General features: G+C 56.4%; 57 protein-coding genes (2 of these 57 running past the window's edge). 28 read left to right on the top strand and 29 right to left on the bottom strand.

Translation table 11 applies throughout. The annotated features are described in order from the left end of the window. Both V6942_RS04830 and V6942_RS04825 read left to right on the top strand, forming a co-directional pair. Positions 1-931, top strand: partial view of a DUF2339 domain-containing protein gene (locus V6942_RS04830; RefSeq protein WP_333500863.1) — the 3' end only. The gene continues 1706 nt to the left of window position 1, outside the view; only the last 931 of its 2637 coding nucleotides appear in the window; the start codon falls outside the window, past its left edge; its stop codon occupies positions 929-931. Further along, positions 918-2312 carry a DUF3999 domain-containing protein gene (locus tag V6942_RS04825; RefSeq protein WP_333500862.1) on the top strand — a complete coding sequence of 465 codons (1395 nt, stop codon included), beginning with the start codon at positions 918-920 and terminating at the stop codon, positions 2310-2312. The genes V6942_RS04830 and V6942_RS04825 overlap by 14 nt, the downstream gene beginning before the upstream one ends. Before the next feature lie 47 nt (positions 2313-2359). Here the strand turns inward: V6942_RS04825 and V6942_RS04820 are convergent, their stop codons facing one another. Both V6942_RS04820 and acpH read right to left on the bottom strand, forming a co-directional pair. Continuing rightward, positions 2360-2962, bottom strand: a complete 603-nt coding sequence (locus V6942_RS04820; RefSeq protein ID WP_333500861.1) for a peroxiredoxin C — start codon at positions 2960-2962, stop codon at positions 2360-2362. Between the two features lie 171 nt (positions 2963-3133). Next, positions 3134-3715 (bottom strand): ACP phosphodiesterase, encoded by a 582-nt coding sequence (gene acpH / locus V6942_RS04815; RefSeq protein WP_106928050.1) that lies wholly within the window; start codon positions 3713-3715, stop codon positions 3134-3136. A 91-nt stretch (positions 3716-3806) separates the two neighbouring features. Between acpH and queA the strand changes: the two genes are divergently transcribed. The 7 genes from queA (at position 3807) to V6942_RS04780 (ending at position 10142) form a co-directional block, all read left to right on the top strand. Then, positions 3807-4877 (top strand): tRNA preQ1(34) S-adenosylmethionine ribosyltransferase-isomerase QueA, encoded by a 1071-nt coding sequence (queA, locus tag V6942_RS04810; RefSeq protein ID WP_106928048.1) that lies wholly within the window; start codon positions 3807-3809, stop codon positions 4875-4877. Positions 4878-4932: 55 nt separating this feature from the next. Then, positions 4933-6060, top strand: a complete 1128-nt coding sequence (tgt, locus tag V6942_RS04805) for a tRNA guanosine(34) transglycosylase Tgt (RefSeq protein WP_106928046.1) — start codon at positions 4933-4935, stop codon at positions 6058-6060. 22 nt (positions 6061-6082) lie between these two features. Continuing rightward, positions 6083-6415, top strand: coding sequence for a preprotein translocase subunit YajC (gene yajC, locus V6942_RS04800; RefSeq protein ID WP_002890398.1), 333 nt, complete (start codon positions 6083-6085; stop codon positions 6413-6415). A 27-nt stretch (positions 6416-6442) separates the two neighbouring features. Beyond that, positions 6443-8290 carry a protein translocase subunit SecD gene (secD, locus tag V6942_RS04795; protein ID WP_106928044.1) on the top strand — a complete coding sequence of 616 codons (1848 nt, stop codon included), beginning with the start codon at positions 6443-6445 and terminating at the stop codon, positions 8288-8290. A gap of 10 nt (positions 8291-8300) precedes the next feature. After that, on the top strand, positions 8301-9272 hold the full coding sequence (gene secF, locus V6942_RS04790) for a protein translocase subunit SecF (RefSeq protein WP_182929396.1): 972 nt from the start codon (positions 8301-8303) through the stop codon (positions 9270-9272). A gap of 116 nt (positions 9273-9388) precedes the next feature. After that, positions 9389-9736, top strand: a complete 348-nt coding sequence (gene yajD / locus V6942_RS04785) for an HNH nuclease YajD (protein ID WP_035895149.1) — start codon at positions 9389-9391, stop codon at positions 9734-9736. A gap of 298 nt (positions 9737-10034) precedes the next feature. Further along, complete coding sequence (locus V6942_RS04780) at positions 10035-10142, top strand: type I toxin-antitoxin system toxin Ldr family protein (protein ID WP_035895150.1); 108 nt, start codon at positions 10035-10037, stop codon at positions 10140-10142. Between the two features lie 89 nt (positions 10143-10231). On the opposite strand, the gene V6942_RS04775 is transcribed toward V6942_RS04780, so the two are convergent. Further along, entirely contained in the window at positions 10232-11095 is an 864-nt protein-coding gene (locus tag V6942_RS04775; RefSeq protein WP_106928040.1) for a nucleoside-specific channel-forming protein Tsx, read from the bottom strand. Between the two features lie 306 nt (positions 11096-11401). Continuing rightward, positions 11402-11944, bottom strand: a complete 543-nt coding sequence (locus V6942_RS04770) for a DUF3251 domain-containing protein (RefSeq protein ID WP_106928038.1) — start codon at positions 11942-11944, stop codon at positions 11402-11404. Between the two features lie 150 nt (positions 11945-12094). Here V6942_RS04770 and nrdR point away from each other — a divergent pair, with 150 nt between their 5' ends. The 6 genes from nrdR to pgpA all read left to right on the top strand — a co-directional run bounded on the left by nrdR (position 12095) and on the right by pgpA (position 16178). Further along, positions 12095-12544: a transcriptional regulator NrdR gene (gene nrdR, locus V6942_RS04765; protein ID WP_061282153.1), complete on the top strand. Its 450-nt coding sequence runs from the start codon at positions 12095-12097 to the stop codon at positions 12542-12544. Positions 12545-12547: 3 nt separating this feature from the next. Then, the gene (ribD, locus tag V6942_RS04760; RefSeq protein ID WP_182929394.1) at positions 12548-13651 is read left to right on the top strand and encodes a bifunctional diaminohydroxyphosphoribosylaminopyrimidine deaminase/5-amino-6-(5-phosphoribosylamino)uracil reductase RibD; all 1104 of its coding nucleotides are present in this window, start codon (positions 12548-12550) and stop codon (positions 13649-13651) included. An 85-nt stretch (positions 13652-13736) separates the two neighbouring features. Continuing rightward, positions 13737-14207 (top strand): 6,7-dimethyl-8-ribityllumazine synthase, encoded by a 471-nt coding sequence (gene ribE, locus V6942_RS04755; RefSeq protein WP_001021161.1) that lies wholly within the window; start codon positions 13737-13739, stop codon positions 14205-14207. A gap of 19 nt (positions 14208-14226) precedes the next feature. Beyond that, positions 14227-14646, top strand: coding sequence for a transcription antitermination factor NusB (nusB, locus tag V6942_RS04750; protein WP_064547866.1), 420 nt, complete (start codon positions 14227-14229; stop codon positions 14644-14646). Positions 14647-14719: 73 nt separating this feature from the next. Beyond that, a complete protein-coding gene (gene thiL, locus V6942_RS04745) occupies positions 14720-15694 on the top strand; it encodes a thiamine-phosphate kinase (protein ID WP_106928034.1) in 975 nt (324 codons plus the stop codon). Further along, positions 15681-16178: a phosphatidylglycerophosphatase A gene (gene pgpA, locus V6942_RS04740; RefSeq protein WP_106928032.1), complete on the top strand. Its 498-nt coding sequence runs from the start codon at positions 15681-15683 to the stop codon at positions 16176-16178. The genes thiL and pgpA overlap by 14 nt, the downstream gene beginning before the upstream one ends. 107 nt (positions 16179-16285) lie before the next feature. On the opposite strand, the gene V6942_RS04735 is transcribed toward pgpA, so the two are convergent. The 4 genes from V6942_RS04735 to xseB all read right to left on the bottom strand — a co-directional run bounded on the left by V6942_RS04735 (position 16286) and on the right by xseB (position 20345). Then, a complete protein-coding gene (locus V6942_RS04735) occupies positions 16286-17260 on the bottom strand; it encodes an aldo/keto reductase (protein ID WP_333500860.1) in 975 nt (324 codons plus the stop codon). Positions 17261-17321: 61 nt separating this feature from the next. After that, a complete protein-coding gene (dxs, locus tag V6942_RS04730) occupies positions 17322-19184 on the bottom strand; it encodes a 1-deoxy-D-xylulose-5-phosphate synthase (RefSeq protein ID WP_106928028.1) in 1863 nt (620 codons plus the stop codon). A gap of 18 nt (positions 19185-19202) precedes the next feature. Then, positions 19203-20102, bottom strand: coding sequence for a (2E,6E)-farnesyl diphosphate synthase (gene ispA, locus V6942_RS04725; protein ID WP_106928026.1), 900 nt, complete (start codon positions 20100-20102; stop codon positions 19203-19205). Beyond that, positions 20103-20345, bottom strand: a complete 243-nt coding sequence (gene xseB / locus V6942_RS04720) for an exodeoxyribonuclease VII small subunit (RefSeq protein WP_106928024.1) — start codon at positions 20343-20345, stop codon at positions 20103-20105. A gap of 190 nt (positions 20346-20535) precedes the next feature. Here xseB and thiI point away from each other — a divergent pair, with 190 nt between their 5' ends. Further along, on the top strand, positions 20536-21984 hold the full coding sequence (gene thiI / locus V6942_RS04715; protein ID WP_333500859.1) for a tRNA uracil 4-sulfurtransferase ThiI: 1449 nt from the start codon (positions 20536-20538) through the stop codon (positions 21982-21984). Positions 21985-22063: 79 nt separating this feature from the next. On the opposite strand, the gene yajL is transcribed toward thiI, so the two are convergent. Together yajL and panE are read right to left on the bottom strand one after the other, a co-directional pair. Further along, entirely contained in the window at positions 22064-22657 is a 594-nt protein-coding gene (yajL, locus tag V6942_RS04710) for a protein deglycase YajL (RefSeq protein ID WP_182928327.1), read from the bottom strand. Beyond that, positions 22620-23531: a 2-dehydropantoate 2-reductase gene (panE, locus tag V6942_RS04705; RefSeq protein WP_106928018.1), complete on the bottom strand. Its 912-nt coding sequence runs from the start codon at positions 23529-23531 to the stop codon at positions 22620-22622. The genes yajL and panE overlap by 38 nt, the downstream gene beginning before the upstream one ends. A 166-nt stretch (positions 23532-23697) precedes the next feature. Here panE and V6942_RS04700 point away from each other — a divergent pair, with 166 nt between their 5' ends. Then, complete coding sequence (locus V6942_RS04700; RefSeq protein ID WP_106928016.1) at positions 23698-24189, top strand: YajQ family cyclic di-GMP-binding protein; 492 nt, start codon at positions 23698-23700, stop codon at positions 24187-24189. Positions 24190-24231: 42 nt separating this feature from the next. Here the strand turns inward: V6942_RS04700 and V6942_RS04695 are convergent, their stop codons facing one another. The 8 genes from V6942_RS04695 to V6942_RS04660 form a co-directional block, all read right to left on the bottom strand. Beyond that, the gene (locus V6942_RS04695; protein WP_106928014.1) at positions 24232-25596 is read right to left on the bottom strand and encodes an MFS transporter; all 1365 of its coding nucleotides are present in this window, start codon (positions 25594-25596) and stop codon (positions 24232-24234) included. Positions 25597-25753: 157 nt separating this feature from the next. Beyond that, a complete protein-coding gene (locus V6942_RS04690; protein ID WP_333500858.1) occupies positions 25754-26764 on the bottom strand; it encodes a Gfo/Idh/MocA family oxidoreductase in 1011 nt (336 codons plus the stop codon). Further along, entirely contained in the window at positions 26761-28125 is a 1365-nt protein-coding gene (locus V6942_RS04685; RefSeq protein ID WP_182928325.1) for an MFS transporter, read from the bottom strand. Before V6942_RS04685 ends, V6942_RS04690 begins: the two co-directional genes overlap by 4 nt. 13 nt (positions 28126-28138) lie before the next feature. Next, a complete protein-coding gene (locus V6942_RS04680) occupies positions 28139-28942 on the bottom strand; it encodes a sugar phosphate isomerase/epimerase (protein ID WP_333500857.1) in 804 nt (267 codons plus the stop codon). 75 nt (positions 28943-29017) lie between these two features. Further along, positions 29018-30712, bottom strand: a complete 1695-nt coding sequence (locus tag V6942_RS04675; protein WP_333500856.1) for an FAD-dependent oxidoreductase — start codon at positions 30710-30712, stop codon at positions 29018-29020. A 10-nt stretch (positions 30713-30722) separates the two neighbouring features. Further along, positions 30723-31043 (bottom strand): NIPSNAP family protein, encoded by a 321-nt coding sequence (locus V6942_RS04670; RefSeq protein WP_106928004.1) that lies wholly within the window; start codon positions 31041-31043, stop codon positions 30723-30725. Next, positions 31040-32734: an FAD-dependent oxidoreductase gene (locus V6942_RS04665; protein WP_106928002.1), complete on the bottom strand. Its 1695-nt coding sequence runs from the start codon at positions 32732-32734 to the stop codon at positions 31040-31042. Before V6942_RS04665 ends, V6942_RS04670 begins: the two co-directional genes overlap by 4 nt. Then, entirely contained in the window at positions 32731-33552 is an 822-nt protein-coding gene (locus V6942_RS04660) for a shikimate dehydrogenase family protein (protein ID WP_182965990.1), read from the bottom strand. The genes V6942_RS04665 and V6942_RS04660 overlap by 4 nt, the downstream gene beginning before the upstream one ends. A 152-nt stretch (positions 33553-33704) precedes the next feature. On the opposite strand from V6942_RS04660, the gene V6942_RS04655 reads away from it, so the two are divergent. Continuing rightward, entirely contained in the window at positions 33705-34463 is a 759-nt protein-coding gene (locus tag V6942_RS04655) for an IclR family transcriptional regulator domain-containing protein (protein WP_106927998.1), read from the top strand. 77 nt (positions 34464-34540) lie between these two features. Here V6942_RS04655 and V6942_RS04650 read toward each other — a convergent pair whose 3' ends face one another. The 8 genes from V6942_RS04650 to V6942_RS04615 all read right to left on the bottom strand — a co-directional run bounded on the left by V6942_RS04650 (position 34541) and on the right by V6942_RS04615 (position 42375). Further along, positions 34541-34696, bottom strand: coding sequence for a Hok/Gef family protein (locus tag V6942_RS04650; RefSeq protein ID WP_182929387.1), 156 nt, complete (start codon positions 34694-34696; stop codon positions 34541-34543). 317 nt (positions 34697-35013) lie between these two features. After that, the gene (cyoE, locus tag V6942_RS04645) at positions 35014-35901 is read right to left on the bottom strand and encodes a heme o synthase (protein ID WP_106927994.1); all 888 of its coding nucleotides are present in this window, start codon (positions 35899-35901) and stop codon (positions 35014-35016) included. Positions 35902-35912: 11 nt separating this feature from the next. Beyond that, complete coding sequence (locus V6942_RS04640) at positions 35913-36242, bottom strand: cytochrome o ubiquinol oxidase subunit IV (RefSeq protein WP_106927992.1); 330 nt, start codon at positions 36240-36242, stop codon at positions 35913-35915. Then, positions 36242-36853, bottom strand: coding sequence for a cytochrome o ubiquinol oxidase subunit III (locus V6942_RS04635; protein WP_106927990.1), 612 nt, complete (start codon positions 36851-36853; stop codon positions 36242-36244). The genes V6942_RS04640 and V6942_RS04635 overlap by 1 nt, the downstream gene beginning before the upstream one ends. Then, positions 36843-38834 carry a cytochrome o ubiquinol oxidase subunit I gene (cyoB, locus tag V6942_RS04630; RefSeq protein WP_106927988.1) on the bottom strand — a complete coding sequence of 664 codons (1992 nt, stop codon included), beginning with the start codon at positions 38832-38834 and terminating at the stop codon, positions 36843-36845. The genes V6942_RS04635 and cyoB overlap by 11 nt, the downstream gene beginning before the upstream one ends. Before the next feature lie 19 nt (positions 38835-38853). Further along, on the bottom strand, positions 38854-39801 hold the full coding sequence (gene cyoA / locus V6942_RS04625) for a cytochrome o ubiquinol oxidase subunit II (RefSeq protein ID WP_106927986.1): 948 nt from the start codon (positions 39799-39801) through the stop codon (positions 38854-38856). 464 nt (positions 39802-40265) lie between these two features. Next, positions 40266-41750, bottom strand: coding sequence for a muropeptide MFS transporter AmpG (gene ampG, locus V6942_RS04620; RefSeq protein ID WP_182929386.1), 1485 nt, complete (start codon positions 41748-41750; stop codon positions 40266-40268). 46 nt (positions 41751-41796) lie between these two features. Further along, positions 41797-42375, bottom strand: a complete 579-nt coding sequence (locus V6942_RS04615) for a lipoprotein (protein WP_106927982.1) — start codon at positions 42373-42375, stop codon at positions 41797-41799. 297 nt (positions 42376-42672) lie between these two features. Between V6942_RS04615 and bolA the strand changes: the two genes are divergently transcribed. From bolA to V6942_RS04570, 9 genes are all read left to right on the top strand, one after another. After that, positions 42673-42990 carry a transcriptional regulator BolA gene (gene bolA, locus V6942_RS04610; protein WP_064547920.1) on the top strand — a complete coding sequence of 106 codons (318 nt, stop codon included), beginning with the start codon at positions 42673-42675 and terminating at the stop codon, positions 42988-42990. A 334-nt stretch (positions 42991-43324) separates the two neighbouring features. Next, positions 43325-44623, top strand: a complete 1299-nt coding sequence (tig, locus tag V6942_RS04605) for a trigger factor (RefSeq protein WP_106927978.1) — start codon at positions 43325-43327, stop codon at positions 44621-44623. A gap of 242 nt (positions 44624-44865) precedes the next feature. Further along, a complete protein-coding gene (gene clpP / locus V6942_RS04600) occupies positions 44866-45489 on the top strand; it encodes an ATP-dependent Clp endopeptidase proteolytic subunit ClpP (protein ID WP_035894303.1) in 624 nt (207 codons plus the stop codon). 134 nt (positions 45490-45623) lie between these two features. Beyond that, entirely contained in the window at positions 45624-46898 is a 1275-nt protein-coding gene (gene clpX / locus V6942_RS04595) for an ATP-dependent protease ATP-binding subunit ClpX (protein WP_106927976.1), read from the top strand. A 183-nt stretch (positions 46899-47081) separates the two neighbouring features. After that, positions 47082-49436 (top strand): endopeptidase La, encoded by a 2355-nt coding sequence (gene lon / locus V6942_RS04590; protein WP_106927974.1) that lies wholly within the window; start codon positions 47082-47084, stop codon positions 49434-49436. A 209-nt stretch (positions 49437-49645) separates the two neighbouring features. Next, positions 49646-49918: a nucleoid-associated protein HU-beta gene (gene hupB, locus V6942_RS04585; RefSeq protein WP_035895161.1), complete on the top strand. Its 273-nt coding sequence runs from the start codon at positions 49646-49648 to the stop codon at positions 49916-49918. 213 nt (positions 49919-50131) lie between these two features. After that, entirely contained in the window at positions 50132-52006 is a 1875-nt protein-coding gene (ppiD, locus tag V6942_RS04580) for a peptidylprolyl isomerase (RefSeq protein WP_333500855.1), read from the top strand. A 148-nt stretch (positions 52007-52154) separates the two neighbouring features. After that, entirely contained in the window at positions 52155-52532 is a 378-nt protein-coding gene (locus tag V6942_RS04575; protein ID WP_182965988.1) for a helix-hairpin-helix domain-containing protein, read from the top strand. Between the two features lie 110 nt (positions 52533-52642). Beyond that, complete coding sequence (locus V6942_RS04570) at positions 52643-53041, top strand: YbgC/FadM family acyl-CoA thioesterase (RefSeq protein ID WP_106927968.1); 399 nt, start codon at positions 52643-52645, stop codon at positions 53039-53041. A gap of 225 nt (positions 53042-53266) precedes the next feature. Here the strand turns inward: V6942_RS04570 and queC are convergent, their stop codons facing one another. Continuing rightward, positions 53267-53962 (bottom strand): 7-cyano-7-deazaguanine synthase QueC, encoded by a 696-nt coding sequence (gene queC, locus V6942_RS04565; RefSeq protein ID WP_106927966.1) that lies wholly within the window; start codon positions 53960-53962, stop codon positions 53267-53269. Positions 53963-54029: 67 nt separating this feature from the next. Further along, on the bottom strand, positions 54030-55730 hold the full coding sequence (locus tag V6942_RS04560) for an SgrR family transcriptional regulator (RefSeq protein WP_106927964.1): 1701 nt from the start codon (positions 55728-55730) through the stop codon (positions 54030-54032). Between the two features lie 99 nt (positions 55731-55829). Between V6942_RS04560 and cof the strand changes: the two genes are divergently transcribed. Next, positions 55830-56648 (top strand): HMP-PP phosphatase, encoded by an 819-nt coding sequence (cof, locus tag V6942_RS04555; RefSeq protein ID WP_182929383.1) that lies wholly within the window; start codon positions 55830-55832, stop codon positions 56646-56648. A gap of 46 nt (positions 56649-56694) precedes the next feature. Here the strand turns inward: cof and V6942_RS04550 are convergent, their stop codons facing one another. Next, positions 56695-56715, bottom strand: partial view of a PLP-dependent cysteine synthase family protein gene (locus V6942_RS04550; RefSeq protein WP_219906271.1) — the 3' end only. The gene runs 1032 nt beyond the window's last position; 21 of the gene's 1053 nt are visible here — the last part of the coding sequence; its start codon lies off the right edge, out of view — the gene reads right to left on this strand; its stop codon occupies positions 56695-56697.

Raw genomic sequence — 56715 nt, 5'->3', positions numbered from 1 at the left:
GCTGGTGGTGCTGATGTCGCAGATTTCGCAGCAGGTGATTTTTGCCGCGGGCTGGCAGAATCTGGCCTGGTGTCTGGCCTTACCCGCGGCGGGGGCGCTGCTCTGGCGTGATGCCGCAGCCTTGCCATCGCGTTTGTCGAGACTGGCGCACCTGTCGCTTTTCTGGATGATTTTGCTGGCGCTGGCGACGGAGCTGTTCTGGTTTACGCAGGATCTGCCATGGGGCATGGCGGCGTGGGGCAGTGGCCTGATGATGGCCGCGGGTGGCCTGCTTATCTTCCTCGTCAATGAGGCGGTTCATCGTCAGCGATGGCCGTTCCGCGTCTGGCCAGCACTCTACGCTTCTCAGGCGATGATTCCGGTTGCGCTGGCATTGGTTATCCTGCTGGTGCTGACGAATTTGCAGGATGGTGTGGTTTATCGTCAGAGCTGGCTGCCGCTGGTGAATCCGCTGGAAGAGGGGGCCGCTTTTGCGCTACTGGGGCTGATCGTGTTTTATCGCGTTTCACAGCGCGACTTCCCGACGCCGCTTTCACTATGCCGCCCCTGGCCGCTGGTTGCGCTGCTGTCGCTCAGCTTCTGGTGGCTGAATGGCATCCTGCTGCGCTCGCTGGCCTGGTACGGTGAAGTGGCCTGGAACGTGGAGGCGCTGTGGCATTCGCGGCTGATTCAGACCTGTTTCGCGCTGTTCTGGATGCTGGCGGCGTTGATCGTTATGCTGCGTGCGACGCGGCGTCGCTCCCGTCGGGAATGGCTGTGTGGCGCCGTACTGCTCGGGATAGTCATTGTGAAGCTGATGCTGGTAGACAGCGCCCGCGGCGGCGGCCTGGCGCGTGCCGTTGCGTTTATTGGCGTGGCGATTCTGGTGCTTATCGTTGGGTATTTTTCGCCGTTACCGCCCAAAGAGGAGACGAAAAATGAAATGGATTAATGCGGCATTATGCGGCGTGCTGCTCGCCGCCTCGGGGGCCGCGCTCAGCAGCGAAAGCGTTCAGGAATCGCCTACGGATTATGCGTCAGGCGTTGTGCTGGAAACCTCAGGCACATCGCCGTGGTATCGCGTTTCGCTTCCGCAAACGGTCTATCAGAGCACCGCCTGGCCGGATTTGCGCGATGTGCGGGTCTTTAACCATCAGGGGGATACGGTGCCGTTCGCGCTGGTGGCGCAGAAAACCCGGAGCGTGACGCCAGAGGCGATAGCGCTGCGGCTGTTTCCGCTCGATATGTCGCTGGCCCCGCCGCGCGATGATGCACGAACCGGCGGTGAGTCTTTGGTTTTTCGCGCCAAAAGCGGGGTCGAAATTCATTTGCAAAGCGATGACGTCAGCGCCATTGGACAGAGCTTTTTATTGACGCTGCCTGAAGCGATGACGGACTCGCTTTCGCTGGCGAAGCTGCGGCTTAACTGGGAGACGCCGGCACAGAGCTGGCAGGGTAAAGCCTCAGTTTATGTCAGCCGTGATTTGCGTAACTGGCGGCCTGTGCAAGAAGACGCGCCGTTGCTGGATCTGACGCGCGATAACGATCGTCTGAAAATGGACACTATCAGCGCCAGCCTGACGCTCTCTGCGCAAGGTAATCGCTACCTGCTGGTGATCTTCGACGCGAAAAGTCCGGCGCCGGCGTTACGCAGCGTCAGCGCCATCGCTGAGGCAAACGAACCCGAGTCAGAGCAGATCGTGATAATGGCTCAGGGGGAGCGGCTATCGGATGAGGAAGCCATCTGGCGCTGGACGCGGCCGCAGCCTCTGACGTCGCTACGTATCGATCTGGCCAGCGAAGGCGTTCTGCCGGTGGAGCTGGCCTGGCGTAGCGATGAAAATGAGCCCTGGCAACCGCTGACAAAAACCGTGCTGTATCGTCTGGAGGGGAAACGCGCAGAAGATATTCTTTTCTCCGGCCAACGTATTCAGGCCATCAGGATGAAAACCGTCAGCGCGCGATTACCGCAGGCGCTCCCCGCGCTGAGCGGCGCGCGCGACAGCTATCAACTGGTGTTTAACGCGCAGGGCAAAGGCCCCTATGTGCTGGCGTGGGGAAATCGGGCCGCAGAGCAGGCCGATGTTGGGCTCGATTTACTGATTCCGGCCTCGCTGCGTACAACGCAGCCCATCAACGAGCTTCCGTGGGCGGTTCCTGGCGATAACGTCACGCTTGGCGGAGACGCGCGGCTGACGGCAACGTCGGTTGGCGAACAGCAAAGCCAGTGGCAAACGCTGCTGGTGTGGGGGGCACTGATACTTGGGGTGGCCGTGCTGGCGTTTATGGCGTGGCGAATCTGGCGGGAAGTGAAAAAAGAACGTGCGGATTAAGCCATAAAAAAGGCTCGCCATGGCGAGCCTTTTTTCAATTCAACCGATTACAGGCTGGAGACGTTTTCGCTCAGGTATTTCGCCACGCCGTCCGGAGACGCGTTCATACCTTCTTTGCCTTTTTCCCACTGTGCCGGGCACACTTCGCCGTGCTCTTCGTGGAACTGCAGCGCATCAACCATACGCAGCATTTCGTCAATGTTACGGCCCAGCGGCAGGTCGTTAACCACCTGGTGACGCACGATGCCGTTAGCGTCGATCAGGAAGGAACCGCGCAGCGCAACGCCTTCGTCCGGGTGCTCGATACCGTAAGCCTGCTGAATTTCACGCTTAACGTCAGCCACCATCGCGTATTTCACCGCACCGATGCCGCCTTTGTCGACCGGGGTGTTACGCCATGCGTTGTGAACAAATTCGGAGTCAAAAGAGACGCCAACCACTTCAACGCCGCGCTTCTGGAACTCTTCGTAACGTTTGTCGAAGGCAATCAGCTCAGACGGGCAGACGAAGGTGAAGTCCATCGGCCAGAAGAACAGAACGCTGGCTTTACCCTGGGTGTGCTGTTTGAAATTGAATTTCTCAACGATTTCACCGTTGCCCAGTACCGCTGCAGCGGTGAAGTCAGGCGCTTGACGAGTAACCAGAACCATGGGGTTCTCCTTTGAATTTATAAGGTTAATGGAACGCAACGCGGGCCAGTATAGGGGGAGAAGGCGGTTAACACAAAAAGGCTATGACAATTAATTGGATAGGTTTTGCCTATTAATATTTTATTTTTCCCAAAAGAATAAGCATAGCTGTTCCTGGTCATAGCGCAAGGGCTATAGCGCTTTGTTTTTCGCTTTGAGCATCATTTGCGGGTAAAACTGCCAGAAATGGGTTTCCAGCCCGGCATAATGGGCGTCGAGGTCGTGCCATGAATCGCGCAGGGCGTCGAGCTTAGGGCGGCGGCTGGCCATGCCGTTGAGGACGCGTTGGATGAAATCCATGTCGCTGTAGCGCTCCAGCCAGCGCTCTGACCAGAGGTGTTCGTTGAGGGTAATAAAACGCGCCGGGGCCTGCGGTAGAATGTGGGTAACTTCCGCATGGGCATAGTGCACAAAGTCGGTAAGGGCGATATCCGGCGAAATTTGCGCCCAGTGACGCGACAGAAAGTGATCCCACATGACATCAAGCGAAATGGGGGCAACGCGGCGCGTTTGCGGACGGAACCACTCACGGGCCGCTTTCACCTGCGGCAGGCTGTCGGTCATCACGTCAATGCGTCGGTGCATATGAATACCGTCAACGACCGCGGCGGGATAGTCCTGCTGCGGGTTGCCGCGCACAAAATCGGCCAGTAAATTTCCCGACAGCGAACTGTCGGCGAGGTGTGCGAGGTGCAGGTGTGCGAGAAAATTCATTGATTGTTCTTTATCCAGAGGGGTAAGGGTTGCAGGGACGACGCCCCGGCACTAGACTACCCGCCTCATTATTAAGCCCAGAGTCACAGTCATGCGCGTTACCGATTTCTCCTTTGAATTACCTGAATCCCTGATTGCCCACTACCCGCAGGCCGAGCGCAGCAGCTGTCGCTTACTGTCTCTGGACGGGCCAACGGGCGCGCTGACGCACGGTACTTTCACCGATTTGCTCGATAAGCTCAACCCTGGCGATCTGCTGGTCTTTAACAACACCCGCGTGATCCCGGCGCGCCTGTTTGGCCGCAAAGCCAGCGGCGGCAAGATTGAAGTGCTGGTCGAGCGTATGCTGGATGATAAACGTATTCTGGCACATATTCGCGCCTCTAAAGCACCGAAACCGGGCGCCGAGCTGCTGCTGGGCGACGACGAGAGCATCAAAGCAACGATGGTTGCGCGCCACGATGCGCTGTTCGAAGTGGAATTTGACGATGCGCGCAGCGTGCTGGATATCCTCAACGCCATCGGCCATATGCCGCTGCCGCCGTATATCGATCGCCCGGACGAAGATGCCGACCGCGAGCTGTATCAAACCGTTTATAGCGAAAAGCCTGGCGCCGTTGCTGCACCGACCGCGGGTCTGCATTTTGACGAGCCGCTGCTGGCCAGGCTTCGTGAGAAAGGCATCGAGATGGCATTCGTGACGCTGCACGTGGGTGCGGGCACTTTCCAGCCGGTGCGCGTCGATAGTATTGAAGATCACATCATGCACTCCGAATATGCGGAAGTGCCGCAGGACGTGGTGGATGCGGTGCTGGCGGCGAAAGCGCGCGGCAACCGCGTGGTGGCGGTTGGCACCACCTCCGTGCGTTCGCTGGAAAGCGCAGCGCAGGCGGCAAAAGATGAACTGATTGCGCCCTTCTTCGGCGATACGCAAATCTTTATTTTCCCTGGCTATCAATACCAGGTGATTGATGCGCTGGTCACCAACTTCCATCTGCCGGAATCAACGCTGATTATGCTGGTATCGGCGTTTGCTGGTTATAAAAACACCATGAACGCCTATCATGAAGCCGTAAAAGCGGAATATCGCTTTTTTAGTTACGGTGATGCCATGTTTATCACGTACAATCCGCAGGCTATTTCTGAGCGTGTCGGGGATTAACGCCGCGACATGAGTGTTTAAAACGTCGGACTGTTTTTCTGACGCAGGAGTGAAGATGAAATTTGAACTGGACACCACAGACGGTCGCGCTCGCCGCGGCCGCCTGGTTTTCGATCGTGGCGTAGTGGAAACGCCTGCTTTTATGCCGGTGGGGACTTACGGCACCGTGAAAGGCATGACGCCGGAAGAAGTTGAAGCCACCGGCGCGCAGATTATCCTCGGCAATACCTTCCACCTGTGGCTGCGCCCGGGTCAGGAAATCATGAAGCTGCACGGCGACCTGCACGATTTCATGCAGTGGAAAGGCCCAATCCTGACCGACTCCGGCGGTTTCCAGGTCTTTAGCCTGGGCGATATCCGTAAGATCACCGAGCAGGGCGTGCATTTCCGCAACCCGATCAACGGCGATCCGATTTTCCTCGATCCGGAAAAATCCATGGAGATTCAGTACGATCTCGGTTCCGACATCGTGATGATCTTCGACGAATGTACGCCGTACCCGGCGGACTGGGACTACGCGAAGCGCTCCATGGAGATGTCTCTGCGCTGGGCAAAACGCAGCCGTGACCGCTTTGACGGTCTGGGTAACAAAAATGCGCTGTTTGGCATCATCCAGGGCAGCGTTTACGAAGATTTACGTGATATCTCCGTGAAAGGTCTGGTAGAGATAGGCTTTGATGGCTACGCTGTCGGCGGTTTGGCGGTCGGCGAGCCGAAGGAAGACATGCACCGTATTCTGGAGCACGTTTGCCCGCAGATTCCGGCCGACAAGCCGCGCTACCTGATGGGGGTGGGCAAACCGGAAGATCTGGTTGAAGGCGTACGCCGCGGTATCGATATGTTTGACTGCGTCATGCCAACGCGTAACGCCCGTAACGGTCACCTGTTTGTGACCGACGGCGTGGTGAAAATCCGCAATGCGAAGCATAAAAGCGATACCAGCCCGCTCGATGCCGAGTGTGATTGCTACACTTGTCGCAATTATTCACGTGCATACTTGCATCATCTTGACCGTTGCAACGAAATATTGGGCGCGCGCCTCAATACCATTCATAACCTTCGTTACTACCAGCGCTTAATGGCTGGTTTACGCAAGGCTATTGAAGAGGGTAAATTAGAGAGCTTCGTGGCCGATTTTTACCAACGTCAGGGGCGCTCCGTTCCACCTTTGAACGTTGATTAATTTTAATAATGAGGGAAATTTAATGAGCTTTTTTATTTCTGATGCGGTAGCGGCAACAGGTGCTCCGGCGCAGGGCAGCCCGATGTCTCTGATTCTGATGCTGGTGGTATTTGGTCTGATTTTCTACTTCATGATCCTGCGTCCACAGCAAAAGCGCACCAAAGAGCACAAAAATCTGATGAACTCCATCGCAAAAGGCGATGAAGTCCTGACTAACGGTGGCCTGGTAGGTCGTGTGACCAAAGTAGCGGAAACTGGCTACATTGCTATCGCACTGAACGACACCACTGAAGTGGTTATCAAACGTGACTTCGTAGCTGCCGTTCTGCCGAAAGGCACCATGAAGGCGCTGTAATATTCCGTTTTCCCAAAGGGAACTGCCGTGTTAAACCGTTATCCTTTGTGGAAGTACATCATGCTGGTCGTCGTGATTATCGTCGGCCTGCTTTACGCACTTCCCAACCTGTATGGTGAGGATCCGGCCGTTCAAATCACTGGCGTGCGCGGTGTCGCCGCCAGTGAGCAAACGCTGATCCAGGTCCAGAAAACGTTACAAGAAGAAAAAATTACCGCTAAGTCTGTGGCACTGGAAGAGGGCGCAATTCTTGCGCGCTTCGACACCACCGACATCCAGCTGCGCGCGCGTGAAGCGTTGATGAGCGTACTGGGTGACAAATATGTCGTGGCGCTTAACCTTGCTCCGGCAACGCCGCGCTGGCTGGCTGCGATTCACGCAGAGCCGATGAAGCTCGGTCTTGATCTGCGTGGTGGCGTTCACTTCCTGATGGAAGTGGATATGGACACCGCGTTGGGCAAGCTGCAGGAACAAAATATCGACAGTCTGCGCAGCGATCTGCGTGAGAAAAACATCCCGTATTCCAACGTTCGTAAAGAAGACAACTACGGTCTGAGCATTACGTTCCGTGACGCTAACGCTCGCGACCAGGCGATTGCGTACCTGACCCCGCGTCACCGCGATATGGTGATTAGCGCGCAGGGAAGTACAGCGCTGCGTGCGGTCATGACCGACGCTCGTCTGAGCGAAGCGCGTGAGTACGCGGTTCAGCAGAACATTAACATTCTGCGTAACCGTGTTAACCAGTTGGGCGTTGCTGAGCCAGTAGTTCAGCGTCAGGGTGCTGACCGCATTGTGGTTGAGCTGCCGGGTATTCAGGATACGGCGCGAGCCAAAGAGATTCTGGGCGCGACCGCGACGCTGGAATTCCGTCTGGTCAATACCAACGTCGATCAGGCGGCTGCCGCATCTGGCCGCGTGCCGGGCGACTCTGAAGTGAAAAACACCCGCGAAGGCCAGCCGGTTGTGCTGTACAAGCGTGTGATTCTGACCGGTGACCATATCACCGACTCCACTTCGAGCCAGGATGAGTACAACCAGCCGCAGGTGAACATCTCACTCGATAGCGCGGGTGGTAACATCATGTCTAACTTCACTAAGGACAACATCGGTAAGCCGATGGCGACCCTGTTCGTGGAGTACAAAGACAGCGGTAAGAAGGACGCCAACGGCCGCGCCGTGCTGGTGAAACAGGAAGAGGTGATTAACATCGCCAACATCCAGTCTCGCCTGGGTAACAGCTTCCGTATCACCGGTATCGGCAACCCGAATGAAGCACGTCAGCTGTCGCTGCTGCTGCGCGCGGGTGCGTTGATTGCGCCAATCCAGATTGTGGAAGAGCGTACCATCGGCCCAACGCTGGGTATGCAGAACATCAAGCAGGGCCTGGAAGCCTGTCTGGCCGGCCTGGTGGTCTCTATCCTGTTTATGATCTTCTTCTATAAGAAGTTCGGTCTGATTGCGACCAGCGCGCTGATTGCTAACCTGGTGCTGATCGTCGGTATCATGTCACTGCTGCCTGGCGCAACGTTGAGTATGCCGGGGATAGCGGGGATTGTGTTAACCCTTGCCGTTGCGGTCGATGCTAACGTTCTGATCAACGAACGTATCAAAGAAGAGTTGAGCAACGGGCGTTCGGTCCAGCAGGCGATCAACGAGGGCTATGCCGGCGCGTTCAGTTCCATCTTCGATGCGAACATCACGACGCTGATTAAAGTTCTGATCCTGTACGCAGTCGGTACCGGTGCCATTAAAGGGTTCGCGATTACGACCGGTATCGGTGTTGCAACGTCGATGTTTACCGCGATTGTAGGTACTCGTGCCATCGTAAACCTGTTGTATGGCGGCAAACGCATCAACAAGCTGTCAATCTGAGGAGTGCGATGTGGCACAGGAATATACTGTTGAACAATTGAACCACGGCCGTAAAGTCTATGACTTTATGCGCTGGGACTACTGGGCTTTCGGCATCTCTGGCGTCTTGCTGATTGCGGCCATCGTCGTGATGGGCGTACGCGGCTTTAACTGGGGTCTCGATTTCACCGGTGGTACGGTGATTGAAATCACGCTGGAAAAACCGGCTGAGATGGACGTGATGCGCGATGCGCTGGAGAAAGCGGGCTTTGTTGACCCGCTTCTGCAGAACTTCGGTAGCAGCCATGACATTATGGTACGTATGCCGCCTACAAAAGGGGCGGACGGCGGCCAGGTGTTGGGCAGCAAGGTGCTGAGCGTGATTAACGAGTCCACCAACCAGAACGCCGCGGTGAAGCGTATTGAGTTCGTCGGGCCTAGCGTAGGGGCCGATCTGGCGCAAACCGGCGCGATGGCGCTGCTGGTGGCGCTGATCTCTATCCTGGTGTACGTCGGTTTCCGCTTTGAGTGGCGACTGGCGGCGGGGGTCGTTATCTCGCTGGCGCACGACGTGATCATCACGCTTGGGATCCTGTCGCTGTTCCAGATTGAGATTGACCTGACCATCGTGGCCTCTTTGATGTCGGTCATCGGCTACTCGCTCAACGACAGTATCGTGGTATCTGACCGTATTCGTGAGAACTTCCGCAAGATTCGTCGCGGTACGCCTTACGAAATCTTTAACGTGTCGCTGACCCAGACGCTGCACCGTACGTTGATTACCTCCGGTACCACGTTAGTGGTCATTCTGATGCTGTACCTCTTCGGTGGTCCGGTACTGGAAGGCTTCTCGCTGACGATGCTGATCGGTGTTTCCATCGGTACTGCGTCGTCTATCTACGTGGCATCGGCGCTGGCGCTGAAGCTGGGTATGAAGCGCGAGCACATGCTGCAGCAGAAAGTCGAGAAAGAAGGGGCGGATCAGCCGTCTATTCTGCCGTAATCTGCCGCACTCAGGGCACGAATAAAAGCCGCAACGCCGTAGGGTGTTGCGGCTTTTTTATTGCCCATTTAGACTGTGCGTATTCCCTTACCTTGAACACGACATATCGAGTCATTATGGCCATCATCCCAAAAAACTACGTGCGGCTGGAAAGCGGCTACCGTGAAAAAGCGCTGAAACTGTTCCCGTGGGTGTGCGGGCGCTGCTCGCGCGAGTTCGTCTACTCCAACCTGCGTGAGCTGACGGTTCATCATATGGATCACGACCATACCAATAACCCGGAAGATGGCAGCAACTGGGAGCTTCTGTGCCTGTTCTGCCACGATCACGAGCACTCAAAATATACCGAGGCGGACCAGTACGGTTCAACGGTGGTGGCCGGGGAAGATGCGCAGAAAGATGTCGGTGAAGCGACCTATAACCCGTTTGCTGACCTGAAAGCGATGCTGAACAAAAAGAAATAAGCGGCACCGCGGGTGCGCTGTAACGCATACATCATCGCTGGAATCCCGATCGCAAGATTGGGATTTTTTCGTTTTAAAGTCATGCAGATAGCCGTGATAAGCGTAGAATCGGCGGCAAGCCGGGTGTACCCGGTGAGGCGCAATGTTGCGGGGGCTTGATCCCCGGTGGCCTTGTCGCTGGAAAGAGAAAACCCCCGCACGTTGTTTGGTATAAACCGGCAACATAACGGGGGCAATCCTATCTCTAGACAAGTTGAGGATAGCCGCGAACCGTTGCCATTGCAACCAAGGCGGCTGTATGACGCTCACGGAAGTTTGCATTATTGTCTGGCACGATCTGGCAGCACCAACGCTGGTCGGTATTGCGACAGGTCTGTTTTTAGGCTGGTGGCATAGTCAGAGATAAGGTGAGGTGGGCGAACCTGCCGCCTGCGTGGTAGCATGCGCCCGAAACAGGCCAGAGGGTAGCCTCTGGCCTTTTTTGCGGTGTCGAACTTAGAAGTTGTAACCTACAACCAGGTAACCACCCCAACCGGTAGACTTCGCGTTGAAGTCGCCTTCGCCCCAGTTCAGGGTATTGCCACCCTGCCACTGGCCGCCGTTATGGAAGTAACGGGCAACAACAGAGTAGTGCCAGTGATCGTAGTTCAGCGCCAGGATATGGCTGGACGCGATAGAGTTGCTGGTACGGTTTGGTTCATCGCCCAGGTCTGAACCCCAGTCGAAGTTGGTGAAGCCGATGTAGCTCAGCTTGCCGCCCCACAGGTCGCTAATCGGTACAAAGTATTTCACTTTGAAGCGGTAGCCGTCCCACTCGTTTTCGTTCGCTGCGCCGTAGTTCTGCCACTGGTATTTAGCATACACGTTCATGGACAGGCTCATTGGCAGGCCGGTGTCGATATCGGTACCCAGACCCATATACCAGGTGCTCTGGCGGCTGGCCTTGTTGTCACCCATATCGTAGATGTAGTTGTTGGCGATATACCACTCTTTGAACGGGCCGAAGCTCAGGTCGGCGCCGGTCAGCTTATCGATAGAGAAGCGCGGCTCGATCTCCATGAACAGCGGGGAGCCGTCAGACCATACGCCTTTATCGTTGCCGTTACCCCAGTCGAAGGTTTTCGGAATATCGATATAGCCGTAGAAGTCCAGCCAGTCTTTCTTGGCGAAGGCTTCGTACTCCAGATAAACGTCGTTGTTCAGTTTCGGGGAGAAACGGGTGTGGTAGCTACCTACCACGTTTACGCTCTGATGCCACCAGTCAGAGACATACTGCGGCTGAGAGTCGCCTGCTGCGTTAGCAGTGAAAGATGCGGTAAGCGCCAGCGCGGCACCGGCTGCCAGTAATGTTTTTTTCATATTTATGCCACTAATAAAAAAATTCGAAAGAGAGTGATTTTTATCACCGAAGCTTTTCTAAATGTTTCATGTTTCTGCGAGCCTATTATATGAATCCTTGCTCACGAAAATCAGTCACACTTCACACATTTTTCAAACGCGTAATCGATTGCGTTCACGTTTGCGTAGTTTAGACGCGGGGATTGTACTTATGGAGTGAATTATTGCAAATGTTTACATACGCAAAGCATGGGCAGTGTAAAGGAAGAGGGCATCGCTGAGGGCGGCGCTATAACGCGTTTATCGTTTACAGCGCCGGGTAAAAGATTACTGTACGCCGGCGGGCTGGACGTCGTGAATACGGACGAAGCCCAGTTGATCTGGCGTGACGCCATTCAGCTGCAGAGGAATATCGACGTCGCTGGGTGCCAGCACGCTAGCCGGGGCGGAGAACAGCTGATTCTGTACGTTCACTTCCTGATAGCGTTCGGTCGTGCCCTGGATCTGTCCCCATTCGACGGTGCCGGTAAACGCCGGAAGCGGATCGTTGGATTCCCCTTGAATACGCAGCGTTAACGCCGTGCCCTGGGCGTTAGCGGCGACGTTACGCAACGACATACGCAGCGTGCCAATCTGGCTATTCAGTCGAGCCGGCGTGTTGGCGCCCGGCAGCAGATACGCGCCCTGGGTCGATTTTGCATTCAGCGCGTTTTGCTGGGTAATCTTCACCGTTTCTTTGTTAAGCTGCGTCATCTCGCTGCTCAATGCGCTAATGCTCTGGTGCATTTGCCTCACTTCCGACTGCTGCGCGCAGGCGCTCAGGCTGACGAGGCTTCCCAGCAGGGCTATTCTTAGGTAACGTCTTGTCATTCTGTCTGTTTCCTTCTTTTCGGGATAACGCAATGTTAGCGCGCAATGCGGTTTATCGCATCGATCCATTGTCTCAAAAACAGCTGCCTTTGTTGTCATCGCAGTTCAGGGTAAAATAGGTTTTATCAACCCTCATCGTCAGGACGTCGTATGCACTGCCCATTCTGTTTCGCCGTAGACACTAAAGTGATTGACTCCCGTCTTGTGGGAGAAGGTTCCTCCGTTCGCCGCCGTCGGCAATGCCTGGTGTGTAACGAACGTTTCACCACCTTTGAGGTGGCTGAACTGGTGATGCCGCGCGTGGTAAAAAGTAACGACGTGCGCGAACCGTTCAACGAAGACAAGCTGCGCAGCGGTATGCTCAGAGCGCTGGAAAAGCGCCCGGTGAGCGCCGATGACGTAGAAATGGCGATTAATCATATTAAATCGCACCTGCGCGCGACCGGCGAGCGTGAAGTACCTAGCAAGCTGCTGGGTAATCTGGTCATGGAGCAGCTGAAAAAGCTGGATAAAGTGGCCTACATCCGCTTTGCGTCGGTGTACCGCAGCTTTGAAGATATCAAAGAGTTCGGCGAGGAAATCGCCCGCTTACAGGACTAAGCTATGCACGATGAAATGTACATGGCGCGGGCGCTCAAGCTGGCGCAGCGCGGTCGCTTTACCACCCATCCCAACCCGCGAGTTGGCTGCGTGATTGTCAATCAGGGTGAAATCGTCGGTGAAGGCTACCATTACCGCGCCGGGGAGCCGCATGCGGAAGTACACGCGCTGCGCATGGCGGGTGACAAAGCCAAAGGCGCCACCGCCTATGTGACGCTGGAGCCGTGCAGCCACCATGGTCGTACGCCGCCGTGCTGCGATGCGCTGATTGCGGCAGGCGTTTCCCGCGTCGTCGCCGCGATGCAGGATCCAAACCCGCAGGTTGCTGGGCGAGGCCTATACCGCTTGCAGCAGGCCGGCATTGAAGTCAGCCACGGGCTGATGATGAGCGAGGCCGAGGCGCTGAATAAAGGTTTCCTCAAGCGGATGCGTACCGGCTTCCCGTTCGTCCAGCTCAAACTCGGGGCATCGCTCGACGGTCGCACGGCGATGGCCAGCGGTGAAAGTCAGTGGATCACCTCGCCACAGGCGCGTCGTGACGTGCAGCGCCTGCGCGCGGAGAGTCACGCGATTTTAACCAGCAGCGCCACGGTGCTGGCAGACGATCCGGCGCTGACTGTGCGCTGGGATGAACTGGATACGCAAACTCAGGCGCGCTACCCGCAGGAGAACCTGCGCCAGCCGCTGCGTATTGTTATCGACAGCGGCAACCGCGTGACGCCGGAGCACCGGATTGTGCATCAGCCGGGTGAAACCCTGTTTGCCCGCACCACGGGCGACAGCCGCATCTGGCCGGAAGGTGTGCAGACGCTGAAGGTGCCGGAGCATAACGGTCATCTTGACCTGGTGCTGATGATGATGCAGCTGGGTAAACAGCAAATTAACAGCATTTGGGTGGAGGCGGGCCCGACGCTTGCCGGCGCGCTGATTCAGGCCGGGCTGGTGGACGAGCTTATCGTCTATATCGCGCCTAAACTGTTAGGTAGCGATGCTCGCGGATTATGTGTGCTGCCAGGCCTTGAGAAACTGGCCGATGCGCCCCATTTCAAATTCAATGAGATACGACAGGTAGGCCCGGATGTTTGCCTGCATTTAACCACTGCGTGAGGCTTTCCCAATTAGAGGAAGCAGCGCCCAGAATATTATGATAAAATCCGCCCCCCTGCGGGGCAAATGAACCCAAAGGAAGAGTATGAACATTATTGAAGCTAACGTTGCTACCCCGGACGCTCGCGTCGCCATCACCATCGCGCGTTTCAACAACTTTATCAATGACAGCCTGCTGGAAGGTGCTATCGACGCCCTGAAGCGCATTGGTCAGGTTAAAGATGAAAACATCACCGTTGTTTGGGTTCCAGGTGCTTATGAACTGCCGCTGGCGGCTGGCGCACTGGCTAAAACCGGTAAATACGATGCAGTGATCGCGCTGGGTACGGTTATCCGTGGCGGCACGGCGCACTTCGAATATGTCGCTGGCGGGGCAAGCAATGGCCTGGCGCACGTCGCTCAGGACAGCGAAATCCCGGTAGCCTTTGGTGTTCTGACCACCGAAAGTATTGAACAAGCCATCGAACGTGCTGGCACAAAAGCCGGTAACAAAGGTGCAGAAGCTGCACTGACCGCGCTTGAAATGATTAATGTATTGAAAGCCATCAAGGCCTGATTTTTGTAAGGGGAAATCCGTGAAACCTGCTGCTCGTCGCCGCGCCCGTGAGTGTGCCGTCCAGGCGCTTTACTCCTGGCAGTTGTCCCAGAACGACATCGCCGATGTTGAATACCAGTTCCTGGCGGAACAAGACGTGAAAGACGTTGACGTCCTGTACTTCCGTGAACTGCTGTCCGGGGTGGCGACTAACAGCGCGTACCTCGATGGATTGATGAAGCCGTACCTGTCCCGTCTGCTCGATGAGCTGGGCCAGGTGGAAAAAGCCGTACTGCGCATTGCGCTGTTCGAACTGTCAAAACGTGACGATGTGCCGTACAAAGTGGCCATCAACGAAGCGATCGAGCTGGCGAAAACCTTCGGTGCTGAAGACAGCCACAAGTTCGTCAACGGCGTGCTGGATAAAGCCGCTCCTGCAATTCGTCCCCACAAAAAGTAATCTCCAGGCCGGCGCGCGGGTGGCATACGCCATCCCCCCGGCCTTGTTTTATCCTTCTGCTGAGGCATAACGTATGGCATGCGGCGAATTTTCCCTGATTGCCCGTTATTTTGACCGAGTACGCAACGCCCGTCTCGACGTAGAAACCGGCATCGGCGACGACTGCGCATTACTCAATATTCCTGAAAAACAGACGCTGGCTATCAGCACCGACACGCTGGTGGCGGGCAATCATTTCCTCCCTGATATCGATCCGGCCGATCTCGCGTATAAAGCGCTCGCGGTAAACGTCAGCGATCTGGCGGCAATGGGCGCGGATCCTGCGTGGTTGACGCTAGCCTTAACTCTTCCTGAAGTGGATGAAACGTGGCTGGCAGCCTTCAGCGACAGCCTGTTTGAACAGCTGAGCTACTACGATATGCAGCTGATCGGTGGCGATACCACCAAAGGGCCGCTGTCGATGACGCTGGGTATCCACGGCTACGTGCCGGTAGGCCGCGCGCTGAAGCGTTCGGGAGCGAAACCGGGGGACTGGATCTACGTGACCGGTACGCCGGGCGATAGCGCCGCGGGGCTGGCGCTGATCCTTAACCAACTGACGATAGATAACGCTGACGACGCTGCGTATCTGCGCCAGCGCCACCTGCGGCCAACGCCGCGCGTACTGCAAGGTCAGGCATTGCGCGATCTCGCCAGCGCCGCTATCGATCTTTCCGATGGGCTGATTTCTGATTTGGGGCATATCCTTAAAGCAAGCGGGGGGCTTGGCGCGCGTATTGATCTTGACGCGATGCCGTACTCTGACGCGCTGCGTCGTCACGCTTCGCCGGAGCAAGCCTGCCGCTGGGCGCTGTCCGGTGGTGAAGACTATGAGCTGTGCTTTACCGTACCGGAGCTGAACCGCGGTGCGCTGGAAGTGGCTCTGGGTCAGTTAGGCACCGCGTTTACCTGCATTGGGCAGATTAGCGCCGATGTTGAAGGTATGCATTTCACACAGGATGGAAAGGCGATAACGCTGGACTGGAAGGGGTACGATCATTTTGGCTAAGAACGATATTGCGAAAAGCCGCCTGAATTTACGCAACCCGTGGCACCTGCTTGCTACCGGGTTCGGCAGCGGCCTGAGCCCGATAGTGCCGGGAACGATGGGCTCAATTGCCGCGATCCCGTTCTGGTATCTGCTGACGTTTCTGCCGCTACAGATCTACTCTCTGGTGGTGATGTTTGGCATCTGTATCGGTGTCTACATATGCCGCCGCACGGCGCGAGATATGGGGACCCACGATCACGGCAGCATCGTGTGGGACGAGTTTATTGGAATGTGGATCACCCTGATGGCCATCCCGGCGATGACCTGGCAGTGGGTATTGGCCGGGTTTGTGGTGTTCCGTATTTTCGACATGTGGAAGCCGTGGCCGATCCGCTGGTTTGACCGTAACGTCCACGGTGGGATGGGGATCATGATCGATGATATCGTCGCCGGGGTGATTTCGGCGGGGATTTTGTACGTGGTGGGGCACCACCTCCTGTAGTCCTGTAGTCCTGTAGTCCTGTAGTCCTGTGGTCCTGTTGGCCGGATAAGGCGAAGCCGTTATCCGGCAACGCAGCGGGAAGCCTGATGGCGCTGCGCTTATCAGGCCTACTTAAATCCCACCACAGGATGCGGCTGATACGGCGCTTCCATCGATGCAATCTGCTCCGGCGTCAGCGTAATATCCACCGCATTCAGCAGCTCATCGAGCTGATCTTCACGCGATGCGCCAATAATCGGCGCTGCCACGCCAGGTTTACTCAATAGCCACGCCAGCGCCGTCTGCGCCCGGCTCGCCTCGACCTCTTCGGCCACGCGTTCGAGCTCCCCCGCGATCTGCTCGTCATTCTCTTCCGTGGCGCTGTACAGCGTTTGCCCAAACTCATCGGACACCAGCCGCGCGGTGGTTTCTCCCCACGGCCGCGTCAGACGACCGCGCGCCAGCGGGCTCCACGGAATAACCGCCACGCCTTCCTGAGCGCACAGCGGCAGCATATCGCGTTCTTCTTCCCGGTAAATCAGGTTGTAGTGATCCTGCATGGTGACAAACGGCGTCCAGCCGTTGGTTTTTTGCAACGCCAGCGCGTGGGCGAACTGGCGGGCGTGCATCGATGACGCGCCGATAAACCGTGCTTTACCCGACTTCACCACGGCGTCCAGCGCTTCCAGCGTCTCTTCTATGGGCGTGCGGTAGTCCCAGCGGTGGATTTGCAGCAGGTCGACGTACTCCATACCAAGGCGGCGGAGGCTGTCGTCGATCGAGCGGAGTATTTGTGCGCGGGAGAGGCCTTCTTCAAGATCGCCAACCTGATGGTAAACCTTGGTGGCCACCACCACGTCATCACGGCGGGCAAAATCGCGCAGCGCGCGGCCGACAATCTCCTCGCTGCTGCCGTCGGAATAGCTGTTGGCGGTGTCGAAAAAGTTAATGCCGCCTTCCAGTGCGCGCTGGATGATCGGGCGGCTGCTGTCTTCCGGCAGCGTCCAGGCATGCTTACCCCGATCCGGTTCGCCGAATGTCATACAGCCAAGGCAGAGACGAGAGACCCGAAGGCCAGTGTGTCCTAAGGTATCGTATTGCATGAATCAGCTCCTGCTAGCGGGTAAAAGGTTTCCCTTAAGCATAGCAGGAGCGATAGGCGGGTTATGCTAACCAGGCCGCGATCTTCGCTTCGATGCCCGCGGCATCGAGGCCAAGCTCGGCGTGCATCTCTTCCTGGGTACCCTGAGGAATGAAGAAATCAGGCAGGCCGATATTGAGCACCGGCACCGGCTTACGATGTGCCATCAGCACCTCGTTCACACCGCTTCCCGCACCGCCTAGCGTGGCGTTTTCTTCCAGCGTGACCAGAGACTCATGGCGCGCGGCCATCTCCAGAATCAGGCTCTCATCCAGCGGCTTCACGAAGCGCATATCGACCAGCGTGGCGTTAAGCTTCTCGGCGACCGCCTCGGCCTGCGCAAGCAGCGTACCGAAGTTAAGAATGGCCAGCTTCTCGCCCTCGCGCTTCACCACGCCTTTGCCCAGCGGCAGTTTTTCCAGCGGCTTCAGCTCTGCGCCGGTGCCGCTGCCGCGCGGATAACGCACGGCGCTCGGCCCTTCGCTGTAGTGGTAGCCGGTGTAGAGCATCTGACGACACTCGTTTTCATCGCTTGGCGTCATGATAACCATATCCGGGATACAGCGCAGATAGGAGAGGTCGAACGCCCCCTGGTGCGTTTGCCCGTCGGCGCCAACGATCCCCGCACGGTCGATAGCGAACAGGACCGGCAGTTTCTGAATCGCCACGTCGTGGATCACCTGATCGTAGGCGCGCTGTAAGAAGGTGGAGTAAATGGCTACCACCGGCTTATTGCCGCCAATCGCCAGCCCGGCGGCGAACGTGACCGCATGCTGTTCGGCAATCGCTACGTCAAAATACTGGTCCGGGTATTTTTTGGAAAACTCAACCATGCCCGAGCCTTCACGCATCGCGGGCGTCACCGCCATCAGCTTGCTGTCTTTGGCTGCGGTTTCGCACAGCCAGTCGCCGAAGATTTTCGAGTACGACGGCAGGCCGCCGCTGCTTTTCGGCAACTTGCCGCTGGTGTGGTCGAATTTAGGCACCGCATGGAAGGTGATCGGGTCTTTCTCGGCCGGTTCATAGCCACGGCCTTTTTTGGTCATGATGTGCAGGAACTGCGGACCTTTCAGGTCGCGCATGTTTTTCAGCGTATTGACCAGACCCAGTACGTCGTGACCGTCGACCGGCCCGATATAGTTGAAGCCCAGTTCTTCAAACAGCGTGCCCGGCACCACCATGCCTTTGATATGTTCTTCGGTTCGTTTGAGCAGCTCTTTAATCGGTGGCACGCCGGAGAAGACTTTCTTGCCGCCTTCCCGTAGCGAGGAGTAGAGCTTGCCCGAGAGCAGCTGCGCCAGATGGTTGTTCAGCGCACCGACGTTCTCGGAAATCGACATTTCATTGTCGTTCAGCACCACCAGCATATCCGGTTTGATATCGCCCGCATGGTTCATGGCTTCAAACGCCATCCCGGCGGTGATGGCGCCGTCGCCAATCACGCAGACGGTGCGGCGCTGCTTGTTTTCTCTGCCCGCGGCTACGGCAATGCCGATACCGGCGGAAATAGATGTGGAGGAGTGGCCGACGCTCAGCACGTCGTATTCGCTCTCACCGCGCCACGGGAACGGATGCAGGCCGCCCTTCTGGCGGATGGTGCCGATTTTGTCACGGCGGCCGGTCAGAATTTTATGCGGATAAGCCTGGTGGCCGACGTCCCAGATGAGCTGGTCGAACGGCGTGTTATAGACGTAGTGCAGCGCCACGGTGAGCTCCACCGTGCCAAGCCCGGAGGCGAAGTGTCCGCTGGAACGGCTCACGCTGTCGAGCAGGTAACGACGCAGCTCGTCGCACAGCTTCGGCAGGCTCTCTTTCGGCAGCAGGCGCAGCTCCTGAGTGGAGTCAACCAGCGCCAGGGTCGGGTATTTGGCAATATCAAAACTCATCAGAGACTCATTTATTGTTTATTTGTCGCGCAGGATGATGTAGTTCGCTAGCGCTTCCAGTGCTGTGGTATCCAGTGACAGTGCGGCCAGCTGTGCTAACGACTGGCGGGCTTCGGCAATCAGGTCACTGGCTTTTGTCCGGGCTTGCTCAAGGCCCAGTAGTGCAGGATAGGTGCTTTTACCGAGCTGCTGATCGGCGCCCTGGCGCTTTCCAAGGGTCGCAGTATCACCTACCACATCCAGAATGTCATCCTGAACCTGGAACGCCAGCCCGATGCTTTCAGCGTACTTGTCGAGCAGCGGTAGCGCCTGTCGCCCTTGTTCGCCCGCGCTCAGTGCGCCGAGGCGGACGGCAGCGCGAATCAGCGCTCCGGTTTTATGGCGATGAATGCGTTCCAGCATTTCCAGACCCACCTGTTTGCCTTCCGCGTCCAGATCCAGCGCCTGACCGCCACACATGCCCGCCACGCCGCTGGCCGTGGCCAGTTCGGAAATCATCGCCAGGCGATCGCGGTCAGAGACGTCCGGCATCGGCGCATCACTGAGTATAGAGAACGCCAGCGTTTGCAGCGCGTCGCCGGCCAGAATGGCGCTCGCCTCGCCAAATTTAATATGGCAGGTTGGCTGACCGCGACGCAGGTCATCGTCGTCCATCGCTGGCAGGTCGTCATGCATTAGCGAATAGGCATGAATGCATTCCACCGCGGCGGCCGGCGCATCCAGGGCCGTCAGGCTGACGCCGAACATTTGTCCGGTGGCATAAACCAGGAACGGACGCAGACGTTTACCGCCTAATAGTGCGCCATACGCCATGGCCTCAACCAGAGGAGTGTTCTGAAACGGCAGCGGAGCGATAAATCGGCGCAGCGCGTCGTTTGCCTGCGTCACGCAGGCATTCAGCTGTTGCGAGAAATCCATTTATTCAGCGTCCGGCGTGAAAGGTGTTAACGGCGAATCTTCGTTATCGGCCAACAGAATCTGCACGCGCTGTTCCGCCTGCTGTAACTTGCTCTGCCCCTGACGCGCTAACTGCACGCCGCGTTCAAATTCGTTCAGCGCCTCTTCCAGCGGTAGGGAACCGCTCTCCAGACGATTAACTATCTGCTCCAGCTCGGTTAATGCAGTTTCGAAACTGGCCGGGGCTTCGTTTTTCTTTGGCATAGTGAATGTTTGGCTCTTGTTATGTCGCGACTGCGTCTATGGTAACGGAGTCTGGGTGTGAAGCAAATAACACGCAATGGTCAGCGGGATGATGATATACTCCGCGTCCTGGACGTAGCGACCGCTGGTACGCTGCGATACATCTTTTTGCTCAAAGCCCCGTCGGGCTTGCCAACGAACCATTGCCGCCATGAAGTTTATCATTAAATTGTTCCCGGAAATCACCATCAAAAGCCAATCTGTGCGTTTGCGCTTTATTAAAATTTTAACCGGGAACATTCGTAACGTTCTTAAACACTACGATGAAACGCTCGCCGTCGTTCGTCACTGGGATCACATCGAAGTTCGCGCCAAAGATGAGAACCAGCGTCTGGCAATCCGCGACGCGCTGACCCGTATTCCGGGCATCCACCATATCCTGGAAGTGGAAGACGTGCCGTTCACCTCGCTGCACGATATTTTCGAGCAGACGCTGCCCCTGTGGCGCGAAGCGCTGGAAAACAAAACGTTTTGCGTGCGTGTGAAACGTCGCGGTAAGCACGAGTTCACCTCTATTGAGGTTGAACGTTACGTTGGCGGCGGCTTGAATCAGCACATTGAAACAGCGCGCGTGAAGCTGACCGATCCGGACGTCACCGTCAATCTCGAAATCGAGAACGATCGTCTGCTGCTGGTGAAAGGGCGCTACGAAGGCATTGGCGGCTTCCCGATTGGTACTCAGGAAGACGTGCTGTCGCTGATCTCCGGTGGTTTTGACTCCGGCGTCTCCAGCTACATGCTGATGCGTCGCGGCTGTCGCGTGCACTACTGCTTCTTTAACCTCGGCGGCGCGGCACATGAAATCGGCGTTCGTCAGGTGGCGCACTACCTGTGGAACCGCTTCGGCAGCTCGCACCGCGTGCGTTTCGTGGCGATTAACTTCGAGCCGGTGGTGGGCGAAATTCTGGAGAAAGTCGACGACGGCCAGATGGGCGTGGTGCTGAAACGTATGATGGTGCGCGCCGCGTCAAAAGTCGCCGAACGCTACGGCGTGCAGGCGCTGGTTACCGGTGAAGCGCTGGGCCAGGTTTCCAGCCAGACGCTGACCAACCTGCGTTTGATTGACAACGTCTCCGACACGCTGATCCTGCGTCCGCTGATTTCTCACGATAAAGAGCACATCATCAATCTGGCGCGTGAAATTGGTACTGAAGACTTTGCCCGCACGATGCCGGAATACTGCGGCGTGATTTCGAAAAGCCCAACCATTAAGGCGGTGAAGGCGAAAATTGAAGCGGAAGAAGAAAACTTCGATTTTGCGATTCTCGACAAAGTGGTAGCGGAAGCGAACAACGTCGATATCCGCGACATCGCCCAGCAGACCCAGCAAGAGGTGGTGGAAGTGGAAACCGTCAGCGGCTTTAGCGCCAACGACGTGATTCTGGATATCCGCTCGATTGATGAGCAGGACGACAAGCCGCTGAAAGTGGAAGGCGTGGAAGTCGCTTCGCTGCCGTTCTATAAGCTCAGCACCCAGTTTGGCGACCTCGACCGTAGCAAAACCTACTTGCTGTGGTGCGAACGCGGCGTGATGAGCCGCCTGCAGGCGCTGTATCTGCGCGAGCAGGGTTTTGAAAACGTGAAGGTTTATCGCCCATAAATAAAAAAACCGGCCTGGCCGGTTTTTTTATATCAGAACGATGCAGGCCCGATGGCGCTACGCTTATCGGGCCTGCATTTTACGCTTCGTAATAGTTATAGATCCCAGCCGCCATTACCAACTGCGATGCCACTTCGTACGCTTTCTCGCGCCCGACCAGCAGGTCGATAATCTTCAGCCCGAAATCAATGGATGTGCCCGGCCCCTGACTGGTGAGCAGGTTGACGCGCGGGTCCCACGCGACACGTTTATCCATCCACTGGTCTTCCGGGATTTTATCCTTCAGCGCCGGGAAGCCCGTCATGTTGCCGATGGGGAACAGGTCATGCGGCACCAGTACGGTTGCCGCTGATGCACAAATGGCGGCGACGATACGGCCTGAATGATGAAACTGTCTGACCGTTTCCACCAGCAGCGGGCTGTCGCGGAAGTACTCCGCCCCTTTGATGCCGCCCGGCAGGATGATGATGTCGAAATCACCGTCCGCCACTTCCACCAGCGGCGCATCGGCCAGCAGCTTAACGCCGCGTGAACAGGTAATGGCCAGATTGCCGTCGCTTGCGACGCTAGCGGTGGTGACCTGAATTCCGCCACGCACCAGCAAATCGATTGTGGTGACGGCTTCCATCTCTTCACTACCAGGAGCGAGGCAAATCAGTGCCGACGCGCTCATATTCACTCTCCTTACGTTTAACGCGTTCATACAGGCGGGTATTTTCCGGCACCGGAATGCCGTGCGCCCGCGCGCGCTTGAGCAGAAAACCGGTAATGTAGTCGATTTCTGTATGACGCTGCGCGCGAATATCCTGCAACATCGACGAGATATTCTCCGCCGTCAGGTCGATGACCTGGTTGACATAAAATAACAGACTTTCCGGAGAGGTATGAAACCCTTCACGCGTCATGGTCTGCGCCACCTCTTCACAGATACGGGCAATATGCTCCTGATGGTCGCGCAGCGCACCGTTAGGGCAGTCCATCAACGCGGTCAGCGGGTTAATGACGCAGTTGACCGCCAGCTTGCGCCACATGGCAGAGTGGATATTGTCGTGCCAGGCGACGTCCGGCAGAACGTTTTGCAGCGTGACGGCGAGCGCGCTGTAATCGGCCTCATAGCGTTTGGCCGGGCCAATGTGGGTCGTCCCGTTGGCGACGTGGATAATGACGTTGCCATCGCGTCGTGCTGCCTGCGTGGTGGCACCGAGCAGAATCGGCTGCCTGAGGTCATTGAGCTCGATAAGGGTGCCCATGCCGTTATGAATCAGTAAGATCGGCGTGGTATCCGGCAGGTGCGCGGCAAGCGCTCTGACCGCATCGGAGACCTGCCAGGCTTTGAGCGTCACCAGCAGTAAATCGCTTTGTGCCAGAAAGTCAGGATCGTTAGCGGTTAACGACTCATTGAAGACGCTGCCGTCCAGCTCTATCAGGTTCACGCTACAGTAGGGCTGAGGTACGCGTAGCCATCCTTGTACTTCAAATCCTTTTTTGTAGAGCGCCGTCATCCATAGCTGACCCAGCGCGCCACATCCCAATACTGTTATTTTCAAACATCCTCCTTACCACACCAGATGCGACTGGTATGTCATACTTCACGCCGATCACCCGAATAAGTGTGAGTATAGCGCTATCCGCTGAGCTTCCGGGGATAACCAGTTGAGTTATGCCGCGTTGCAGGTATTATGCAACGCAAAAGAAACTAAGGGAGGGGAAAAGATGCCATCTTTCGATATTGTCTCTGAAGTTGATCTTCAGGAAGCGCGTAACGGTGTGGATAACGCGGCCCGTGAGGTTGAGTCACGTTTCGATTTTCGCGGCGTAGAAGCGACCATTGAGCTGAATGAAGCCAATAAAACCATCAAGGTGCTGAGCGAGTCCGATTTCCAGGTGAACCAGCTGCTGGATATTCTGCGTGCCAAGCTGCTGAAACGCGGCATTGAAGGTGCGTCTCTCGATGTGCCAGAAGACTTCGTGCACAGCGGTAAAACCTGGTTTGTTGAAGCTAAGCTGAAGCAGGGCATTGAAAGCGCGGTGCAGAAGAAAATCGTCAAGCTGATTAAAGACAGCAAACTGAAGGTGCAGGCGCAAATTCAGGGCGAAGAGATTCGCGTGACCGGGAAATCCCGCGACGACCTGCAGTCGGTGATGGCGCTGGTGCGCGGCGGCGACCTTGGCCAACCGTTCCAGTTCAAAAACTTCCGCGACTAACGGCGAAAGTACGGCCCACACTCCAGTGCGGGCCGATGCTGCTTAATGGGCGGCAATCACCTGTTCCACCTCAAAACGGTTGGTCACTTTGCTGTCGATTTTGACGTAGGCCGAGTGTTCATCTGCCACCACTAACACCTCTTTCACCCCGTCCGTCGCCAGAAGACGTTCACGCAGAGACTCATCAGCGGCAACATCTTGCGGTATTTCGACGCGCAGACTGCTAACGTACTGCGGCTCCTGCATAGTCATCGACACCAGCAGCCAGACCGTCGCCAGCAGCGCGCCGGCGAGGAATACCGTTTGTGAATCAAACAGGCCGTCAATCCAGCCGCCGAGCGAACCGCCGATGGCTACACCGAGGAACTGGCTGGTGGAATAAATGCCCATTGCCGTGCCTTTGTAGCCCGCCGGGGCTTCTTTGCTGATCAGCGACGGCAGCAGCGCTTCCATCAGGTTAAAGGCGAGGAAGAAAATCTGCACGCCCGCCACCAGCTCCCAGAAGTAGCTGCCGGAACCCCACAGCACAATTTCGGCAATCAGCAGCAGAGCAATGCACAGCACGAATACGCGCTTCATGCGGCGCTTCACTTCCGCGTAGATGATAAACGGTACCACTGCGATAAACGATACCACCATGGTCACCAGATAGATTTTCCAGTGTTCGGCGGCCGGGAACCCAGCGGACTCCAGCTGGCCCGGCAGAGCGACAAAGGTGGACATCAGCAGAATGTGCAGGCACATGATGCCGAAATTAAGCTTCAGCAGCCTCGGCTCCATCAGCACCTTGCTGAAGCAGCCTTTCACCATTCCGGACTCGCGGTTGAGCACGTGGTTTTTGCTGTCCGGCACTACCCACAGGGTGAGCAGAATCCCCAGCGTCGCCAGCCCGGCAATCATCCAGAACAGGGCGTGCAGACCGAGTTTATGGGTGATGATCGGACCTAACACCATCGCAATGGCAAACGTCACGCCGAAGCTGACGCCGATAAACGCCATCGCTTTGGTGCGGTTTTGTTCGCGGGTGAGGTCGGAAAGCAGCGCCATCACCGCCGCGGCAATCGCCCCGGAGCCCTGAAGGGCGCGGCCAAGAATAATGCCCCAGATGGAGTCGGACAGGGCCGCAATCACGCTGCCCAGAACAAAAATCGCCAGCCCGCCGACGATCAGCGGTTTGCGGCCGACGCGGTCAGAAATCAGCCCGAAGGGGATCTGAAACACCGCTTGTGCTAAACCATAAATGCCAATTGCCAGGCCAATCAGCGCTTCGCTGGCGCCCTGCAATGCCATGCCGTATGTGGTCAGAACCGGAAGGACCATAAACATACCGAGCATACGCAAAGAAAATACGGTCCCTAAACCCCAGGTGGCGCGTAACTCACCCGGCGTCATTTTGTAATCGTTCATTCCCACCTCTATATAAAAGCTGGGAGTAGTGTAGTGCGGGGAGAGGGCAGGGTAAACAGAGGGTTAATTAACAAATATTACATTATTGAATCATTTGTGCTGAATAGCGACATTGATGGTAACCCGGCGACGAACTGTCGCCGGGGAAAGAGGCCGATCAGGCGGCCTGCTGACGGATCGCGTCGATCACCTCAAGCGAGCGTAATGCATCTGCTGCATCAATAATTGGCCTGGCCTCGCCGTTAATCACCTGCAGGAAATGGCGCAGTTGCAGAATAAACGGGTCGATGGCTTCAACGGGTAACGTCTCCTGCAACAGCGGCGCGTGCCAGCCGCTTTGCTCGCCGTAGCGCCACCAGCGCATCTGCGGAATGGCCAGCGCCCCTTTGCTACCGGAGATCAGGTAGCAGTTTTCCGGGGTATGCGCGTAGACCGCGTTCTCCGCTGAGTTCATCTCCCAGCTCCACGGGCTGACGCCGCAGTCGCTCAGTACCGCGCTGCCCAGCGCACCGCAGGCGAAGCGCAGGTTGACCACCGCGCTGTCTTCATTGGCGAAGCCGCGCCCGGCGTTGCTGGTCATCGCCTGCACATCGTCAATTTCGCCCAGCAGATAACGCAGCAGGTCGATGTCGTGTACCAGATTCACCAGCAGCGGCCCGGCCCCCGGTTCGCGCCGCCAGGCGACGTCAAAGTAATCGTCGGGTTTTTGCAGGATCCAGTGCGCCGAGACTGCAACAATCGTTCCCAGTTCACCGCGGTCGATCAGCGATTTTGCCGCTGCGGTCAGCGCATTGTGTCGACGGTGGTGCCCCACCAGTACCGGGACGCCGTGTCGCGTCGCCACCTCCACCAGTTCCTGCGCGCGTTCCGGCGACTCGGCCACCGGTTTTTCCACCAACACCGGAATGCCGCGCTCCACGCAGGCAATGGCATACGGTACGTGCAGAGTATTTGGCGTGGCGTTAATGACCCCCTGCGGCTGGGCCTGATCCAGCATATCGTTGACCTCGGCGTACCACGCCACACCGAGGGATTTCGCCAGCGCTTGCGCCTGTGGTGATGGATCGGCCAGCGCCACCAGTTCGGCCTCTGGCGTTTGCTGAATGACGTCAATGTGTTTGCGCCCGATGGCGCCAGCGCCAATAACGGCAAGACGAATACGGCTCATGATGGGCTCCTGACGGTTGCGGTGAGGGAAGAGGGTTTATCGACCGGTCCAGCCGCCCAGTAGCCTTTGGCGGCCAGGCCGATGACGGTCAGCGCCGCCGGAATGCCGAGGATCAGGAACACCGATTTAAAATCGAGGCCCAGCGCCAGCATTTCCGCGCCAGCGAAGGCGCTGAGGATGGCACCGATACGGCCTACACCGTGCATCCAGCTGGAGCCTGTTGCGCGGGCCTGGGTGGGATAGAAACGCGCGGAAAGGGCGTTCATTCCGGTATTGGCGCCGTTCAGGCATGCGCCGCTGACGAAGGCGAGCAGGCACAGTAGCGGGAAATTCACGCCCGCGTAGCCAATCGCCATGGTAAACAGTCCTCCAACGGCGAAAATTACCCCCAGCGCCCGGTGCGGATCGATCCGGTCCATTAGCCAGCCGGCGAATAGCGAGCCGACGGTGCCGCCCGCCTGGTAGATGGCGGTCATAATCGCCGCCTGGCTGACGGTCAGGCCAATCTCTTTCACCAGCGTCGGTAGCCAGCTACCGAGGATATAGACCAGGAACAGCCCCATAAAATAGACCAGCCACAGCATCAGCGAGCCGAACAGATACTCCCGCGACAGCACGATGCGCATGGCGCTGCTTTTGACGGGCTGCTGCGGCAGAATAAACTGCACGTTTTCACTGACCTGACCGGGGTAAAACCGTTGCAGAATAGCGTGGATCCGCGCGGTGGGAGCCTGCTTGATCACCAGAAAACGCGCCGATTCCGGTAGCTTCCAGATAAGAATGGGGGCGAACAGCAGCGGCAGCACACCGCCCAGCGCCATCAGCGAGTGCCAGCCGAACTGTGGAATCAGCCATGAAGCGGCAAACCCGCCAATAGCGGCGCCGAAGGTGAAACCGCAGAAAATCACGGTGATGATAAACGAACGTTTTCGTTCCGGCGCATACTCTGACACCAGCGTACTCATGTTCGGCATCGCCGCGCCCAGCCCGAGGCCGGTCATAAAGCGGAAGAAGATCATCTGCTCAATGTTCTGGGAAAACGCCGTCGCTACCGTCCAGAAACCGAAGAAAAAGACGCTATTGATGATGATTTTCTTGCGTCCCAGCCAGTCGGCGAGCGGGCCGGAAAATAGCGCCCCAAGCGCCAGGCCGATTAGCGCGGTGCTGATGACAAAGCCCAGTTCGTGGTTACTGACGCCCCACTCCTGCTTAAGCGTTGGCGCGATAAAACCCATGATGGCAATATCGAAACCGTCCAGCGCGATGACGCAAAAACCGAGGAAAATAACCAGCTTCTGATAACGGCTGAGCGGGTTGGAATTGATTAACTCTCTGACATCCAGGCGTTGTGTCTGTGACATAGCGTACCCCCGATTACAGGAAGGATTGTGCAGCGTTAAACAGCAGCTGTGCGCGTTGTTGCGCCGGCAAAGCCCCCTGAGCACCGGCCAGCGGGACTTCCAGCGAAATGGGCAGCGTTGCCGGTAGCGCCGCCAGCAGGCCGTGTAGATCCAGCTCGCCTTCGCCCGGTATCCGGCGCGCGCAGCGGGCCTGGTAAATCAGTTCCTGCGTCTCTGTGGGAATATGCGCTGGGGCGTCACACAGCTGCATGTAGTTCAACTGCTGTGGCGCCAGCGTGGCTAACGTCTCCAGCGATTCCCCCGCGCGCCAGAAGTGGATGGCATCGACCAGAATACCCACGTTGTGCTGGCCGCTGGCGGCAATCAACGCCTGGGCGCTGGCAAGCGTCGGCAGATGAGTCCACGGCATCGGTTCCAGATTCATGGTCAGCCCGTAGGCTGCGCCTGCCTGTGCTAGTTGGGCCAGGTTCTCCGCACAGCGGGCCAGATTGTCGTCATTGCCGGCCACCAGCACCTGCTGAGCTTCCAGCCGGGCGGCGGTTTCCAGGAACGGGCGCAGCGCTTCAAGGCTGAAGTCCGGCGTCAGCCGCACGATCTCCACGTCGGAGACGCGGATGCCGGTATCGCGCAGCGCGGCCAGGGTTTCGCGTACAGTTGGAGTATCGCCGAGCATGTCGTAATCGGGATCGTCAGGGGTCGCAGGCAGCAGACGAATGCCCACGTGGCTAAAGCCGGTGCGTGCCGCGATGCGCACGTGTTCCGGCGGTGGAACGTCCAGCACGGTGAGTGCTGCTAGCGAGAGAGAACGCATATTCATACAGACTCCAGTACAGTTGCAGGTAAGATTTGTTGTTATGTTTGGCGCCGTTCCCTGGCTAAATGCGTAATATTTTTAAGATGTTATATTTTTGGCGAAGTTTTTCCCCACCAGATAACCGAAGGTCATGGCAGGGCCAAGCGTGATGCCGCCGCTAGGGTAGAACCCCTGCATCACGCTCGACATATCGTTACCCACGGCAAACAGGCCGGGGATCGGGCGTTGTTTTACGTCGAGCACCCGCGCTTGCTCATCGGTTTTCAGTCCGCTGAACGAGCCGAGCGAGCCGGGGAGAATACGCACCGCATAGTACGGAGCCTTTTCCAGCGCCCCCAGCGTGGGGCTGGGCTGGTGGCTGGCATCGCCCTGCGCGCGGTTGTAGGCGGAAGCGCCGCGCTGGAAGTCGTCATCGCGCCCCTGACGGGCAAAGTCGTTGAAGCGCGAGACGGTAGCGCTGAGTGCCGGGCCGTCGATGCTGCATTTTTGCGCCAGCTCTGCCAGCGTGCTGGCACTTTGCAGGTAACCGGTACGCAGCCAGGCTTTTACCGGGAACGGCGTGGGCCGCGCGTGACCGAGGCCGTAACGGTGCAGCGCCTGGCTGTCGGCAATCAGCCACGCCGCCGGTTTTTCGCCCTCCGGCGTGGCGTCGATCAGCGCGGCGATAAAGTCATGGTAGGAGTCCGCTTCATTAACGAAGCGTTTGCCGTTGTCCCGCACCGCAATAAACCCCGGCTTAGCGCGCTCAACGAGGTGCGGAAAGGCCAGCTGTATGCCGCTGGCCAGCGACACGCGCGACACCGGCGCCCACGCCATCGGGTGTTTGAGTGAGCGATCAAACTGCCCGCCGGCCGTTTCGCCAAGGCGAATGCCATCGCCCTGATTCCCCGGCGGTGCGGCGGAAAAATGACCGTAGCCCTGTGCTGCGTGGGGTACCTGTTCTGCCAGTCGCTGCTTGTCGTGCGGGAAACCTCCGCAGGCCAGCACAACCGCACGGGCGTTGATCTGAATTTCGCCATCATCGCTACTCAGTATGGCTCCGGTCACGCCGCTGGCGTTTTGTAACAGCCGCGTCACCGGGGCGTTGAGCTGAAAACTGACCTTGGCGTCCAGCGCTGAACGTAGCAGGCGAGCCACCAGCGCGTTACCGTTGACCAGATGGCGGCCGCGCCCGTGGCGCAGTCGCTGCCAGCCATGACGCGCGAGCCGTCGTGCGGCATACAGTGCGGATCGCGGCGAGCGAGTGGCGTTAAAAAAGTGCGCCATATCCTCGCCGCCAGCGATGCCCATTCCCGCCAGACTGATGGTTTCAAGCGGTGGACGCAGGCGATGCAGCCAGTCGCCCAGCTCGCGAGCGTCATAGGGTTGAGCGGTAACCGAACGACCGCCGTTAACGAAGCCCTGGCTGTTGTGAAAGTCCGGCATTTTACTGCCAGACACAAATTGCACGGCGGTACGGCGACGGAAAAAATCCACCATCTCCGGCCCGTAACGTAAAAAAGTCCGCAGGCGCGCATCGGCCGGACGTCCATCCATTTCGGCCTGAAGATAGGCCAGCGGTGCGGCGTCATCCTCGATAATACCCTCCTCGCGGGCGAGTGGATTCTGTGGTATCCACAGCCAGCCTCCGGACCAGGCGCTGGTGCCGCCAATCGTCGACTCTTTTTCAGCGACCAGCACTCGCGCGCCGTGCAGCGCCGCGGTCACTGCGGCTGACAGCCCCGCCGCACCGGAGCCGATGACCAGCATATCCACCTCAACGAGCCTGCTCATGTATGCCTCCTTATTGCAGCGGGGAGAAATCGGTCGGGCGCATCAGGACCGACTCCAGACGTTCAACCGCTGCCAGCTCGCGGTTTTTACGCGAGAAGGTCAGCCAACGCTCATCCTGTGCCATACGCGCGCGCCGCACCAGGCGATCGTCCAGGCTTTCGTAAGCCCAGATGTGAACCACCTGATTGACTACGCCAATCTCGGTAAAGAAGAAGCCTATTAGCTTACCGAGATGCTCAGTCTGGACCGCAAAGGCGTCGCTTTTGTACAGCGCGAGCCAGTCAGCCATCTTCAGCGGATTGATGGTGTAGGTGCGTTTTTCGTAGATCATGATGCTTCTCCTGAAGTGAGTGGGGATGTGTTGGTCATATGCACTGCGGCGAGATAGCCGAAGGTGAGCGCCGGGCCGAGGGTGATCCCAGGGCCGGGGTAGGTGCCCGCCATCAGCGAGTCCATGTCGTTGCCGACGGCGTATAGCCCACCGATGGGCTGGCCCTGCTGGTTAATCACCTGCGCGTCGGCGGTGGTGACCAGCCCGCGCGAGGTGCCCAGATCGCCGGTAAACAGTTTGATGGCGTAAAACGGCGCGCTTAACAGCGGCGCGTTACAGGCGTTCGGGCGGTGTGCCGCATCGCCCATCGCGCGGTTGTAGCTGTTGCCGCCTTTATTGAATTCGCTGTCGTGGCCAGTTTGTGCGTCCTGGTTATAATCGGCGACGGTCTGCTCAAGCTGCTGCGGGTCGATACCCAACTGCTGCGCCAGCTCGCCCAGGCTCTGCGCCTGATGCAGATACCCGGCGTTGACCAGCGCATCGTTATTGACCGGCGCTGGACGCGCCAGCCCCAGGCCATAGCGCTTCATCGCATTCGCGTCGCAAAGCAGATAGCAGGGAGCGTTCTCCGGCTGTTGCTGCATGGCGCTGGCGAAGTGGTGGTAGGAGTTGGACTCATTGACGAAGCGTAGGCCGTGCTGGTTGACGGCAATCATCCCCGGCTTGGCGCGGTCGGTGACCAGGTGCGGAAACCGCTCTTCGCTGCCGTCCGGACGGCGCAGCACGGAGACCGGCGCCCAGAAGAAGTTAGATGGCAGATCGGCCCCCTGACGGGCATCAACGCCTAGCCCCAGCTGAAATGCGGCGCCATCATTGGTCGCGGGCGACATGGTGTAGTGCTGCTGAGTTGCGGGGCGGAACTGCGGCGCAATACGCCCGGCGGCGAATCCTCCGGCGGCCAGCACCACGCCGCGACGCGCGTGCAGTGCGACCGATTTGCCGTCGCGCTCAATTTCGACGCCGGTGACGCGACCATTCTGCTCCGTCAACGATTTCACCGTCACGTTAAGCTCCAGCTCCAGCCCTTTGCGCAGCGCCAGCGTGGCCATGCGGGCGATCAGCGCGTTGCCCATTGCCAGACGGGTGCCACGATGGTGACGCAGTCGGTCGCGTCCGTAGCGCAGCAGCAGCTTTGCGCAGTGGCGGAATGAGCGCCATGAGCGTCGCATATCGAGGAAATGCTGAATATCGACGCGGTTAACCATCATGCCGCCAAACAGCAGCATCCCCGGCGGCGGTGAGCGTAGCGTTTTAAAGTGTTCGCCCAGCTCGCGCCCGTCGTACTCCACCACTTCCAGCGCGCGGCCCACGTCGACTGCGCCGGGCTCATCCGGGTAATAGTCCGGCGACAGGGGGCGCAGGCTATATTTCACCGCGCCTTGCTGCTCGAGAAAGGCCAGCGCGTCACGCCCGGCGTGAACAAACGCATCCACCATCTCCGGGCGATAATGGGTGTCGCCAATAATGGTGCGCAGGTAGGTTTTTATCTCCTCAGGGGAGCCGCTTTTGCCGAGGTGGCGCGCCTGGTCGGTATCGTTGATCCACACCGCGCCGCCGGAGATCGCCGACGTGCCGCCAAAGTGCGGCGCTTTTTCCAGCATCAGCACGGAGAGCCCTTTGCAGCAGGCCGTCACGGCGGCGGCAAACCCCGCCGCACCGCTGCCGATAACGATCACGTCCCAGCTTTTCATGCGGCGACCTCATGTGGTGAGGGTATCGCACCGATGAACTGCCCCATCAGCTCCATCTGCGCTAGCGCCATTTCCGGCCCGGTTTGCGTGCGGCAGCCACGCTCGCTGGCGAAGGCCAGCAGCGGGGTGACAACCGGTGCGGTGACGACATCGGCAACGTGCGTGGCGGCGGTTAACGTTTCAAGCAGCGCTGGGCTTAGCGGAAGCGGATCGAAGCCCGCCATACCCGCAGGAGAACCGTTGACCAGCAGATCGATTTCCGCCAGCGATTCGGGCAGGGCGGTGAGGTGGACGCTCGGGAAATGGGTGGCGAGACGATTCTCCAGACGCTGGCGGCTGGCGTCGTCGCGATCGTGCAGGGCCAGACTGTGGATGCCCGCTTCGCACAGACTCCAGGCGATGGCGCTACCGACGCCGCCGCAGCCGGTGAGCAGGGCGCGCTTGCCGACGGTGGCAAAACCGTGCGCGTCGGCGGCGCGCAGGAAGCCGACGCCGTCAAGCATATCGCCCTCTAAGCGGCCGTCCGCCAGCTTGCGAACTACGTTGACCGCATTCAGATGACGGGCGCGCGATGTCAGGCTATCCAGCAGCCCGGCAACGCGCTGTTTATGGGGAACGGTAACCAAAATACCGCTCATATTCTGCCAGCCGCGCAGGGCGTTCAGATAGTCGGCAACGGCTTCCGGCGCGATATCGACCGGGATCATTACCTTATCCATGCTCTGGCTGGCAAAGTAGTGGTTAAAGTTTTCCGGTGATTTCACCTGGGTAATGGGATGCCCGATAACGGCGACGACCTGAGTAAATCCGCTGACCATTGCTCACCTCGCTTGTTAATAAACTGTTGCGTAAGTATTTCAATGGAAGCGGTGAGCGACAACGCAGAATTCGGACGGGTTGGTTGTTAATCGCACCGACAGTGCGATAATCGCAGTATTCGACTCCCTCTGTTGCAAAAGTGTGAACAACTATGCAAAACGAGATTCATCAACGCGATCTGATTGTGGGGCTGCAAAAGGGGCTGGCGCTGATCCAGCTTTTTTCAAAGGCGAACCCGCGTCTGACGGTGCCGCAGGCGGCGAAAATGAGCGGGTTGACGCAGAGCGCGGCTCGCCGATTTTTCCTGACGCTGGTACACGACGGCTATCTGGATACCGATGGGCGCTATTACTGGCTGATGGCGAAAACGCTGCGTTTGGGGCAGGCCTACGTTGATTCCGCGCAGTTCCCGCGTATGGTACGGCCGATTGTTGAATATGTTGCTAGTCGTACAGAGGAACACGCGTCGGTGGGGGTGATCGATGACAACGAGCTGGTCTATATTGCCCGCAGCAAACATACGCCGTTTAACTCAACTTCTGTACGGCTCGGTGAACGAGTGCCGATTCACTGCACCGCGGGCGGTCGCTTGTGGTTAGCCTCGTTGCCGGAAGCTGAATGCGAGGCTGTGTTGCAGCGAGTAGCCCGCGAGCAGCGAACGCCTTACACGGTGACGGATGTACCGATATTGATGGAGCGTATCGCGCAGGTTCGTCGTCAGGGATACGCCTCTATTGAGCAGGAGTTTGAGATAGGTATGCTGGTGATCGCCGTTCCACTTGCTGATAGGGAAGGGCTGTACTGGGGAGCGTTGAGTCTGACCAGCCACCAGTCGCGCACGTCGCTGGAGGCGCTGTGCCGGGATCATCTCGATCTGCTGTATAGCGCGCAGGCGATGCTGGTGGGCTAGCCAGGTGAAAAAAATTGGGTGCGTTGAGAATACCTGGTAGCATCAGGAGTGGCGGGGATGACTCCCCGCCGGGTCTCTTACTTAACAGATTCGTAGTCTGTGAAGACGGCGACCTCCGTATGCCCGCTGCGGATACGGACCGCGCAAAGATCTTTGCGCGTGACCAGTACCGACATCACGACGGTAATACAGAGGACAATCAGGGCAACAATCACTACCTTGTTCCGTTTCATAGGCTACTTCTCCTTGACCCTAAGGTCGGTAAGAGGCTAACCTAATACTGGTCGGTATTTAGGGGCCTCAGATTAATGTTAAGCGTCTTGCCGGACGCAGAATGTTATCTGGGGCTTTTGTCTATCTGCCTTTCACATCATGCTCAAGACAAACAGTCTCAAGCACCCGTTGCGATTCTATACCTCTTCCCCTCGAATGAGCTGCCTGAACGCTGGCCTCGCCGCTATTTAGGAAAACATCAATATCGGGTGCTGGCGCTTTTCTTCAGGCAATAAAAAATCCCGCCGAAGCGAGGTTTTTATCAAACGGTGTCTCTTTACCAGACGTAAGTCAGCAGGTTCTGAGAATTCGGCACCATAAAGTCGACCGACATCATCACGCTGAGCGCGGTAATGGCGATGATAGAGAAGCCGAACAGCTTGCGCGCCCAGACTTTATCATCTTCCACGTTGTAACCGCGCAGCGCCATGCCGAGCCACCATACGCTCACCGCAGCGGCAACAATCAGGTATTTATAACCCGCGTAGCCGCCAAGCGTTAGCATCAGCGTGGCGATAGCAAAAGCGACGATGTACAGCGTAATGTGATTTTTTGCCACCGAAATGCCCTTCACCACCGGCAGTACCGGGATGTTCGCTGCCTGATAATCCTTAAAACGGAAAATCGCGATAGCGTAGGAGTGGGGCATCTGCCACAGGCTGAAGATCGCCAGCAGAATCAGCGCGCCGCTGTCAAAGGTGCCGGATACTGCGCAGTAGCCAATCACCGGCGGCGCAGCGCCGGAGAGAGAACCAATCAGCGTGCCGTAAACGGAGTGGCGCTTCATGTACAGGCTGTAAACGCCGACATAAACCACGAACCCCATTACCCCCAGCCAGCAGGCGAGGGGATTGGCGCCGAACCACAGCAGCATGAAGCCAGCGAGACCCAGCAAAGTGGCGTAGACCAGCGACGTTTTTGGCGCAATCAGTCCCTTAACCAGCACTCGGTTCTTCGTTCGCTCCATCTTACGGTCGATGTCACGATCGATGTAGTTGTTGAAAACACAACCCGAGGCGACCACCAGAGACACACCGAGAAGCGTCCAGACGAACAGCGGATAGTCGATGTGACCTTTGGAGGCCAGCAGGAAACCGCCGATCACGGAGATCAGGTTGCCAAAAATGATGCCAGGCTTCGTTACTTGCAGGTATCGCTTAAACATACTCGCCGCTCTTAGTGAACCATCATGTTGTAGTTCAGGTTCCACATAATCCAGATGGACCCTACCACCACGATGGCAATGATTATCACGGTAAAGACAAACGCGGTCAGGTTCCAGCCTTCGTCAGACTTGCTGTTCATGTGCAGGAAGTACACCAGGTGTACGACAATCTGCACCACAGCGGTCACCAGAATGGTGCCCAGAATCGCCGCATGCGACGCGCTGCCGGTCATCACCATCCAGAACGGGATCACCGTCAGGATGATAGACAGGATAAAACCTGTCATGTACGACTTCACGCTGCCGTGGGATGCGCCGCTGTGATCGTTAGAATGACTCATTACATCGCCCCCATCAGATAAACAACCGAGAACACACAGATCCACACCACGTCCAGGAAGTGCCAGAACAGGCTCAGGCACAGGATACGGGTACGGTTAGTGCTGGTCAGACCGCGGCGGGAAACCTGCACCATCAGCACCGCCATCCAGATAAGACCGGAGGTGACGTGCAGGCCGTGCGTGCCAACCAGCGCGAAGAACGCTGACAGGAAGCCGCTGCGATCCGGGCCCATACCTTCAACAATCAGGTGATGGAATTCATAGATTTCCATCGCGATGAACCCGGCACCAAACAGGAAGGTGAGGGCGAGCCAGGAAACGACCTGGCTCTTGTTGTTTTTGTACATGGCGATAGCCGCCATGCCGTAGGTGATGGAGCTGAATAACAGCAGTGCAGTTTCAACCAGAACGAACGGCAGCTCGAAGATATCTTTGCCGGTCGGGCCGCCCGCCGTGCCGTTTACCAGCACAGCGTAGGTAGCGAACAACGTAGCGAAGATAATGCAGTCGCTCATCAGGTAGATCCAGAAGCCGAAGATCTTCATCGGCCCTGTATCGTGATGCCCATGTTCATGCGCGTGGGCGTTATGCGCCAGAGTATCAGTTGCCATTTTTCAGCCCTGCCTTAGAAATCTCATCGAAATGCTGATTTTCCAGTTTTTCGACTTCTGCAACCGGCACGTAGTAATCCACGTCCTCGTCAAAGCTTTTGATGATCCAGGTGATCACGATGCCTGCGAAGCTGGCAATCGCCAACCACCAGATATGCCAGATCATGGCGAAACCAAAGACGGTAGCGAAGGCGGCAATCACGATACCCGCACCGCTGTTTTTCGGCATATGAATTTCTTCATACTGCGTCGGCTGTTTGTACGCTTCGCCTTTCTCTTTCATTTCCCAGAATGCGTCACGCTCATGAATGTGCGGCACAATGGCAAAGTTGTAGAACGGAGGCGGGGAAGAGGTTGCCCACTCCAGCGTACGGCCGCCCCATGGGTCACCGGTCAGGTCACGGTTCTGCTCGCGGTCGCGAATAGAGACGTAGAACTGAATCAGCTGGCACAGGATACCGCAGGCGATCAGCGCAGCACCGCACGCTGCGATAACCAGCATCGGGTGGAACTGCGGGTCAATCTGCTGGCTCAGGCGACGGGTCATGCCCATGAAGCCCAGCACGTACAGCGGCATAAACGCCACGAAGAAGCCGATGATCCAGAACCAGAAGGCGCGTTTGCCCCAGGTTTCGTTCAGCGTGAAGCCAAAGGCTTTCGGCCACCAGTAGGTCAGGCCGGCGAAGCAACCGAAGACCACACCGCCGATGATGACGTTATGGAAGTGCGCAATCAGGAACAGGCTGTTGTGCAGCACGAAGTCCGCGCCCGGCACCGCCAGCAGAACGCCGGTCATACCGCCGACCGAGAAGGTCACGATAAAGCCGATGGTCCACAGCATCGCAGAGTTGAAGACGATGCGGCCCTGATACATGGTGAACAGCCAGTTGAAGATCTTCACCCCGGTCGGGATGGCGATAATCATCGTGGTAATACCGAAGAAGGCGTTAACGTTCGCACCGGCACCCATGGTGAAGAAGTGGTGCAGCCAAACGATGAACGACAGGATGGTAATACACACGGTCGCCCACACCAGCGAGGTGTAGCCAAACAGGCGTTTACGCGAGAAGGTTGCGGCAACTTCAGAGAATACACCGAAGACCGGCAGAACCAGGATATACACTTCCGGATGGCCCCAGGCCCAAATCAGGTTGATGTACATCATCATGTTGCCGCCCATATCGTTGGTAAAGAAATGGGTGCCCAGATAGCGATCCAGGGTCAGCAGCGCGATGGTAACCGTCAGAATTGGGAAGGAGGCGATAATCAGGATGTTGGCGCACAGAGATGCCCAGGTAAATACCGGCATCTTGAACATCGTCATTCCTGGCGCACGCATCTTGATGATGGTCACAAAGAAGTTAATACCGGTTAACGTAGTACCAATACCGGAGAGCTGCAGCGCCCAAATCCAGTAATCGACCCCTACGCCCGGACTGTACTCAATTCCCGAGAGCGGCGGATAGGCCAGCCAACCGGTCTGAGCAAATTCACCTACGCCCAGAGACAGGTTAACCAGAATAACGCCGACAACGGTGAACCAGAAGCTCAGGTTGTTCAGGAACGGGAACGCCACGTCGCGCGCGCCGATCTGCAGTGGAACCACGAGGTTCATCAGACCGATAACGAACGGCATCGCCACGAAGAAGATCATGATAACGCCGTGGGCGGTAAAGATCTGATCGTAGTGATGAGGTGGCAGGAAGCCAGCTTCGCCGGCGGAGGCCAGCACCTGTTGGCTACGCATCATGACGGCATCGGCAAAGCCACGCAGCAGCATGACGATAGCGACGATGACATACATGATGCCCAGTTTTTTGTGGTCAACCGAAGTCAGCCACTCATTCCATAGGTAGGACCACTTACCGAAGTAAGTGATCAAGGCGAGTAACGCCAGACCACCGATGATAATGGCAGCGACCGTAACCATGACAATAGGTTCATGGAACGGCACTGCATCCAGTGTCAATTTTCCGAACATCGTTTTCTTCCTCGGCCCCTTAGTGAGCGGATTCCGCGTGGTTCATGTCCATGCCTTCCATACCTTCGTGCGCTGCGTGTTCGCCTTCCGGTTTGGACATGTTCATGCTTTTGCCGTGATCCATAAATTTGCTGGTCACTGCTTTAAACAAATCTGGTTTCACGCTGGAGAAGTACTCCACCTTGTTGTATTCGCTCGGTGCAGCCACTTTCTCGAATGCCGCCATGTCGTCCATGGTGTTCGGAGATTGTTTCGCTTTAGCGACCCACTGATCGAATGTGGCACGATCCGGCGTCGCAATGGCTTTGAACTTCATACCAGAGAAGCCCGGGCCGCTGTAACTGGCGGAGATACCGTCATAGGTACCCGCTTCGTTAGCGATAAGATGCAGGTTGGTCTGCATACCGGCCATGGCGTAAATCTGGCTGCCCAGACGCGGGATAAAGAAGGAGTTCATCACGGAGTTGGAGGTCACTTTGAACTGCACCGGAACGTTCGCCGGGAAGGCGATTTCGTTGACGGTAGCAATGCCCTGCTCCGGGTAAATGAAGAACCATTTCCAGTCCATGGAAACCACTTCAATCGTGATCGGTTTCTCGTCATGTACCAGCGGTTTGCTTGGTTCTAAGGAGTGAGTGGTTTTCCAGGTCAGTACGGCGAGGAAGATGATGATAAGAATAGGCACGGTCCAGACCACAGCTTCCACTTTGTTGGAGTGTGACCAGTTCGGGCTATACTTCGCATCTTTATTGCTCGCACGGTATTTCCAGGCGAAACCAACGGCCATTAAGACGGCCGGAATGACGACGATCATCATCAGGCCGAAAGCCGTCAGAATCAGCGAACGCTGCTCCAGTCCAATCTGTCCTTTGGGGTCAAGTAGTGCAGAATCGCAGCCGCTGAGTAATACCGTGCTGGCGATTAATGACAACCATCCCAAGTTTTTATTGTATTTCCTGAGTCTCATGTAACGACCTCAATTCCACGGGGTGTTGGTGGCGTTTAAAGTGTGGGGTCATTTTACGGGAAGGTTACATTACTGTAAACATCATTGGTGCTCTGTCAGTTATGTGTTACTGGGTTCTGCCGTGCCTGTCACAGATGTTGCTAAATATGTCTATTTTCCGAGCGGGAAGCCCATCAGACGGGCGTTATAACGAAAGAGGGTATGGGGAAGGGGTTGGGATGGCAATTGGTATAACCATTGCTAAAAATATACAAATAATTAACAATTAATCATCAAATAAAAGACAATTAAAAAACGAAAATTTAATTGGTCTGGTGCTGAATCGGTTAATGAAATAAAGCATACCTTAAACGTTCCAGTAATTTCCAGAATTCTAAAGCGCACAAAAGCGCAAATAAAAAAAGATATATACGATGCGTGAGTTATTATTACGCATCGTGATTACATCGGATATGCCGCATTTTTTACTGAGTGAGTGAAACGGGCGTTTTCCTCAGTGCCAGATAGTCCAGCAGGCAACCAAAGACGATACCGATAAATGCAATGAGCACCCCGGCTTCGAGCAACGTGCCGGACCATGCTACGGCAAAGAGATGAAGCGCATCGCTAATCAGCAGCAGCAGCCAGATGCCTAGCAGGGCGACCCCAGCCAGGAGCAGACGCAGCGCCAGACGATAGCCGCCGCTGTAGGATACGCGCGGCATAAATTGCTCAGTCTGCTGGGTGTACTCCAGCGTCCGGCGGCAGATTAACAGCAGCAATATGCCCGGCACCGCGGCGATGACGGAGAAAAGATAGAACGTTGGCCAGCCGTGGGCTTCGACAAACCAGCCGGCAATCGGGCCTACATAGACCCGTCCAACGGCCGACAGCGCCGACAGCAGGGCAAACTGGGTGGCGGAAAAGGATTTGTTGCACAGCGTCATCAGCAGCGCGACGAACGCCGCCGTTCCCATACCGCCGCACAGGTTTTCAAAGAATACCGCCGCCGCCATGGAGTAGAGGTGCTTGTCGGTAACCGACAGCATCCAGTAGCCCGCGTTGGAAACCCCCTGCAGAATGCCAAAAATCAGCAGCGCGCGAAACAGCGTCAGGCGCTGCATCAGTACGCCGCCGTACAGCGCGCCGATGATGGTCGCAAACAGACCGAGAGTCTTATTGACCATCCCGACCTGCCCGGCATCAAATCCGACGCCGCGAATCAGGAAGGTGGTGGTCAGGCTCATGGCGAAGGCATCGCCGAGTTTGTACATGACGATAAGCAGCAGAATCAGCCACGCGTTGTTACGGCCAAAGAAATCTTTCAGCGGCGCCACGACCGCCTGTTCAAGGCTTTTCGGCACCGGGATAACATCGCTGGGTTCCGGCGCCAGCAGGGTGGCGATAATGCAGGGAACGAGCAGCGCTGCCATCAGCCAGTACATACCCTGCCAGCCCAGCCATTTATCGGCAAGCCACAGCGCTAAACCGCCGGAAACCAGCATCCCCAGGCGATACCCCAGCACGCTGATGGCTGCTCCGGCACCGCGCTCTTCGGCAGGCAGTACGTCGGTTTTCCAGGCGTCGAAGACGATATCCTGCGACGCGGAACAGAAGGCGATAATGACCGCCAGCGCCGCCATCCAGCGCAGCTGCGAGGCGGGCTCAAGGAAGCCCATTGCCGCAATGGCAATCAGCAGTAGGCATTGGGTGGTCAACAGCCAGCCGCGACGGCGGCCGAGGAACGGCGGCGTGTAGCGGTCCATCACCGGCGACCACAGAAACTTAAAGACGTAGGCCTGGCCGACCAGCGAGAAGAAGCCGATGGTTTTCAGATCGATATTCTCGACCGTCATCCACGCCTGAAGCGTCCCTGAGGTCAGGGCAAGCGGTAAGCCGGAGGCAAAGCCAAGAATCAGCAGAATGGCTGATTTGGGTTGCTGAAAAATGCGTAGATAGTGACCAGACATAGGTATATACGTTCAGACCCGGCGAAGCGCCGGGTCTGAGACGGGATTAGCGTGCGTTTTGTTTAATGAAATCGTGAATGGCGGTGTCCTGTGCCATATCGGCAATGGTGTCACCCAGAACGCTATCCACGGTATTGGCGATATTCTGGTTAGAGGCCTGGAACGCGCCTTCAACAGAGTAGTTTGAACGGTAGTTTTTGGTCATCTTATTACCGTTAGCGGCGGTCGCGATGATGGCGATATCGGCTTTGGTATTGATGTTGTAACGCACGTTACCCTGAGAAACGTCAGCATACAGCTGGTTAACGATGATCTGCAGGTTTGCTGCGCCGTTCGGGCCAATCATATAGCCGCGCGCGGTCATTTGTTTTTCCAGCACTTCTTGCATCAGGAAGCGCAGGTCGCGTGAAGCGGTCAGGGTGACCAGTTGGTTGTTACGGGTGACTTTTGCCAGCGCCTGATCCTGGCGCTGATCGGCGCCGTTGATGCTGACGGTGACGCCCATCAGGCTAGGATCCTGGGAAGGCAGCGTGATTTTCGGTGAGACGTCAACGGTCGTCGGCGGCGTTGCGCACCCGGCCAACATAAACAGTGCTACCAGTGGGAAGAGGATTTTTTTTAACATGTTAGGGTTCTCAAACGCATTGTTTACTGAAAATTCCCGTCATCATAACATCGCCAACGGTCAGGGGAAGTAGGCAACGCATGTAATTTCATCGTGTTGGTGCTTTTCTGCACCGCGTGACAGTTTGCGCCAGGATTTCAGATGAGAACGGATTGTAAAAGACGTTAACTTCATCTACTTGACAAATAAAATGGCGCGAACGCTAATTTTTTGTTGCCTTTGTGTAATGGAGTCAGTAAAAGCGGCTAACATTTAAAGGGATAGGCGGCATCTTAACGTTGTCGGAGGAGTAATATCATGATGATGCGTGAACAAATCGAAGAAAAATTAAGGGCAGCGTTTGATCCTGTGTTCCTGGAAGTTGTCGATGAAAGCTACCGCCACAACGTACCGGCAGGCTCTGAGAGCCACTTTAAAGTTGTGTTAGTCAGCGATCGATTCACCGGAGAGCGTTTCCTTAATCGCCACCGAATGATTTATGGCACCCTAACAGAGGAGTTTGCCTCGACCGTACATGCTCTGGCACTACACACTTACACGCGGAAAGAGTGGGAAGGTTTGCAGGATACCGTATTTGCTTCGCCGCCGTGTCGCGGCGCGGGCACTATCGCGTAGAAAAGGCATTTGCAACGCGGAACTTTTCCAGTATGTTGCGTACAGATTATGAGAAAACGGCCTGCGGGCCGTTTTGTTTTGTCTGAATTTTGCGCGCCAAAGACAGTATTCAGACAAAAATTAGCCGGGAATTGTGAAAAATGCCGCAGCAACGCGTGATAACCGTTCTCGACTCATAAAAGTGATGCCGCTATAATGCTGCGTCTTATTTTTCGGAATGTCTTCGGGATGATTCTGGCTACAGGGAATGGTTTCTGATTAAAAGAGAACGTCCCAGTACTGCAAGGCATGATTCAGAGTTGACCGAGCACTGTGATTTTTTTGAGGTAACAAGATGCAAGTTTCAGTTGAAACCACTCAGGGCCTTGGCCGCCGTGTAACGATTACTATCGCTGCTGACAGCATCGAGACCGCTGTAAAAAGCGAGCTGGTCAACGTAGCGAAAAAAGTACGCATTGACGGTTTCCGTAAAGGTAAAGTACCGATGAATGTTGTTGCTCAGCGTTATGGCGCTTCCGTGCGTCAGGACGTGCTGGGTGACCTGATGAGCCGTCACTTCGTTGACGCGATCATCAAAGAAAAAATTAACCCGGCTGGCGCACCGAACTATGTTCCGGGCGAATACAAACTGGGCGAAGACTTCACCTACGCCGTAGAATTCGAAGTGTATCCGGAAGTTGAGCTGAAAGGCCTGGACGCAATCGAAGTCGAAAAACCGGTTGTTGAAGTGACCGAAGCCGACGTTGACGGCATGCTGGACACCCTGCGTAAACAGCAGGCTAACTGGAAAGACAAAGACGGCGCTGTTGACGCTGAAGACCGCGTAACCGTTGACTTCATCGGTTCCGTAGACGGCGAAGAGTTCGAAGGCGGCAAAGCGACCGATTTCGTACTGGCGATGGGCCAGGGTCGTATGATCCCGGGCTTTGAAGACGGTATCAAAGGCCACAAAGCGGGCGAAGAATTCACCATCGACGTGACCTTCCCGGAAGAATACCACGCAGAAAATCTGAAAGGTAAAGCGGCTAAATTTGCGATTACCCTGAAGAAAGTTGAAGAGCGTGAGCTGCCGGAACTGACGGCTGAATTCATCAAACGTTTCGGCGTTGAAGACGGCACCGTTGAAGGCCTGCGCGCTGAAGTGCGTAAAAACATGGAACGCGAGCTGAAAGGCGCGGTACGTAACCGCGTTAAATCTCAGGCAATTGAAGGCCTGGTGAAAGCGAACGAAATCGACGTTCCGGCTGCGCTGATCGACAGCGAAATCGATGTGCTGCGCCGTCAGGCTGCACAGCGTTTCGGTGGTAACCAGCAGCAAGCGATGGAACTGCCGCGTGAACTGTTCGAAGAGCAGGCAAAACGCCGCGTTGTGGTTGGCCTGCTGCTGGGCGAAGTGATTCGTACCCACGAGCTGAAAGCTGACGAAGCACGCGTAGCTACCCTGATCGAAGAAATGGCTTCTGCCTACGAAGATCCGAAAGAAGTTATTGAATTCTACAGCAAAAACAAAGAGCTGATGGAAAACATGCGCAGTGTCGCTCTGGAAGAACAGGCTGTTGAAGCGGTTCTGGAAAAAGCGAAAGTGACTGAAAAAGCAACTTCCTTCAATGAACTGATGAATCAGCAGGCGTAATTTCGCTTTCCGGTTTACTGTTTTGAGAAAAACCCGTTGCCTTTTGGTAACGGGTTTTTTTTTATTGCAGCGATAGCGAAAGCTGACGTGATAAAACGCCGTTTGGGTGTTAGCGTAACAACAAAATATTGTTATGCTTGAAATAGGGTAAGATCGTACCCATTACTGGGGGAACGAATCACTCGCCGCATCGCTATAATCTGAATGTTGTGGCTATTTTATTTTTTATCCAGGAGACGGATATGTCATACAGTGGCGAAAGAGATAACTTTGCACCCCACATGGCCCTGGTGCCAATGGTCATCGAACAGACCTCCCGTGGCGAACGTTCTTTTGATATCTACTCCCGTCTGCTTAAAGAGCGCGTCATCTTTTTGACCGGCCAGGTGGAAGACCACATGGCGAACCTGATTGTGGCGCAAATGCTGTTTCTGGAAGCGGAAAACCCGGAAAAAGACATTTACCTGTATATCAACTCCCCAGGCGGCGTGATCACAGCAGGGATGTCCATTTATGACACCATGCAGTTCATCAAGCCAGACGTCAGCACCATCTGTATGGGGCAAGCGGCGTCAATGGGGGCGTTCCTGCTGACAGCAGGCGCAAAAGGTAAGCGCTTCTGCTTGCCGAACTCCCGCGTGATGATTCACCAACCGCTGGGCGGTTATCAGGGCCAGGCGACGGACATCGAAATCCACGCCCGTGAGATCCTGAAGGTGAAAGGACGCATGAATGAGCTTATGGCGCACCATACCGGTAAGTCTCTGGAGCAGATTGAAAGCGACACCGAGCGTGACCGTTTCCTGTCCGCTTCTGAAGCTGTTGAGTATGGCTTAGTTGACTCAATCCTGAGTCAGCGTAACTAATGTCATGACCGCACGTGCCGTCGCAGGGTATATACTACTAGAGGCGGCACAACGCTTGCGTAGCAGCTTGCGCTAAAGAATGGCATTTGCGTCGTCATATGCGGCACAAAGAACTTAAAAAGAGGTTTTGACTCATGACAGATAAACGCAAAGATGGCTCGGGCAAACTGTTGTACTGCTCTTTTTGCGGCAAAAGCCAGCACGAAGTGCGTAAGCTCATCGCCGGCCCATCCGTGTATATCTGCGACGAATGTGTCGACTTATGTAACGACATCATTCGCGAAGAGATTAAAGAAGTGGCGCCGCATCGCGAACGCAGTGCTCTGCCGACGCCACATGAAATTCGTCATCACTTAGATGACTACGTTATCGGTCAGGAACAGGCGAAAAAGGTGCTGGCCGTTGCGGTTTATAACCACTACAAACGTCTGCGCAATGGTGATACCAACAACGGCGTTGAGCTCGGCAAAAGTAACATTCTGCTGATCGGCCCGACCGGTTCCGGTAAAACGCTGCTGGCCGAAACGCTGGCCCGTCTGCTGGACGTACCGTTCACGATGGCCGATGCCACCACGCTGACCGAAGCGGGTTACGTGGGGGAAGACGTTGAAAACATTATTCAGAAGCTGCTGCAGAAGTGCGATTACGACGTACAGAAAGCACAGCGCGGTATTGTTTACATCGATGAAATCGACAAGATTTCCCGTAAGTCCGATAACCCGTCAATTACCCGTGACGTGTCCGGCGAAGGCGTACAGCAGGCGCTGCTGAAGCTGATTGAAGGCACTGTGGCAGCCGTACCGCCGCAGGGTGGCCGTAAACATCCGCAGCAGGAGTTCCTGCAGGTTGATACCTCGAAGATCCTGTTTATCTGCGGTGGTGCATTTGCGGGTCTGGATAAAGTCATTGCTAACCGTGTTGAAACTGGCTCCGGCATTGGTTTCGGCGCAACGGTAAAAGCAAAATCCGACAAAGCCAGCGAAGGCGAACTGCTGACCCAGGTTGAGCCAGAAGATCTGATCAAATTTGGTCTGATCCCTGAGTTCATTGGTCGTCTGCCGGTCGTGGCAACGCTGACTGAGCTCAGCGAAGAAGCGCTGATTCAGATCCTCAAAGAGCCGAAAAACGCCCTGACTAAGCAGTATCAGGCGCTGTTCAACCTCGAAGGTGTGGATCTGGAATTCCGCGACGAAGCGCTGGATGCGATTGCCAAGAAAGCCATGGCGCGTAAAACCGGCGCGCGTGGTTTGCGTTCCATCGTGGAAGCTGCGCTGCTCGAAACCATGTACGATCTGCCTTCCATGGAAGACGTTGAGAAAGTGGTCATCGACGAGTCGGTCATTGCTGGCCAGGGCGAACCGCTGCTTATCTACGGCAAGCCGGAAGCGCAGCAGGCATCTGGCGAATAATTCACCAGTTCATACAATCAGTTAATCAAAAAGGGGGGATTTTATCTCCCCTTTTATTTTTCCGTATTCATGGCGTTGAATGTGTGGAATACATCCCCATATACTGGTTACATGTTAATGGTTGTGTGAAGCACAGTCGCATGACCAGCTTACCTGGCGGACACTAAACTAAGAGAGAGCTCTATGAATCCTGAGCGTTCTGAACGCATTGAAATCCCCGTATTGCCGTTGCGCGATGTGGTGGTTTATCCGCACATGGTCATTCCCTTATTTGTAGGGCGGGAAAAATCTATCCGTTGTCTGGAAGCGGCCATGGATCATGATAAAAAAATCATGCTGGTCGCCCAGAAAGACGCTTCAACGGATGAGCCGGGTGTAAACGATCTTTTCACCGTCGGGACCGTGGCCTCTATTTTGCAAATGCTGAAACTGCCTGACGGTACGGTCAAAGTACTGGTTGAAGGCCTTCAGCGTGCGCGTATCAGCGCGCTGTCTGACAACGGCGAACACTTCTCGGCGAAGGCCGAGTACCTGGAGTCGCCGGCGATTGAAGAGCGCGAGCAGGAAGTGCTGGTGCGTACGGCAATCGGTCAGTTTGAAGGCTATATCAAGCTGAACAAAAAAATTCCACCGGAAGTGCTGACGTCGCTGAACAGCATCGACGATCCGGCGCGCCTGGCGGATACCATTGCCGCGCATATGCCGCTGAAGCTGGCGGATAAACAGTCCGTCCTCGAGATGTCCGACATCAACGAACGCCTGGAATATCTGATGGCGATGATGGAGTCGGAAATCGATCTGCTGCAGGTTGAGAAACGTATTCGCAACCGCGTGAAAAAGCAGATGGAGAAATCTCAGCGCGAGTACTATCTGAACGAGCAAATGAAAGCCATTCAGAAAGAGCTCGGCGAGATGGACGACGCGCCGGACGAGAACGAAGCGCTGAAGCGTAAGATCGACGCGGCGAAAATGCCGAAAGAGGCGAAAGAGAAAACCGAAGCCGAACTGCAAAAACTGAAAATGATGTCGCCGATGTCAGCTGAAGCGACCGTGGTTCGTGGCTATATCGACTGGATGGTGCAGGTACCGTGGAATGCGCGTAGCAAGGTCAAAAAAGACCTTCGCCAGGCGCAGGAAATCCTTGATACCGACCATTATGGTCTGGAACGCGTGAAAGATCGCATCCTTGAGTATCTTGCGGTTCAAAGCCGAGTGAACAAAATCAAGGGGCCGATCCTGTGTCTGGTTGGGCCGCCGGGGGTGGGTAAAACCTCTCTGGGTCAGTCCATCGCGAAGGCGACCGGGCGCAAATACATCCGTATGGCGCTGGGCGGCGTGCGTGATGAAGCGGAAATCCGCGGCCACCGTCGTACCTATATTGGTTCGATGCCGGGCAAACTGATTCAGAAGATGGCCAAAGTGGGCGTGAAAAACCCGCTGTTCCTGCTTGATGAGATCGACAAGATGTCCTCCGACATGCGCGGCGATCCTGCTTCTGCACTGCTTGAAGTGCTGGATCCTGAGCAGAACGTGGCGTTCAGCGACCACTACCTGGAAGTGGACTACGATCTCAGCGACGTAATGTTTGTTGCGACCTCGAACTCCATGAATATTCCGGCACCGCTGCTGGACCGTATGGAAGTGATTCGTCTGTCTGGCTATACCGAAGATGAGAAGCTGAACATCGCTAAACGTCACCTGCTGCCGAAGCAGATTGAACGTAACGCCCTGAAAAAAGGCGAACTGACGGTTGATGACAGCGCCATTGTCGGTATTATCCGCTATTACACCCGCGAAGCGGGCGTGCGTAGCCTGGAGCGTGAAATCTCCAAACTGTGCCGTAAAGCGGTGAAACAGCTGCTGCTGGATAAAGCGCTGAAGCACATCGAGATTAACGGCGATAACCTGCACGATTACCTCGGCGTTCAGCGCTTTGACTACGGCCGCGCCGATGACGAAAACCGCGTGGGTCAGGTGACCGGCCTGGCGTGGACGGAAGTGGGCGGCGATCTGCTGACTATCGAAACCGCCTGCGTCCCGGGTAAAGGCAAGCTGACCTACACCGGCTCCCTGGGGGAAGTCATGCAGGAGTCCATTCAGGCTGCGCTGACCGTAGTGCGCGCGCGCGCGGAAAAACTGGGCATCAATCCAGATTTCTACGAAAAACGCGACATCCACGTTCACGTACCGGAAGGGGCAACGCCGAAAGACGGTCCGAGCGCCGGTATCGCGATGTGTACCGCGCTGGTTTCCTGCCTGACCGGCAACCCGGTGCGTGCAGACGTGGCGATGACGGGCGAAATTACCCTGCGTGGCCAGGTGCTGCCGATCGGCGGTCTGAAGGAAAAACTGCTGGCAGCACACCGCGGCGGTATTAAGACTGTTCTGATTCCTGATGAGAACAAACGCGATCTGGAAGAAATTCCGGACAACGTTCTGGCGGATCTGGATATTCATCCGGTGAAACGAATTGAGGAAGTTCTGTCCCTTGCTCTGCAAAACGAACCCAGCGGAATGCAGGTTGTAACGGCAAAATAGTGACCTCGCGCAAAGAGCGTTAATAAAAAGCGGGCTGGCAAGCATAAACTGACTTGCCAGCCTTTTTTTGTCTAGCTAATTTAGACGGCTGGCAGGTGTGTCTTCGACAACGGGTGTTGTAAGGGCATGGGAGTCCTGATATAACTGCTCCGCGATTGCGCCGTGAAGGATTCAGGTGCGATATAAATAATAAAGAGAGGAAGAGAACAGTGAACAAATCTCAACTGATTGACAAAATTGCTGCTGGCGCGGATATCTCCAAAGCTGCAGCTGGACGTGCGTTAGATGCTTTAATTGCTTCTGTTACTGAATCTCTGCAAGCTGGGGATGACGTTGCGCTGGTAGGCTTTGGTACCTTTGCGGTTAAAGAGCGTGCTGCCCGTACTGGCCGCAACCCTCAGACCGGTAAAGAGATCACTATTGCTGCCGCTAAAGTTCCGGCATTCCGTGCAGGTAAAGCACTGAAAGACGCGGTAAACTGATCGCTTTCCCGCTAGGGGAATGTGGAAAAGTACAAGGGCGCATCATCTGATGTGCCTTTTTTTATGCCTTAATGCGTACTTTTAAGTGTTTATATGCGGTGTGTGCTGACAACCGCCCCGGTTTCTTGTCAAAATACGCCCTCACGCGCAGCCGCCACACGTGCTATGCTGCTCGAGATATAAAAGTCACCTACAGCGGAGTGTTGTTACACCATGATGGACAATTTACGCACGGCAGCGAACAGCGTCGTGATCAAAGTCATTTTCGGTCTCATTATCGTGTCGTTCATCTTGACCGGCGTGAGTGGTTACCTGATTGGCGGTAGCAATAATTTTGCCGCGAAAGTGAATGGCCAGGAAATTGGTCGCGCCCAGTTTGAAAATGCCGTTGCCAGCGAACGTAATCGCATGCAGCAGCAGCTTGGCGATCAGTTCTCTGAACTGGCGGCCAACGAAAACTACATCAAAACCATGCGTCAGCAGGTGCTCAATCGTCTGATCGACGAAGCGCTGCTCGACCAGTACGCCAAAGACCTTGGCCTCGGCATCAGCGATGAGCAGGTGCGTAACGCTATTTTTGCGACCCCGGCGTTCCAGAGCGAAGGCAAATTCGACAACACTCGCTACAGCGCACTGATCAATCAAATGGGGATGAACCCTGACCAGTACGCGCAGGCGCTGCGTAACCAGTTAACCACCCAGCAGCTGATTAATGCCGTTGCCGGTACCGACTTCATGCTGCCTGGCGAAACCGACCAACTGGCGGCGCTGGTTTCCCAGCAGCGTCTGGTGCGCGAAGCCACGATTGACGTGAACGCACTGGCGGCGAAACAGCAGGTGAGCGATCAGGAAATTGCCAGCTACTACGAGCAGAACAAAGGTCAGTTCGTGGCACCGGAGCAGTTCCGCGTCAGCTACATTAAGCTGGACGCTGCGGCGATGAGCCAGAACGTCTCTGACGACGAGATCCAGTCTTACTACGATCAGCATCAGGATCAGTTCACCCAGCCGCAGCGCGAGCGCTACAGCGTGATTCAGACGAAAACCGAAGCCGATGCGAAAGCGGTGCTTGATGCGCTGAACAACGGCGGCGACTTTGCCGCGCTGGCAAAAGAGAAATCGACCGACATTATCTCCGCACGTAACGGCGGCGATATGGGCTGGCTGGAAGCTTCCACGCTGCCGGACGAACTGAAAAATGCCGGTCTGAAAGAGAAAGGCCAGCTGTCAGGGGTGATCAAATCTTCCGTGGGCTTCCTGGTCGCGCGTCTGGACGATGTGCAGCCGGCAAAAGTCAAACCGCTGGCCGATGTTCATAATGACATCGCTAACAAAGTGAAGCAGGAAAAAGCGCTCGACGCGTTCTATGCGCTGCAGCAGAAAGTGAGCGACGCGGCGAGCAACGATAACGACTCTCTGGCCGGTGCTGAACAGGCCGCAGGCGTGAAAGCCGTAGAAACCGGCTGGTTTGACCGCAATAATCTGCCGGCGGAGCTGAACTTTAAGCCCGTCTCCGACGCTATCTTTAACGGCGGTCTGGTGGGTGAAAACGGCATGCCGGGCAGCAACTCCGACATCATTACCGTTGATGGCGATCGTGCCTTCGTCCTGCGCGTGAGCGAGCACAAAGCGGAAACGGTGAAACCGCTGGCCGAGGTGAAAGCGCAGGTGACCGATATCGTTAAGCACAACAAAGCAGCGCAGCAGGCGAAGATGGATGCTGAGAAACTGCTGGTAGCGCTGAAAGACGGTAAAGGTGACGATGCGATGAAAGCCGCTGGCCTGAGCTTTAGCGCAAGCAAAACGCTGAGCCGCACGGGTCAGGACCCGCTGAGCCAGGCGGCCTTTGCGCTGCCGCTGCCGCAGAAAGATAAACCGAGCTACGGTATCGGCAACGATATGCAGGGCAACGTGGTACTGCTGGCGCTCGACGAAGTGAAAGCAGGCGAAATGCCGGAAGCGCAGAAGAAAGCAATGGTTCAGGGCATTACGCAGAACAACGCGCAGATCGCGTTTGAAGCGATGATGAACAACCTGCGTAAATCCGCGAAGATTAAACTCGGTGATATCATCGACCAGCAGCAATAATCCGGAACGCTTCTCGCATAAATTTGTAATGCGATGCACACACCAAAGGCCGCTTTCGCGGCCTTTTCCACATTTAAAATCTGCCTTTTGCGCGTCGCTCTGCCGCTGGTTATGGTGCTCAGGTCATCAACCATAAGGAGACATCAACATGAAACGTGGAATCAAAATGTGTGTTATTGCGGCGGTCGTGACCTGCCTGGGTATGAGTTTTAGCGCGCAGGCCGCGCAGCCTGTGGCGGCCAAAACGTCCCAGCAACAGAGTAAAGCCAGCGCCGCCTCCGGCGAACAGGCGAAGGCCACGCCGGCCACGAAAGCGGCCGATGAGGACGGCACCCGGGTCAGTATTAATACCGCGTCAGCCGAAGCGCTCGCCCAGGTGATGAACGGCGTGGGGCTGAAGAAAGCACAGGCTATCGTCAGCTACCGTGAAGAGTACGGCCCCTTCAAAACGGTGGACGACCTCAAGCAGGTGCCGGGTATGGGGAGCTCGCTGGTTGAGCGTAATCTGGCCCACCTCACGCTTTAATTTACTTTGATGGTTTGCAGTCGTCTGAAAATTTGCCAGACTAAAGAGGTCATACCAGTGGTGTGACCTTTGACTCTATTCATAATTTAAAACAATAAGGCTATGGCGCTATGCAGACGAAAATCAAAGTTCGCGGTTATCACCTGGATGTTTATCAGCATGTTAACAACGCGCGCTATCTGGAGTTTCTGGAAGAGGCTCGTTGGGATGGGCTGGAAAATAGCGCAGGGTTCCAGTGGATGAGCGCGCACCACATCGCCTTCGTGGTGGTGAATATCAACATCAACTACCGCCGTCCGGCGGTATTGGGCGATGTGCTCACGGTGACCAGTAAAGTAGAGCAGCTAAACGGCAAAAGCGGCGTGCTCAGCCAGGTGGTTACGCTGGATCCGGAAGGGCAGGTTGTCGCCGATGCGCTGATTACCTTTGTGTGTATTGACCTGAAAACGCAGAAGGCGCTGGCGCTGGAAGGTGAGCTGCGCCAACACCTGGAAGCAATGGTGGAGTGATACACCGATGCTCGGGGCGGCATAACATGTAGGCCTGATAAGCGAAGCGCCATCAGGCGACACGGTGCAGTTGCCGGATGGTGGCGTTGCCTTATCCGGCCTACAACACAGCCGTTGCTGGAAGTGAAGGGCAATAACATGTAGGCCTGATAAGCGAAGCGCCATCAGGCGGTATGGCGCAGTTGCCGGATGGCGGCGCGGTCTTATCCGGTCGTCGCGTCAGGCTTATTTAAGCCCCGTCTTTTGCTTCATCGTTGCCATAATGCCCGGTTTATCCGCCAGATAATGGTTCAACCCGTTAGCGCGCAGGCTACAGGCCGCGCAGTGGCCACAGCCATCGCCCTTAATGCCGTTGTAGCAGGTCAGCGTTTCGCTGCGAACCAGATCCAGCTTGCCCCAATAGTCCGCCAGCGCCCAGGTCTGCGCTTTATCCAGCCACATCAGCGGCGTTTCAAAACGGATATCTTTCGCCATTCCCAGGCTTACCGCGTGGTTCAGCGCCTTCACAAACTCGTCGCGGCAGTCCGGGTAGCCGGAGAAGTCGGTCTCGCACACGCCGGTGATAACCGCTTCTGCCTTCACCTGGTAGGCGTAAATAGCGGCGAGCGTCAGGAACAGAATATTACGTCCAGGGACGAAGGTGTTTGGGATGCCGTCGGCGTTAGGCTCGTAGTCCGGCACCGGGATGCTGTCGCGGGTCAGGCTGCTGACCGCCAGCTCATTCAAGAGCGTAACGTCGAGCACCTTGTGTGCGCGGGCACCCAACGTTAGCGCCAGTTCGCGAGCCACATCAATCTCGGCGCGGTGGCGCTGGCCATAATCAAACGTGACGCAGTGAACTTCATCATATTGATGCAACGCCTGCACCAGGCATGTGGTGGAGTCTTGTCCACCGCTAAAGACGACAACGGCACGTTTCATGGCTTTTCCTGTCTGTGACTCTAAAAGCCGCTATGGTAACGCCTGTGCGCCGCGGCGACCAGCTTCTTCACCGCGTGGCAGGCGGTAGCCACGCTTCGTTGAAATCAAACCAGCCGCGGGCGTTCAGGCGAATGCCGTTTACCCCAGGCGGCGCGCTGACCTGATACTGATAGTTAAACAATGGCGTCAGTATGGCATCTCCCATCAGCCGAGTGAAAATACGCTTTAGCGCGGCGATGCGTTCGTCATCCTCTGGCTGAGCTTGGGCATCGTCCAGCGCCGACTGAAGATGTGCGGCCTGTGCATCGGTAAACAACGCCGGCCAGAGCGCGTCGCAGCGCAGCCATTGCTCCAGCGCGTACTCCGGCATTTCACCGATCAGCCGGTCGCCCATAAAGAGATCGGCCTGCGGCAAATCAGGGCAGCCGGTCCAGCTTTTGGCATCGTAAAATAGCAACGTCAGCTCACAGCCCAGCCGTCCCAGCGCTATTTTCAGCTCTTCCGCCATGGTATGCAGCTCCACGGGGAGGTGGTAAAGCAGCGTAAGCTGAGCTGGCAGCGGCACGTTGGGATCCTCCTGAGCCAGTGGAATATCCCAACCTGGCAACATCTCCTCGCTCGGCGTGATCAGATTTTCCCCAAGCGGCAGGCTTTGCAACAGGCCGGAGCGGTGAATCAGCGCAATCACCCGCTGCGCCTGTGCCCGGCTGAGCCGAGGGCTTTGCCGCAGCGCCAGGTAGCAAAACCCAAGACTGATGCTGTGGCTCACCAGACGCAGTTCGCCCAGCTCCTCTGGCTTACCGATGGCTATCTGTACCGGGTGTTGACAGCTGGTGCCAAGCCCCTGCTCAAAAAGCTGCGGAGTGATCCAGTATTCGATCGCCTGCAGCAGCGGATGGCCAAGATGATAACGATGATGGCTTTCAATACGCACCAGCTCCGGCTCAAAGATCTTCAGCATAAATGGGCCGGTACCTTGCTCCGGATCTTCCGGATGCGCCAGAACGCTACAGTAGCTCGCCAGCCGATGCGCCAGCCAGTAGTCCGGACGGTGGAGCGTAAAACTCAGACACTGCGGATGGGTCTGCGTAATGGCTTTCACGCTGGCAAACAGTTTTGCCAGCTCAGGCAGCGCAAAGAGCATCAACAGACGACGGCGAAGCTGCTCGGTTTCTACCACATCGCCATTGTGCCAGTGCAGCGTCGAGCGAATGTAGAACTGCCAGCACAGCCCGTCGTCCGACACCGACCAGTGGTGTGCCAGATCTCCCCGTGGCTGCGACGCATCGTGATTGAAGCGGGTCAGGCCGGAGTATATTTGCCCGGCCAGATGCTGTTCGGCGCGCCCGGCGAGAAAACCCGGATGCAACGGCTCCAGCGGGCGATAATAGGGAATACGCAGCGTCGGCGTATTGTTCTGCCACTGGCCGCCGAGAAACGGATGCAGCAACGCCCGCAGCTCGATGGGGGCGATCTGAGCCAGCTCCAGCGCGTTGTGCTGCTGGCCGCGGTTAAGTGCGGTTTCCATCATCTCGTTACGCAGCTGCTCCGGCGTGGTGTGAAAACGCAGTAGCCCGCGCTTGCCGCGCCCGGATTGTGCCTGCCAGCTAAGCCAGCCGGCCTCCTGCGACTGACGCAGCAGCGTGCGCACGTGGCGCTCGCTGCAAAAACAGCGGGCAGCCAGTTCGGCAATCGTGACCTGCTGAACCTCACCCTGCGAAGGCTGCCATAGGCGCTGGAATTGATTTAAACGGTTTAACAGTCGCATAGAAACCCGGAACAATAAAAATGAAGTATTCAGTATTACTTCCGTATATCCCAGCGGATACTGCTTAACAAGAGAGAGCGATCACAAGCGAGAGAAATCATGGCAAGACTGGCGGCGTTTGATATGGATGGCACACTGTTGATGCCGGATCACCGTATGGGGGAAAGAACCGTTGCGGTACTCAAGCGGCTGCGTGAGCGCCAGATAACCCTGACTTTTGCCACCGGCCGTCACGTACTGGAAATGCGCCCGCTGGTGGAAACGCTGTCGTTAAACGCCTTTTTGATCACCGGCAACGGCACGCGTATTCATAACCAGCAGGGCGAGGTGCTGTATCGCAGCGATCTTTCGCCGGACGTCGCTGAGCAGGTGCTGCATTCACACTGGGACACGAAAGCCAGTATGCATGTGTTTAACGACGGCGGCTGGTTTACCGGGCAGGAGATTCCTGAGCTTCTTGTGGCGCACGTTTATAGCGGTTTTCGCTACCAGCTGCGCGATCTACGACGGATCCCGGCACATCAGGTCACCAAAATTTGTTTCTGTGGCGATCACGACGATCTTTGTCGTCTGCGAATTCAGTTAACCGACGCGCTGGATAAGCGCGCCGATATCTGTTTCTCGGCGGTGGATTGCCTGGAAGTGCTGCCGCGCGGTAGCAATAAAGGGGCGGCGTTGACGGTGCTGAGCGACCATCTTGGCGTCAGTATGGCAGAGTGCATGGCCTTCGGCGATGCGATGAACGACCGTGAGATGCTGGGGCTGGTGGGCCGTGGCGTCATTATGGGGAACGCGATGGGACAGCTTAAAGCCGCACTGCCTCACCTGCCGGTTATCGGAAACTGCAACAACCAGGCGGTTTCTCACTATTTAACTCATTGGCTGGATACACCAAATCTACCTTATTCCCCCGAATAGAGAGACCTTTCCAGCAAGCCAGGCATCTGATGATGCCTGGCTTTTTTTATTGGCCAAGCAGTTGCTC

Origin of the sequence: Kluyvera genomosp. 2, from assembly GCF_036759865.1 — a bacterium.
Taxonomy (GTDB): Bacteria; Pseudomonadota; Gammaproteobacteria; order Enterobacterales; family Enterobacteriaceae; genus Kluyvera; species Kluyvera ascorbata_B.
The sequence above is the reverse complement of the archived record's forward strand: the minus strand, read 5'-3'. Positions and strand labels throughout refer to the sequence as shown.

Excerpts from the sequence above, each read along its gene's own strand:
- V6942_RS04825 (WP_333500862.1), top strand. The coding sequence starts at position 918 with ATGAAATGGATTAATGCGGCATTATGCGGCGTGCTGCTCGCCGCCTCG.
- V6942_RS04820 (WP_333500861.1), bottom strand. The coding sequence starts at position 2,962 with ATGGTTCTGGTTACTCGTCAAGCGCCTGACTTCACCGCTGCAGCGGTA.
- acpH (WP_106928050.1), bottom strand. The coding sequence starts at position 3,715 with ATGAATTTTCTCGCACACCTGCACCTCGCACACCTCGCCGACAGTTCG.
- queA (WP_106928048.1), top strand. The coding sequence starts at position 3,807 with ATGCGCGTTACCGATTTCTCCTTTGAATTACCTGAATCCCTGATTGCC.
- tgt (WP_106928046.1), top strand. The coding sequence starts at position 4,933 with ATGAAATTTGAACTGGACACCACAGACGGTCGCGCTCGCCGCGGCCGC.
- yajC (WP_002890398.1), top strand. The coding sequence starts at position 6,083 with ATGAGCTTTTTTATTTCTGATGCGGTAGCGGCAACAGGTGCTCCGGCG.
- yajD (WP_035895149.1), top strand. The coding sequence starts at position 9,389 with ATGGCCATCATCCCAAAAAACTACGTGCGGCTGGAAAGCGGCTACCGT.
- V6942_RS04780 (WP_035895150.1), top strand. The coding sequence starts at position 10,035 with ATGACGCTCACGGAAGTTTGCATTATTGTCTGGCACGATCTGGCAGCA.
- V6942_RS04775 (WP_106928040.1), bottom strand. The coding sequence starts at position 11,095 with ATGAAAAAAACATTACTGGCAGCCGGTGCCGCGCTGGCGCTTACCGCA.
- V6942_RS04770 (WP_106928038.1), bottom strand. The coding sequence starts at position 11,944 with ATGACAAGACGTTACCTAAGAATAGCCCTGCTGGGAAGCCTCGTCAGC.
- nrdR (WP_061282153.1), top strand. The coding sequence starts at position 12,095 with ATGCACTGCCCATTCTGTTTCGCCGTAGACACTAAAGTGATTGACTCC.
- ribD (WP_182929394.1), top strand. The coding sequence starts at position 12,548 with ATGCACGATGAAATGTACATGGCGCGGGCGCTCAAGCTGGCGCAGCGC.
- ribE (WP_001021161.1), top strand. The coding sequence starts at position 13,737 with ATGAACATTATTGAAGCTAACGTTGCTACCCCGGACGCTCGCGTCGCC.
- thiL (WP_106928034.1), top strand. The coding sequence starts at position 14,720 with ATGGCATGCGGCGAATTTTCCCTGATTGCCCGTTATTTTGACCGAGTA.
- V6942_RS04735 (WP_333500860.1), bottom strand. The coding sequence starts at position 17,260 with ATGCAATACGATACCTTAGGACACACTGGCCTTCGGGTCTCTCGTCTC.
- dxs (WP_106928028.1), bottom strand. The coding sequence starts at position 19,184 with ATGAGTTTTGATATTGCCAAATACCCGACCCTGGCGCTGGTTGACTCC.
- ispA (WP_106928026.1), bottom strand. The coding sequence starts at position 20,102 with ATGGATTTCTCGCAACAGCTGAATGCCTGCGTGACGCAGGCAAACGAC.
- xseB (WP_106928024.1), bottom strand. The coding sequence starts at position 20,345 with ATGCCAAAGAAAAACGAAGCCCCGGCCAGTTTCGAAACTGCATTAACC.
- thiI (WP_333500859.1), top strand. The coding sequence starts at position 20,536 with ATGAAGTTTATCATTAAATTGTTCCCGGAAATCACCATCAAAAGCCAA.
- yajL (WP_182928327.1), bottom strand. The coding sequence starts at position 22,657 with ATGAGCGCGTCGGCACTGATTTGCCTCGCTCCTGGTAGTGAAGAGATG.
- V6942_RS04700 (WP_106928016.1), top strand. The coding sequence starts at position 23,698 with ATGCCATCTTTCGATATTGTCTCTGAAGTTGATCTTCAGGAAGCGCGT.
- V6942_RS04695 (WP_106928014.1), bottom strand. The coding sequence starts at position 25,596 with ATGAACGATTACAAAATGACGCCGGGTGAGTTACGCGCCACCTGGGGT.
- V6942_RS04690 (WP_333500858.1), bottom strand. The coding sequence starts at position 26,764 with ATGAGCCGTATTCGTCTTGCCGTTATTGGCGCTGGCGCCATCGGGCGC.
- V6942_RS04685 (WP_182928325.1), bottom strand. The coding sequence starts at position 28,125 with ATGTCACAGACACAACGCCTGGATGTCAGAGAGTTAATCAATTCCAAC.
- V6942_RS04680 (WP_333500857.1), bottom strand. The coding sequence starts at position 28,942 with ATGAATATGCGTTCTCTCTCGCTAGCAGCACTCACCGTGCTGGACGTT.
- V6942_RS04675 (WP_333500856.1), bottom strand. The coding sequence starts at position 30,712 with ATGAGCAGGCTCGTTGAGGTGGATATGCTGGTCATCGGCTCCGGTGCG.
- V6942_RS04670 (WP_106928004.1), bottom strand. The coding sequence starts at position 31,043 with ATGATCTACGAAAAACGCACCTACACCATCAATCCGCTGAAGATGGCT.
- V6942_RS04665 (WP_106928002.1), bottom strand. The coding sequence starts at position 32,734 with ATGAAAAGCTGGGACGTGATCGTTATCGGCAGCGGTGCGGCGGGGTTT.
- V6942_RS04660 (WP_182965990.1), bottom strand. The coding sequence starts at position 33,552 with ATGGTCAGCGGATTTACTCAGGTCGTCGCCGTTATCGGGCATCCCATT.
- V6942_RS04655 (WP_106927998.1), top strand. The coding sequence starts at position 33,705 with ATGCAAAACGAGATTCATCAACGCGATCTGATTGTGGGGCTGCAAAAG.
- V6942_RS04650 (WP_182929387.1), bottom strand. The coding sequence starts at position 34,696 with ATGAAACGGAACAAGGTAGTGATTGTTGCCCTGATTGTCCTCTGTATT.
- cyoE (WP_106927994.1), bottom strand. The coding sequence starts at position 35,901 with ATGTTTAAGCGATACCTGCAAGTAACGAAGCCTGGCATCATTTTTGGC.
- V6942_RS04640 (WP_106927992.1), bottom strand. The coding sequence starts at position 36,242 with ATGAGTCATTCTAACGATCACAGCGGCGCATCCCACGGCAGCGTGAAG.
- V6942_RS04635 (WP_106927990.1), bottom strand. The coding sequence starts at position 36,853 with ATGGCAACTGATACTCTGGCGCATAACGCCCACGCGCATGAACATGGG.
- cyoB (WP_106927988.1), bottom strand. The coding sequence starts at position 38,834 with ATGTTCGGAAAATTGACACTGGATGCAGTGCCGTTCCATGAACCTATT.
- cyoA (WP_106927986.1), bottom strand. The coding sequence starts at position 39,801 with ATGAGACTCAGGAAATACAATAAAAACTTGGGATGGTTGTCATTAATC.
- ampG (WP_182929386.1), bottom strand. The coding sequence starts at position 41,750 with ATGTCTGGTCACTATCTACGCATTTTTCAGCAACCCAAATCAGCCATT.
- V6942_RS04615 (WP_106927982.1), bottom strand. The coding sequence starts at position 42,375 with ATGTTAAAAAAAATCCTCTTCCCACTGGTAGCACTGTTTATGTTGGCC.
- bolA (WP_064547920.1), top strand. The coding sequence starts at position 42,673 with ATGATGATGCGTGAACAAATCGAAGAAAAATTAAGGGCAGCGTTTGAT.
- tig (WP_106927978.1), top strand. The coding sequence starts at position 43,325 with ATGCAAGTTTCAGTTGAAACCACTCAGGGCCTTGGCCGCCGTGTAACG.
- clpP (WP_035894303.1), top strand. The coding sequence starts at position 44,866 with ATGTCATACAGTGGCGAAAGAGATAACTTTGCACCCCACATGGCCCTG.
- clpX (WP_106927976.1), top strand. The coding sequence starts at position 45,624 with ATGACAGATAAACGCAAAGATGGCTCGGGCAAACTGTTGTACTGCTCT.
- lon (WP_106927974.1), top strand. The coding sequence starts at position 47,082 with ATGAATCCTGAGCGTTCTGAACGCATTGAAATCCCCGTATTGCCGTTG.
- ppiD (WP_333500855.1), top strand. The coding sequence starts at position 50,132 with ATGATGGACAATTTACGCACGGCAGCGAACAGCGTCGTGATCAAAGTC.
- V6942_RS04575 (WP_182965988.1), top strand. The coding sequence starts at position 52,155 with ATGAAACGTGGAATCAAAATGTGTGTTATTGCGGCGGTCGTGACCTGC.
- V6942_RS04570 (WP_106927968.1), top strand. The coding sequence starts at position 52,643 with ATGCAGACGAAAATCAAAGTTCGCGGTTATCACCTGGATGTTTATCAG.
- queC (WP_106927966.1), bottom strand. The coding sequence starts at position 53,962 with ATGAAACGTGCCGTTGTCGTCTTTAGCGGTGGACAAGACTCCACCACA.
- V6942_RS04560 (WP_106927964.1), bottom strand. The coding sequence starts at position 55,730 with ATGCGACTGTTAAACCGTTTAAATCAATTCCAGCGCCTATGGCAGCCT.
- cof (WP_182929383.1), top strand. The coding sequence starts at position 55,830 with ATGGCAAGACTGGCGGCGTTTGATATGGATGGCACACTGTTGATGCCG.